At 38.5% G+C, this 57,671-nt stretch carries 54 protein-coding genes, 4 tRNA genes and 1 other RNA gene (2 of these 59 cut by a window edge); 30 read left to right on the top strand and 29 right to left on the bottom strand.

Going from position 1 to position 57,671, the window contains the following annotated elements; all coding sequences use genetic code 11:
• Positions 1-57, bottom strand: the beginning of a protein-coding gene (locus AC1M86_RS06710; RefSeq protein WP_035268492.1) for a hypothetical protein. 459 nt of this gene lie to the left of the window's left edge; 57 of the gene's 516 nt are visible here — the first part of the coding sequence; it begins with the start codon at positions 55-57; its stop codon lies beyond the left edge, outside the window.
• A 236-nt stretch (positions 58-293) separates the two neighbouring features.
• Here AC1M86_RS06710 and mrdA point away from each other — a divergent pair, with 236 nt between their 5' ends.
• Positions 294-2,366: a penicillin-binding protein 2 gene (gene mrdA / locus AC1M86_RS06705; protein WP_481607586.1), complete on the top strand. Its 2,073-nt coding sequence runs from the start codon at positions 294-296 to the stop codon at positions 2,364-2,366.
• The gene (gene rsmD, locus AC1M86_RS06700; RefSeq protein ID WP_035268497.1) at positions 2,367-2,918 is read left to right on the top strand and encodes a 16S rRNA (guanine(966)-N(2))-methyltransferase RsmD; all 552 of its coding nucleotides are present in this window, start codon (positions 2,367-2,369) and stop codon (positions 2,916-2,918) included. It abuts the gene before it with no gap.
• A gap of 4 nt (positions 2,919-2,922) precedes the next feature.
• Here the strand turns inward: rsmD and AC1M86_RS06695 are convergent, their stop codons facing one another.
• From AC1M86_RS06695 to sdhC, 10 genes are all read right to left on the bottom strand, one after another.
• On the bottom strand, positions 2,923-3,402 hold the full coding sequence (locus AC1M86_RS06695) for a hypothetical protein (protein ID WP_481607585.1): 480 nt from the start codon (positions 3,400-3,402) through the stop codon (positions 2,923-2,925).
• A gap of 77 nt (positions 3,403-3,479) precedes the next feature.
• The gene (sucD, locus tag AC1M86_RS06690) at positions 3,480-4,370 is read right to left on the bottom strand and encodes a succinate--CoA ligase subunit alpha (RefSeq protein ID WP_035268498.1); all 891 of its coding nucleotides are present in this window, start codon (positions 4,368-4,370) and stop codon (positions 3,480-3,482) included.
• A gap of 12 nt (positions 4,371-4,382) precedes the next feature.
• On the bottom strand, positions 4,383-5,549 hold the full coding sequence (gene sucC / locus AC1M86_RS06685) for an ADP-forming succinate--CoA ligase subunit beta (RefSeq protein WP_481593074.1): 1,167 nt from the start codon (positions 5,547-5,549) through the stop codon (positions 4,383-4,385).
• A gap of 167 nt (positions 5,550-5,716) precedes the next feature.
• Complete coding sequence (lpdA, locus tag AC1M86_RS06680) at positions 5,717-7,150, bottom strand: dihydrolipoyl dehydrogenase (RefSeq protein WP_035268502.1); 1,434 nt, start codon at positions 7,148-7,150, stop codon at positions 5,717-5,719.
• Positions 7,151-7,210: 60 nt separating this feature from the next.
• Positions 7,211-8,431 carry a 2-oxoglutarate dehydrogenase complex dihydrolipoyllysine-residue succinyltransferase gene (odhB, locus tag AC1M86_RS06675; protein ID WP_035268505.1) on the bottom strand — a complete coding sequence of 407 codons (1,221 nt, stop codon included), beginning with the start codon at positions 8,429-8,431 and terminating at the stop codon, positions 7,211-7,213.
• Positions 8,432-8,448: 17 nt separating this feature from the next.
• Positions 8,449-11,271, bottom strand: coding sequence for a 2-oxoglutarate dehydrogenase E1 component (locus AC1M86_RS06670; protein WP_481591793.1), 2,823 nt, complete (start codon positions 11,269-11,271; stop codon positions 8,449-8,451).
• A gap of 739 nt (positions 11,272-12,010) precedes the next feature.
• The gene (locus AC1M86_RS06665; protein ID WP_035268507.1) at positions 12,011-12,721 is read right to left on the bottom strand and encodes a succinate dehydrogenase iron-sulfur subunit; all 711 of its coding nucleotides are present in this window, start codon (positions 12,719-12,721) and stop codon (positions 12,011-12,013) included.
• 14 nt (positions 12,722-12,735) lie between these two features.
• Positions 12,736-14,634 carry a succinate dehydrogenase flavoprotein subunit gene (sdhA, locus tag AC1M86_RS06660; RefSeq protein ID WP_035268510.1) on the bottom strand — a complete coding sequence of 633 codons (1,899 nt, stop codon included), beginning with the start codon at positions 14,632-14,634 and terminating at the stop codon, positions 12,736-12,738.
• Positions 14,635-14,646: 12 nt separating this feature from the next.
• Positions 14,647-15,012 (bottom strand): succinate dehydrogenase, hydrophobic membrane anchor protein, encoded by a 366-nt coding sequence (sdhD, locus tag AC1M86_RS06655; RefSeq protein ID WP_035268511.1) that lies wholly within the window; start codon positions 15,010-15,012, stop codon positions 14,647-14,649.
• Positions 15,012-15,410, bottom strand: a complete 399-nt coding sequence (sdhC, locus tag AC1M86_RS06650) for a succinate dehydrogenase, cytochrome b556 subunit (RefSeq protein WP_179997761.1) — start codon at positions 15,408-15,410, stop codon at positions 15,012-15,014. The genes sdhD and sdhC overlap by 1 nt, the downstream gene beginning before the upstream one ends.
• Positions 15,411-16,451: 1,041 nt before the next feature.
• Here sdhC and gltA point away from each other — a divergent pair.
• Entirely contained in the window at positions 16,452-17,726 is a 1,275-nt protein-coding gene (gene gltA, locus AC1M86_RS06645; protein ID WP_035269948.1) for a citrate synthase, read from the top strand.
• Positions 17,727-17,883: 157 nt separating this feature from the next.
• Here gltA and AC1M86_RS06640 read toward each other — a convergent pair whose 3' ends face one another.
• From AC1M86_RS06640 to AC1M86_RS06630, 3 genes are read right to left on the bottom strand one after another with little or no spacing between them, the layout of a single operon-like run.
• Positions 17,884-19,461: a flavin-containing monooxygenase gene (locus AC1M86_RS06640; protein WP_481607584.1), complete on the bottom strand. Its 1,578-nt coding sequence runs from the start codon at positions 19,459-19,461 to the stop codon at positions 17,884-17,886.
• A 15-nt stretch (positions 19,462-19,476) separates the two neighbouring features.
• Positions 19,477-20,322: an SDR family NAD(P)-dependent oxidoreductase gene (locus AC1M86_RS06635; RefSeq protein WP_481607583.1), complete on the bottom strand. Its 846-nt coding sequence runs from the start codon at positions 20,320-20,322 to the stop codon at positions 19,477-19,479.
• Between the two features lie 15 nt (positions 20,323-20,337).
• Complete coding sequence (locus AC1M86_RS06630; RefSeq protein WP_481607582.1) at positions 20,338-21,291, bottom strand: metal-dependent hydrolase; 954 nt, start codon at positions 21,289-21,291, stop codon at positions 20,338-20,340.
• A 282-nt stretch (positions 21,292-21,573) separates the two neighbouring features.
• On the opposite strand from AC1M86_RS06630, the gene AC1M86_RS06625 reads away from it, so the two are divergent.
• From AC1M86_RS06625 to AC1M86_RS06615, 3 genes are all read left to right on the top strand, one after another.
• Positions 21,574-22,062 carry a hypothetical protein gene (locus AC1M86_RS06625; protein ID WP_092766833.1) on the top strand — a complete coding sequence of 163 codons (489 nt, stop codon included), beginning with the start codon at positions 21,574-21,576 and terminating at the stop codon, positions 22,060-22,062.
• 341 nt (positions 22,063-22,403) lie between these two features.
• Positions 22,404-24,029, top strand: a complete 1,626-nt coding sequence (locus tag AC1M86_RS06620; RefSeq protein WP_481586478.1) for an NAD+ synthase — start codon at positions 22,404-22,406, stop codon at positions 24,027-24,029.
• On the top strand, positions 24,022-25,041 hold the full coding sequence (locus AC1M86_RS06615) for a hypothetical protein (RefSeq protein WP_481607581.1): 1,020 nt from the start codon (positions 24,022-24,024) through the stop codon (positions 25,039-25,041). The genes AC1M86_RS06620 and AC1M86_RS06615 overlap by 8 nt, the downstream gene beginning before the upstream one ends.
• A gap of 35 nt (positions 25,042-25,076) precedes the next feature.
• On the opposite strand, the gene AC1M86_RS06610 is transcribed toward AC1M86_RS06615, so the two are convergent.
• A tRNA-Met gene (locus tag AC1M86_RS06610) sits at positions 25,077-25,153 on the bottom strand.
• 256 nt (positions 25,154-25,409) lie between these two features.
• Here AC1M86_RS06610 and AC1M86_RS06605 point away from each other — a divergent pair.
• The gene (locus AC1M86_RS06605; RefSeq protein WP_228133291.1) at positions 25,410-25,718 is read left to right on the top strand and encodes a hypothetical protein; all 309 of its coding nucleotides are present in this window, start codon (positions 25,410-25,412) and stop codon (positions 25,716-25,718) included.
• 57 nt (positions 25,719-25,775) lie between these two features.
• Here the strand turns inward: AC1M86_RS06605 and AC1M86_RS06600 are convergent.
• The 4 genes from AC1M86_RS06600 to coaD form a co-directional block, all read right to left on the bottom strand.
• Positions 25,776-25,852 (bottom strand) — tRNA-Met (locus AC1M86_RS06600).
• A 72-nt stretch (positions 25,853-25,924) separates the two neighbouring features.
• An RNA gene (gene rnpB, locus AC1M86_RS06595) (RNase P RNA component class A) lies at positions 25,925-26,306 on the bottom strand.
• Positions 26,307-26,334: 28 nt separating this feature from the next.
• Positions 26,335-26,598 carry a YfhL family 4Fe-4S dicluster ferredoxin gene (locus tag AC1M86_RS06590; protein WP_180027945.1) on the bottom strand — a complete coding sequence of 88 codons (264 nt, stop codon included), beginning with the start codon at positions 26,596-26,598 and terminating at the stop codon, positions 26,335-26,337.
• 1 nt (position 26,599) lies between these two features.
• Positions 26,600-27,091, bottom strand: coding sequence for a pantetheine-phosphate adenylyltransferase (gene coaD, locus AC1M86_RS06585; RefSeq protein WP_035269911.1), 492 nt, complete (start codon positions 27,089-27,091; stop codon positions 26,600-26,602).
• A 139-nt stretch (positions 27,092-27,230) separates the two neighbouring features.
• On the opposite strand from coaD, the gene smpB reads away from it, so the two are divergent.
• Positions 27,231-27,707, top strand: coding sequence for an SsrA-binding protein SmpB (smpB, locus tag AC1M86_RS06580; RefSeq protein WP_035269908.1), 477 nt, complete (start codon positions 27,231-27,233; stop codon positions 27,705-27,707).
• Positions 27,708-27,736: 29 nt separating this feature from the next.
• Here smpB and AC1M86_RS06575 read toward each other — a convergent pair whose 3' ends face one another.
• From AC1M86_RS06575 to rluD, 4 genes are all read right to left on the bottom strand, one after another.
• A complete protein-coding gene (locus tag AC1M86_RS06575) occupies positions 27,737-29,056 on the bottom strand; it encodes a hypothetical protein (RefSeq protein ID WP_481586481.1) in 1,320 nt (439 codons plus the stop codon).
• 237 nt (positions 29,057-29,293) lie between these two features.
• Positions 29,294-30,589 carry a hypothetical protein gene (locus AC1M86_RS06570; protein ID WP_481607580.1) on the bottom strand — a complete coding sequence of 432 codons (1,296 nt, stop codon included), beginning with the start codon at positions 30,587-30,589 and terminating at the stop codon, positions 29,294-29,296.
• Positions 30,590-30,921: 332 nt separating this feature from the next.
• On the bottom strand, positions 30,922-31,662 hold the full coding sequence (gene pgeF, locus AC1M86_RS06565) for a peptidoglycan editing factor PgeF (protein WP_481607579.1): 741 nt from the start codon (positions 31,660-31,662) through the stop codon (positions 30,922-30,924).
• A 17-nt stretch (positions 31,663-31,679) separates the two neighbouring features.
• Positions 31,680-32,732, bottom strand: coding sequence for a 23S rRNA pseudouridine(1911/1915/1917) synthase RluD (rluD, locus tag AC1M86_RS06560; RefSeq protein ID WP_180027949.1), 1,053 nt, complete (start codon positions 32,730-32,732; stop codon positions 31,680-31,682).
• Positions 32,733-32,803: 71 nt separating this feature from the next.
• On the opposite strand from rluD, the gene AC1M86_RS06555 reads away from it, so the two are divergent.
• Together AC1M86_RS06555 and AC1M86_RS06550 are read left to right on the top strand one after the other, a co-directional pair.
• Positions 32,804-33,820, top strand: a complete 1,017-nt coding sequence (locus tag AC1M86_RS06555) for an outer membrane protein assembly factor BamD (RefSeq protein WP_481607578.1) — start codon at positions 32,804-32,806, stop codon at positions 33,818-33,820.
• A gap of 129 nt (positions 33,821-33,949) precedes the next feature.
• Positions 33,950-35,845: a DNA primase gene (locus AC1M86_RS06550; RefSeq protein ID WP_481607577.1), complete on the top strand. Its 1,896-nt coding sequence runs from the start codon at positions 33,950-33,952 to the stop codon at positions 35,843-35,845.
• Positions 35,846-35,864: 19 nt separating this feature from the next.
• On the opposite strand, the gene hemA is transcribed toward AC1M86_RS06550, so the two are convergent.
• The gene (gene hemA / locus AC1M86_RS06545; RefSeq protein WP_481607576.1) at positions 35,865-37,148 is read right to left on the bottom strand and encodes a glutamyl-tRNA reductase; all 1,284 of its coding nucleotides are present in this window, start codon (positions 37,146-37,148) and stop codon (positions 35,865-35,867) included.
• Between the two features lie 76 nt (positions 37,149-37,224).
• Here hemA and AC1M86_RS06540 point away from each other — a divergent pair, with 76 nt between their 5' ends.
• From AC1M86_RS06540 to panD, 9 genes are all read left to right on the top strand, one after another.
• On the top strand, positions 37,225-38,937 hold the full coding sequence (locus tag AC1M86_RS06540) for a tetratricopeptide repeat protein (RefSeq protein ID WP_481607575.1): 1,713 nt from the start codon (positions 37,225-37,227) through the stop codon (positions 38,935-38,937).
• Between the two features lie 6 nt (positions 38,938-38,943).
• A complete protein-coding gene (gene lolB, locus AC1M86_RS06535; protein WP_481607574.1) occupies positions 38,944-39,528 on the top strand; it encodes a lipoprotein insertase outer membrane protein LolB in 585 nt (194 codons plus the stop codon).
• Between the two features lie 12 nt (positions 39,529-39,540).
• Complete coding sequence (gene ispE, locus AC1M86_RS06530; RefSeq protein ID WP_481591781.1) at positions 39,541-40,371, top strand: 4-(cytidine 5'-diphospho)-2-C-methyl-D-erythritol kinase; 831 nt, start codon at positions 39,541-39,543, stop codon at positions 40,369-40,371.
• Between the two features lie 5 nt (positions 40,372-40,376).
• Positions 40,377-40,451, top strand: a tRNA-Gln gene (locus AC1M86_RS06525).
• Between the two features lie 91 nt (positions 40,452-40,542).
• Positions 40,543-40,617 (top strand) — tRNA-Gln (locus AC1M86_RS06520).
• A 36-nt stretch (positions 40,618-40,653) separates the two neighbouring features.
• Positions 40,654-41,607, top strand: coding sequence for a ribose-phosphate pyrophosphokinase (locus AC1M86_RS06515; RefSeq protein ID WP_035269283.1), 954 nt, complete (start codon positions 40,654-40,656; stop codon positions 41,605-41,607).
• 98 nt (positions 41,608-41,705) lie between these two features.
• On the top strand, positions 41,706-42,002 hold the full coding sequence (gene rplY / locus AC1M86_RS06510) for a 50S ribosomal protein L25 (RefSeq protein WP_035269282.1): 297 nt from the start codon (positions 41,706-41,708) through the stop codon (positions 42,000-42,002).
• Positions 42,003-42,021: 19 nt separating this feature from the next.
• Positions 42,022-42,600 carry an aminoacyl-tRNA hydrolase gene (gene pth, locus AC1M86_RS06505; protein WP_481607573.1) on the top strand — a complete coding sequence of 193 codons (579 nt, stop codon included), beginning with the start codon at positions 42,022-42,024 and terminating at the stop codon, positions 42,598-42,600.
• 147 nt (positions 42,601-42,747) lie between these two features.
• On the top strand, positions 42,748-43,128 hold the full coding sequence (panD, locus tag AC1M86_RS06500; protein WP_035269276.1) for an aspartate 1-decarboxylase: 381 nt from the start codon (positions 42,748-42,750) through the stop codon (positions 43,126-43,128).
• 58 nt (positions 43,129-43,186) lie between these two features.
• On the opposite strand, the gene AC1M86_RS06495 is transcribed toward panD, so the two are convergent.
• Positions 43,187-43,693 (bottom strand): DUF1289 domain-containing protein, encoded by a 507-nt coding sequence (locus AC1M86_RS06495; RefSeq protein WP_180027954.1) that lies wholly within the window; start codon positions 43,691-43,693, stop codon positions 43,187-43,189.
• A gap of 91 nt (positions 43,694-43,784) precedes the next feature.
• On the opposite strand from AC1M86_RS06495, the gene trhO reads away from it, so the two are divergent.
• From trhO to AC1M86_RS06480, 3 genes are all read left to right on the top strand, one after another.
• Positions 43,785-44,717, top strand: coding sequence for an oxygen-dependent tRNA uridine(34) hydroxylase TrhO (trhO, locus tag AC1M86_RS06490; protein ID WP_035270894.1), 933 nt, complete (start codon positions 43,785-43,787; stop codon positions 44,715-44,717).
• A 195-nt stretch (positions 44,718-44,912) separates the two neighbouring features.
• Positions 44,913-45,254, top strand: coding sequence for a hypothetical protein (locus tag AC1M86_RS06485; protein ID WP_481607572.1), 342 nt, complete (start codon positions 44,913-44,915; stop codon positions 45,252-45,254).
• A 67-nt stretch (positions 45,255-45,321) separates the two neighbouring features.
• A complete protein-coding gene (locus AC1M86_RS06480) occupies positions 45,322-45,930 on the top strand; it encodes a DedA family protein (RefSeq protein WP_481607571.1) in 609 nt (202 codons plus the stop codon).
• Between the two features lie 25 nt (positions 45,931-45,955).
• Here AC1M86_RS06480 and AC1M86_RS06475 read toward each other — a convergent pair whose 3' ends face one another.
• Together AC1M86_RS06475 and AC1M86_RS06470 are read right to left on the bottom strand one after the other, a co-directional pair.
• Positions 45,956-46,480: a YecA/YgfB family protein gene (locus tag AC1M86_RS06475; protein WP_179997742.1), complete on the bottom strand. Its 525-nt coding sequence runs from the start codon at positions 46,478-46,480 to the stop codon at positions 45,956-45,958.
• A 66-nt stretch (positions 46,481-46,546) separates the two neighbouring features.
• The gene (locus tag AC1M86_RS06470; RefSeq protein ID WP_092766845.1) at positions 46,547-46,753 is read right to left on the bottom strand and encodes a PA3496 family putative envelope integrity protein; all 207 of its coding nucleotides are present in this window, start codon (positions 46,751-46,753) and stop codon (positions 46,547-46,549) included.
• Between the two features lie 297 nt (positions 46,754-47,050).
• Between AC1M86_RS06470 and rpoD the strand changes: the two genes are divergently transcribed.
• The 7 genes from rpoD (at position 47,051) to AC1M86_RS06435 (ending at position 55,474) form a co-directional block, all read left to right on the top strand.
• On the top strand, positions 47,051-48,988 hold the full coding sequence (rpoD, locus tag AC1M86_RS06465) for an RNA polymerase sigma factor RpoD (protein ID WP_481607570.1): 1,938 nt from the start codon (positions 47,051-47,053) through the stop codon (positions 48,986-48,988).
• 127 nt (positions 48,989-49,115) lie between these two features.
• Positions 49,116-49,403: a YbeD family protein gene (locus AC1M86_RS06460; protein ID WP_481607614.1), complete on the top strand. Its 288-nt coding sequence runs from the start codon at positions 49,116-49,118 to the stop codon at positions 49,401-49,403.
• A gap of 129 nt (positions 49,404-49,532) precedes the next feature.
• Positions 49,533-50,189: a lipoyl(octanoyl) transferase LipB gene (gene lipB / locus AC1M86_RS06455; RefSeq protein ID WP_035267889.1), complete on the top strand. Its 657-nt coding sequence runs from the start codon at positions 49,533-49,535 to the stop codon at positions 50,187-50,189.
• Positions 50,190-50,266: 77 nt separating this feature from the next.
• Positions 50,267-50,800 (top strand): hypothetical protein, encoded by a 534-nt coding sequence (locus tag AC1M86_RS06450; RefSeq protein ID WP_035267888.1) that lies wholly within the window; start codon positions 50,267-50,269, stop codon positions 50,798-50,800.
• Between the two features lie 2 nt (positions 50,801-50,802).
• On the top strand, positions 50,803-51,987 hold the full coding sequence (locus AC1M86_RS06445) for an iron-containing alcohol dehydrogenase (RefSeq protein ID WP_481607569.1): 1,185 nt from the start codon (positions 50,803-50,805) through the stop codon (positions 51,985-51,987).
• Positions 51,988-52,254: 267 nt separating this feature from the next.
• Entirely contained in the window at positions 52,255-53,649 is a 1,395-nt protein-coding gene (locus AC1M86_RS06440) for an APC family permease (RefSeq protein WP_035267885.1), read from the top strand.
• A gap of 307 nt (positions 53,650-53,956) precedes the next feature.
• Entirely contained in the window at positions 53,957-55,474 is a 1,518-nt protein-coding gene (locus tag AC1M86_RS06435) for an outer membrane protein transport protein (protein WP_481607568.1), read from the top strand.
• A 36-nt stretch (positions 55,475-55,510) separates the two neighbouring features.
• Here the strand turns inward: AC1M86_RS06435 and AC1M86_RS06430 are convergent, their stop codons facing one another.
• On the bottom strand, positions 55,511-55,963 hold the full coding sequence (locus AC1M86_RS06430; protein WP_481591775.1) for a hypothetical protein: 453 nt from the start codon (positions 55,961-55,963) through the stop codon (positions 55,511-55,513).
• Positions 55,964-56,130: 167 nt separating this feature from the next.
• Here AC1M86_RS06430 and AC1M86_RS06425 point away from each other — a divergent pair, with 167 nt between their 5' ends.
• Positions 56,131-57,210, top strand: a complete 1,080-nt coding sequence (locus AC1M86_RS06425) for a hypothetical protein (RefSeq protein ID WP_481607567.1) — start codon at positions 56,131-56,133, stop codon at positions 57,208-57,210.
• A 61-nt stretch (positions 57,211-57,271) separates the two neighbouring features.
• Here the strand turns inward: AC1M86_RS06425 and AC1M86_RS06420 are convergent, their stop codons facing one another.
• On the bottom strand, positions 57,272-57,671 hold the end of the coding sequence (locus AC1M86_RS06420) for an isopenicillin N synthase family dioxygenase (RefSeq protein ID WP_481607566.1). The gene runs 575 nt beyond the window's last position; the window shows 400 of its 975 coding nt (coding positions 576-975); its start codon lies off the right edge, out of view — the gene reads right to left on this strand; its stop codon occupies positions 57,272-57,274.

Below are 57,671 nucleotides of genomic sequence, written 5' to 3'. Positions count from 1 at the left end.
TGCGTATGCTAAATTCCCTACCCACATCATGACAGCAAAGGAAACGATTTTTCTCATTATTTTCTCCATTTTCTCAAACTGAGAACAATATTATTATTCATCCATAGTGATTCGACTTTAACAGAATAATTTTCGTTCTTATATACAACAAGCTTTAAAATTAGTGTCTATTTGGTCAAATTTTAATTTTTATAACATACGAACTATTTATTAATTTTACAAATTTTATAGTCAATCTGAGTTAAAATACTTTGATATAAAGTCAGCTTTTACCCGCAAAAAAGTAAAGATCTATGAAGCAGCAGTTCCCACTGAAGAATGTACAACAAGAAAAGCGAATTTTTCGTAGTCGAGTGGTGTTTGCTATTTGCGTGGTAATATTTTTTTTACTTGTTCTATTGTCTCGATATGCTTATTTGCAAATTGTGCATTACGACCAGTTTAAAGATGCATCGGACAAAAACCGAATTCGTTTACAACCGATTTCCCCTGCCCGCGGTTATATTTTTGATCGTAACGGCATTCTACTGGCTGACAATTATCCAGTTTTTACGGCTACATTAAGTAAAGCGGATGTGCCTGATATTGAAGACACGGTAGAACGCCTTAGAAAGATTATTGACTTGAGCGAAGAAGACATTGAACGCTTCATGAGTCGTGTAAAAACCGCAAAAAAGACTGAACGTGTAACGCTTAAACTAAACTTAACTGAAACAGATATCGCTAAATTTAGCGAAGTAAAGTTTAAATTTCCTGGTGTTTCCATTGAAACCCAAATGACGCGTTATTACCCACATGGTGAATTATTTGCCCATGTTATTGGGTATGTCGGTCGTATTAATGATAAAGAACTTAAAAGCATTGATAAAGATGCTTACGCAGGCACAAACCTGATCGGTAAAATTGGCGTAGAAAAATTTTACGAAGACCTGTTGCATGGTTCACCTGGCTTTGAATCTATTGAGACAGATGCATTTGGTAATGTCTTACGGAAGTTAGGGCGTAAAGATTCTGTACGCGGTAATGACCTCTATTTATCACTTGATTATGGTCTCCAAACAGTAGCTGCTGAGCAACTTGCGGGGCGTCGTGGTGCAATTGTTGCAATGGATCCACGTACAGGTGAAATTTTGGCACTAGTTTCGAGTCCGAGTTTCAACCCCAATTTATTCGTGACTGGTATCAGTCATACAGACTATAGTGCACTGCGTGACAATTTAGATCAGCCGTTGTATAACCGCGCAGTTCAAGGGACCTATCCACCAGGTTCTACCATTAAGCCTATGGCTGCATTAGGGGGTATTCACTACGGTATTGTCGATTGGTCAACTGCTATTTCAGATCCAGGTTATTTCCACTTACCAGGAGACTCTCACAAATTCCGCGACTGGAAAAAAACGGGGCATGGTGTAGTCAATATGCATAAATCCATTGTTGTCTCTTGTGATACTTACTATTACGTTCTTTCTTACCAGATGGGGATTGATCGTATGAACACATGGATGCGTCAGTTTGGATTTGGTGAGAAAACGGGTGTAGACCTTCCTAGCGAAAGCACAGGCTTGTATCCTTCGCCAGAATGGAAAATGCGTACTCGCAATTCTAAATGGCTCAAAGGTGAAACAATCTCAGTCAGTATTGGGCAAGGTGCATTCACTTCTACCCCTTTACAACTCGCGATGGCAACTGCAATTACCGCAAATCATGGCGCCCATGTTACACCGCATGTATTGCGTGAAACCAAAGGAACAAAGCAATTCAAAGTCCACAATGCACCAGATTATAAAATTGCCTTCAATGGTACTGATGAAGATTGGATTAAGATGCGTGATGCCATGGTGGATGTGATCCAATCTGGAACAGGTAAAGGGATTCGTGGTGGACTGCAATATCAAATTGCGGGTAAAACAGGTACCGCTCAGGTCAAGAGTATTGCGCAAGGTAAAAAGTATAACGAAGCTTTATTAACTGAACGTCAACTCGATCACGGCTTATTTGTAGGCTTCGCCCCTGCCGACAACCCAGAAATAGCGATTGCAGTGATATGGGAAAATGGTCGTGGAGGTTCAGGAGCAACCGCGCTCGCACGTCCTGTATTAGATTATTGGTTACTCCATCGTGATCGTAAGCCAATAAAGCCGATGAATCATATTGTCAGCGGCGGCTTAATGACAGCAGGCATTAAGCCTGGTGAATTACCTAGCGGATCTACTAATTTGTCAGCCGATCCAAATGCACTTCCTCGTGAACTCCAAACATCACGTAACAGCAACAGTGCAACGAATGCAACGAATGCAACGAATGCAACGAATGCAACGAATGCAACGAATGCAAACACTGACACTCAACGTAACACGAGTCAATAAATGAAAAATCAACTCCGCATCATTGGTGGTGAATGGAAACGCCGTGTATTACCTTTTGCCACTATTGAGGGTTTAAGACCAACACCAGATCGTGTACGCGAAACTTTATTTAATTGGTTAATGTGGGATATTCAACAAGCGCAGGTGCTAGATGTTTGCGCTGGATCTGGTGCATTAGGTTTTGAAGCGCTATCTCGAGGGGCAGCTCATGTCACGATGATCGAACCTAATTTAGAGCAAAATAAATTTTTAAAATCAAACTTAGCGCTTTTAAATGTGAATAATGCAAAACTGATTCAAAGCACTGCCCAAATCGCGCTAAAACAACTCTCAAACAATCAATTCGATGTAGTTTTTTTAGATCCTCCCTATAGTTTAAATCTTTGGGAGGAGTTGGCTTCATTGATTGACCCAAAACTCAAAGCAGATGCATTTATTTATGTCGAAGCCGATCAACCATTGTCATCACTTAATCTACCTTCTTCATGGCACCTCATAAAAGAAACCAAAGCTGGAACAGTTAAATCAGGCCTTTATCGAAAAATAGATTAGACATTTAAAATGTCTGATTCCAAAAAATCCGAATCAATCTGCCTCGATCGTAGGGAAACGAGGATAAAAACTCGTACCCTATCGTTTGATTCTGTTTCAGCAAATACTCAACACCATATCCAAACGTAATGCTTAATTGTTCCAGATTTGATAAGTCAAAATGACCTGTATCAAGTTTATTCTTCAATTCATTCCGATCAAAAGCCGTGAAATTAAAAAATTGAATACGTTCGGATTGAAAAATTGAATGCGTCAATACATCAAATCTCGAATATTCTTTCTCATTTAATTCTGCAATCTTGGTCTGTTCACTATTTAAATCTTCTATGGCAGGCTCATAGTGAAGTTCTTGCTGAGCTTCAAAAAAATTAAAAATGAGATTTTGATCATTCGTATTTTCATCATGATCCAAGGAATTCGCGTGAACGGCAGAAATAGAAAAAATCATCAAAGCTTGTAAATAAAGTTTTAAATTTTGAATCATATTAATTTTACGTTTCTATATCTTATTATTATTTATGAAAAAAAGCCTCCACTCAGGAGGCTTTTTTACTTAAAGCATTAAGCTAGGCCTTTTTCTTTAAGTACTTCTAGCATCGTTGAACCAAGTTCAGCTGGGCTACGTGTATATGCCATTCCAGCACGTTCAAACGCAGCGAATTTTTCTTCTGCCGTTCCTTTACCACCTGAAATAATAGCACCAGCATGACCCATTCGCTTACCTTTCGGTGCAGTCACACCAGCAATATAACCAACAACAGGTTTGGTCACATTTGATTGGATATATTCTGCTGCTTCTTCTTCAGCTGTACCACCAATCTCGCCAATCATAATAATTGCATCTGTGTCTGGATCATCTTGGAACAGTTTCAAAGCATCAATCTGATTCATACCAGGGATTGGATCTCCACCAATACCGATACACGTTGATTGACCTAATCCTAACTTCGTAGTTTGTGCAACAGCTTCATAGGTCAACGTACCAGAACGCGAAATAATACCGATTCGTCCTGGCTGATGAATATGTCCTGGCATAATACCAATCTTACATTCACCCGGCGTGATAACACCTGGACAGTTTGGACCCACTAAGCGAGTGCCATTTCCATTGGTTTCTAGATAGCGTTTCGCTTTCAGCATATCAATGGTTGGTACACCTTCAGTGATAACAACAATCAGTCCAACGCCAGAGTCAACTGCTTCAACGATAGAATCCAATACAAATGGTGCTGGAACGTAAATGACCGATGCATCAGCACCAGTCTCTTTCACTGCATCTTTCATTGTATTGAATACAGGTAGATTTAAATGAGTTTGACCGCCTTTACCTGGAGTCACACCGCCCACAACCTTAGTACCATAAGCCAAAGCTTGTTCTGAGTGGAATGTACCATTTTTACCCGTAAAACCTTGTACCAATACTTTAGTGTCTTTATTAATTAATACGCTCATGATTGATACTCCTTATGCTTTTACTGCAGCAACAATTTTTTCTGCGGCATCAGATAAGCCGTTTGCAGAAATTAGTTTAAGACCAGATTCATCAAGTAATTTTGCACCTAGTTCTGCATTATTCCCTTCTAAGCGAACAACAACAGGCACTGTTACATTTACTTCTTGAACCGCTGCAATAATTGCTTCAGCAATCATGTCACAACGCACAATACCACCGAAGATATTGATCAGCACACCTTGTACTGACTGATCCGCTAAAATGATCTTGAATGCTTCAATTACACGCTCTTTGGTTGCGCCACCACCTACATCCAAGAAGTTTGCTGGTTGACCACCATAGAGTTTAATGATGTCCATGGTTGCCATTGCAAGACCTGCTCCATTCACCATACAACCAATATTACCTTCTAAAGCAACATAGTTAAGGTCAAACTCAGATGCCTTGAGCTCACGCTCATTTTCTTGCGATTTATCTCTTAAAACTGAAACTTCTGGCAAACGATATAAAGCATTCGAATCAATACCGACCTTGGCATCAACACACAAAATTTCACCATTTTCACGGACTGACAATGGATTAATTTCAAACAATGCGAAATCATTTTCTACGAACGCTTGATAAGCTGCAGACATAATTTTAACAAATTGATTAATCTGTTTATCTTTCAGCTCTAAAGCAAAAGCGACTTCACGAGCTTGGAAAGGAAGTAAGCCAACCAATGGATCTACTTCAACTTTAATAATTTTTTCTGGAGTTTCTTCAGCGACTTTTTCAATTTCGACACCACCTTCAGTAGAAGCCATGAAAGTAATACGACGTGATGAACGATCAACAACTGCGCCTAAATACAATTCACGCTCAACTGGATAGACATCTTCTGCAACGAGTACACTGTTAACTGGTTGCCCATTTGCATCCGTTTGATATGTAACTAAACGAGTACCAATAATTTGCGAAGCATATTCTTTTGCTTCATCAGCTGACTTAACGACTTTAACGCCGCCAGCTTTTCCACGCCCACCGGCATGTACTTGTGCTTTCATAACAGCGAATTTGCCGCCTAGCTGTTCAAATGCTTTTACTGCTTCCTCTGCATTTGTAGCGATGATGCCTTCCTGAACTGGCATACCATATTTTTTTAACAGCGATTTCGCCTGATACTCGTGTAAATTCATTGTTTTACCTTTTACTACTTTTCACTTTTTATGACACACCAATATTTAAACTTCCTTCGCAATAAATATTGGCATTTATTAAATTTAGTATTCTAGTTTTAGATGATTATTCAAACAAAAACAACCACCAAATGCAAAAAGAGCGGCCTCAGCCGCTCTTTTTTGTGTTATTTACGTTTACGCTGAATCGCGTGAATTGCTCGCCCATCTACTGCTAGCGCAGCTTCATGAACTACTTCAGAGAATGTTGGGTGACCAAATGTCATTAATTGAAGATCTTCAACGCTTGATACAAATTCAAGTGCGATCATACCTTGGTGAACGATATCAGACGCAGCAGGTCCAATCACGTGCATACCAAGCAAACGATCCGTTTTAGCGTCAGCAACAAATTTCACGAAACCAGCGTTTTCTCCTGCTGCCATCGCACGACCATTCGCTGCGAAACCAAATTGACCTGTTTTAACTTCGTGACCTTTTTCTTTCGCTTGTTCTTCTGTTAAACCAACCCACGCCGCTTCAGGGTGTGTATAGATCACAGAAATAATCGTGTCATAGTTCACTTGAGCTGCGTGACCATGAATACGTTCAACAGCCATTACGCCTTCTTCCATTGCTTTATGTGCAAGCATTGGACCACGTACTAAGTCACCAATTGCATATACACCTTCAACAGAAGTTGCACACCAATCATTTACTTCAACCAAACCACGTTCAGTAAGTTTAATGCCAGAATCTTCTGCTAATAAACCTTCTGCATACGCTTTACGACCCACGCAAACGATCAATTTGTCGAAAGTCTGAGTTTTGTCTTCGCCACCTTGAGTGTACTTAACTGTCACTTCACGACCATTGATTTCTGTACCAGCTACTTTTGCGCCAACACGAATATCAAGACCTTGCTTCGTTAATACTTTTTGGTAATCTTTAGCCAAAGCTTTATCAGCCATTGGTAAAAATGCATCCATTGCTTCAAAAACAACAACCTCTGCACCCAAACGACGCCATACTGATCCTAGTTCAAGACCAATGACACCTGCACCAATTACACCTAAACGTTTAGGTACTTCTTGGAATTCAAGCGCACCGGTAGAATCAACGATAAGATCTTGATCTACAGGAGCAACAGGAATATTTACAGGAACAGAACCAGAGGCAAGAATGACATATTTAGGTTCTAAAATTTGAGTTTCACCTTCATGTGGAACAAACTCAACTTTTTTACCAGCTAATAATTTACCTGTACCCTGCAACCATTCAATACCGTTACCTTTCAATAGGCCATCGATACCCATTGTAAGTTGGTTGACGATTTTATCTTTACGAGCAAGTAACTTTTGAAGATCGAATTTCACTTCGCCCGTTGTAATACCATGATCATCTAAATGATGAACAGTATCTTCATAACGATGTGAAGAGTCTAAAAGTGCTTTAGATGGGATACAACCCACGTTCAAGCAAGTACCACCTAAAGATGGTTTTCCTTTATGAATACGCTTTTCAATACATGCAACTTTGAAACCCAGTTGTGCTGCACGAATAGCAGCTTCATAACCACCTGGACCACCGCCGATTACTACTAAATCAAATTGTTGAGACATTCTTCTCTCCAAAAATGGGCCTAGAGGATCGCTCTAAGCCCATGGATTTATTTTTTAGAATTAAAGATCAAGGATAAGTTTAGCTGGTTCTTCTAACAATTCTTTGATTGTTACAAGGAAACCTACTGCTTCTTTACCATCAATTAAACGGTGGTCATAAGAAAGCGCTAAATACATCATTGGTAAGATTTCAACTTGACCATTTACCGCCATTGGACGCTCTTGGATTTTATGCATACCCAAAATTGCAGTTTGTGGCGTATTTAAAATTGGTGTTGAAAGCAATGAACCGAAAGTACCACCATTAGTGATCGTGAATGTACCACCTGTCATATCTTCAATGCCGAGCTTACCATCACGTGCTTTGAATGCGTAATCACGAATACCATTTTCTACTTCAGCATAGTTCATGCGATCAGTATCACGTAATACTGGAACTACTAAACCACGGTCAGAAGATACCGCTACACCGATGTCATAGTAACCGTGATAAACGATATCATCACCATCAATTGAAGCATTTACAGCTGGGTAGCGTTTAAGTGCTTCAGTTGCAGCTTTAACAAAGAATGACATAAAGCCTAAACGAGCACCATGACGCTTTTCAAAAGCATCTTTGTACTGAGCGCGCATGTCCATGATTGGCTTCATGTTGACTTCGTTGAACGTCGTTAACATTGCTGTTTCTTGCGTTGCAGCAAGTAAACGCTCAGCCACACGCTTACGAAGACGTGTCATAGGAACACGTTTTTCAATACGCTCACCTACAGCTACGCTTAATGGTGCAGCAGCAGGAGCAGCAGGTTTAGATTGGTGATTCGCCACATCTTCTTTAGTGATACGGCCACCACGACCTGTACCTGAAACTTCTGATGCATTGATACCAGTTTCAGTTAATGCCTTACGAACAGCTGGAGCTTGGTCTTGAACAGGAGCTTGAGCACGTTCAACAACCGGAGCAGCACCCGCTTCTGTAGCAGCCGCAGCTTGTTCAACTTTCTCTTCAGATTGAACAGCTTGAGTTTGAGAAGCACCAGAAACAGCACCTGCTTCAAATGTAGCAATTACTTCATCAGAAAGAACTGTGTCGCCTTCGCCTTTGATGATATTTGCAATCGTACCATCTGCAGGAGCAACAACTTCAAGTACAACTTTATCCGTTTCGATATCACAGATCACTTCATCACGTGATACCGCTTCACCTGGTTGTTTGTGCCAAGTTGCAATTGTTCCGTCTGCAACTGACTCTGGGAATACCGGTGCTTTAATTTCGGTTGCCATTCTTAAGATTCTCCTGATTATTCTGCTACGATCGCAAGCGCTTCGTTAACGAGTTGTGCTTGTTGTTTTGCATGTAAATATGGTGAGCCACAAGCCGGTGCAGCAGATGCTTCACGTCCTGCATAGCTGATTTGAATTTTTTGACCTGACTTCATAACACCTTCGTATAAACGTGGTGCGATGAATAACCATGCGCCTTGGTTCTTCGGTTCTTCTTGCGCCCAAACAAGCTCTTTCATATTTGGATATTGTGCAAGTACTTCCGCTAAACGTGCTTCTGGATATGGGTACAATTGTTCAACACGAACAATAGCAGTGTTGTTCAATTCATTTTCACGACGTTTTTCAAGTAAATCGTAATAAACCTTACCACCGCAAAGCACTACACGAGTCACATCCAACTTATTAATGTTATCAACTTCATCAATCACAGTTTGGAAAGTTCCGTTCGCCAATTCATCAAGATTAGATACCGCTAATTTGTGACGTAATAATGACTTTGGAGACATGATAATCATTGGTTTACGAATTGGGCGAATCGCCTGACGACGTAAAGCATGGAAAATCTGTGCAGGAGTTGTAGGCGTCATCACTTGCATGTTTTCTTCAGCACATAGCTGTAAGAAACGCTCTAAACGTGCAGATGAGTGTTCTGGGCCTTGACCTTCAAAACCATGTGGAAGAAGCATCGTTAAACCACAAACGCGCTCCCACTTTGTCTCACCAGAAGCAATGAATTGGTCAATAACAACTTGAGCACAGTTCGCGAAGTCACCAAATTGTGCTTCCCAAATAATTAAGCTCTTAGGTAGAGTTGTTGCATAACCATATTCGAATGCCAATACTGCCATTTCAGACAATAATGAGTCATAAATCGCTGTACGCGGTTGATTTTCTTTAATATGGCAAAGTGGAATATACGTCGAACCGTCTACTTGGTTATGAAGCTTCGCATGACGATGCGAGAATGTACCACGACCAACATCTTCACCAGTTAAACGAACAAGATAACCCTCGTCCAATAACGAAGCATAAGCTAGAGTCTCAGCTGCACCCCAGTTCAATGGCATTTCACCAGTTTGCATTTTAAGACGATCATCGATCACCTTAGAAACTTGACGCTGCATCACGAAGCCTTCAGGAAGCTCACGCATTTTGCGACCAAGTTCTTTTAAACGCTCTTCAGGGAAAGTAGTATCCCAAACGTCAGTGTATTCGTGACCTAAGTATGGCGTCCAGTCAACGAACATTTTTTTATTCGGTTCAAGTACAAGTGCATTAGCAACATGTTTACCTGCTTCTAAATCAGCACGGTAATCTTCGATCATCTGATCTGCAGTCGCACGATCAATTACACCTTCTTGTACTAATTTGTCAGCATATAATGCACGAGTCGTCGTTTTCTTATTAATGACTTGATACATCATTGGCTGAGTTGCTGCTGGCTCATCTGCTTCATTGTGACCGCGACGACGGTAACAGAACATATCGATAACAACGTCTTTACGGAAAGTATGACGGAAATCATGTGCAAGTTGAGCAACAAACAATACAGCTTCAGGATCATCACCATTCACATGGAAGATTGGTGCCTGAATCATTTTCGCGATATCAGTACAGTATTCAGTAGAACGTGCATCACGTGGATCTGATGTTGTAAAACCAACTTGGTTATTGACAACAATATGAACTGTACCACCTACCGTATAACCACGTGTTTGTGACATTTGGAAGGTTTCTTGGTTCACACCTTGACCAGCAAATGCAGCATCACCATGTACGATTACTGGTAATACATCATCACCACCAATGTCTTTACGACGAACTTGACGAGCACGTACTGAACCTTCAACTACAGGCCCTACGATTTCTAAGTGTGATGGGTTAAATGCCAATGCCAAATGAACTTCGCCACCTGGAGTCATTACGTTTGACGAGAAACCTTGGTGATACTTAACGTCACCAGAACCTTTCTTGTGAAGTGATTTACCTTCAAATTCACCGAAAAGATCTGCTGGGTTTTTACCCATGATATTGACAAGCAAGTTGAGACGACCACGGTGTGGCATACCGATCACAACTTCTTTACATCCCACAGAACCTGCGCGTTGAATAACAGCATCAACCATCGGAATGAAAGATTCACCGCCTTCCACACCAAAGCGCTTAGCACCAACATACTTATTGCCTAAGTATTTCTCTAAGCCTTCAGCTGCAGTTAAACGTTCAAGAACATGTTTCTTTTGTTCTGCTGAAAAACCAAATTGACCTTTCACACCTTCAAGACGTTGTTGAATCCAACGTTTCTCTTTAGTGTCAACAATGTGCATATATTCAACACCAATAGAAGCGCAATACGTCGCCTCCATCGCATTGACCATTTCACCTAAAGTTGCTTCAGTTTTGCCAATTGCAAGATTACCTGTATTGAATACAGTATCTAAGTCAGATTTGGTTAAACCATGAGCCGCTAGATCAAGATCAGGCACTTCTTCTCGTTTTGCCAAACCTAATGGATCTAATTTTGCTTTTTGATGACCGCGGTTACGGTATGCAGCGATTAATTGTAATACGCCAATCTGACGACGCTCGTGCTCAGAACTAACTGAACTTTGAACGACAGGCTGAATACGGTTTGAGTTACGACCCAATAAAAGGAATTGCTCACGTACATTGCTGTGTGGTTGATCCCCTTTTGGGAACTTACCAAAGTATTCTTGCCAATCAGCACCGACTGATTCTGGAGCAACTAAATACTGCTCATAAAGTTCTTCAATATACGCTGCACTGTCAGCGGAAAGTTCAGTGTCAAGACGCAATGCGTCAGCAACTTCTTGCATTTGTGGACCCATTTCCTATTGCAAAACATTACAGGGAGCTTTCTAAGCTCGCCCATGATTGATAATGCCAAATCGGTAAATTGACATTCACCCATCTGGTACAAAAGACCATGGGGCGTATAGCATTAGAGAGTTTCTAATACCAATGACGAATCATAACGCCCTCATTGGCATCATCACTCATCTTTATACTCGATAAAATTACCGAGCAATTTTTGCAAATTGACTTAGAAAAAAATAAAAATATTAGTCTTTTCTAAAGCAACTTTTCAATTTCATTATCCCTGCTTTCAGCTTAACACCAAACCACCAAAATGTTGATTTAATGTACAGATTGAATAATATTCATGCTAAAAATTTTGTTCAAATCCTACCATGAACTTCACTTCAAACTGATTTTATTGACACATACCATTCATAAATTAGCTAAATACAACTATAAACCATTGAGATAATATAAGGTGCATTTAGATAAATTCTATTAAAATTCATAATTATTAGACTAAAGCCTAAAATTATAGATTTAAATACATGCAACTTGGATCATAAAACCGATATCTTAACATTTTAAAAAGATATTTGCAGATGCAAAACGTTTTCATTTATCCCTAAAGTGCATATTTTTTTATGATTGGGGCAAATCTAACCACTTCAACCAAAATATCTCGAAAACTAAATTTAACATCAAGTTTTGATTAAAAAAAAAGCACACCTAAGTGTGCTTTTTTTTGGAACAGCATTATCCAGCTTGATCTAACAACATGCTACGAATGTGACCAATCGCTTTTGTTGGATTTAGACCTTTAGGGCATACTGATACACAGTTCATGATACCTTTACAACGGAATAAACTGAAAGGATCGTCTAAACGAGCCAAACGGTCTTGAGTAGCAGTATCACGCGAATCAATAATGAAACGATATGCATTCAACAATGCTGAAGGACCCAAGAATTTATCAGGGTTCCACCAGAATGATGGGCAAGACGTTGAACAACATGCACAAAGAATACATTCATACAAACCATCAAGATGCTCACGCTCTTCTGGAGATTGTAAACGCTCTTTAGGTGGTGCAGGTTGATTATTAATCAAGAACGGTTGAATTTTGTCATACTGATCATAGAACTGATTCATGTCTACAACCAAGTCTTTGATTACTGGAAGACCTGGTAATGGACGAATAGTAATTACTTCTGGCAAATCGTTTAGGTTCCAAAGACACGCTAAACCATTTTTACCATTGATGTTTACACCATCTGAACCACAAATACCTTCACGGCATGAACGACGGAACGTTAAAGTTTCGTCTTGAACTTTCAATGCAAGTAGCGCATCAAGCAACATACGGTGCTTATCAGTCAACTCAAGCTTGAATGTTTGCATGTACGGTGCTTTATCCTTATCAGGATCGTAGCGGTAGATATTAAATGTACGAGTACCTCTACTCATCTTACTTCTCCCAATTAGAATGTACGTGGTTTAGGTGGAATAGCATCAACTGATAAAGGCTTGTAACGTACTGGCTTGTACTCAAGACGGTTATCAGCAGAGAACCATAAAGTATGCTTCATCCACTCATCATCACGACGGCCGTAAGGATATGCTGGATGATCTGGAGATTCTTCAAAATCTACAACAGTATGCGCACCACGACATTCTTTACGTGCAGCAGCAGAGATTAAGGTTGCTTTTGCAACTTCGTATAAGTTTTCCACTTCAAGTGCTTCAATACGCGCAGTATTAAATACTTTTGATTTGTCTTTTAAGTGGATATTACGGATACGAGGCTCAAGTGCCAGAATCTCTTTCACACCTTTTTCAAGAAGTTCAGTTGTACGGAATACACCTGCATGATCTTGAACGATATCGCGAATTGCATCAGCAACTTCTTGCGCATTCTCACCAGAAGTTGACTCATCTAAGCGACGGATACGCTCGACAGTTTGCTGAAGCACAGTTGTTGGAAGCGGCGCATATTCATCACCGTGATGCTTAGTCACATAGTCAATGATATGTTCGCCAGCAGCTTTACCAAATACAACTAAGTCAAGCAATGAGTTTGTACCTAAACGGTTAGCACCATGTACAGACACACATGAACATTCGCCAATCGCATAGAAACCTTTCACTGGTTTAGTGAAATTGCGATCCGCAGCATTGGTAGAATAAGTATCGCTGTCTTTGTCGTAATGTGCTTCTAGCGGAGTAGTTTCACGCGATTCAGGAACAACAACTTGACCATGAATGTTAGTTGGAATACCACCCATTTGGTAATGGATTGTTGGTACAACAGGAATTGGCTCTTTTGTGATGTCAACGTTCGCGAACTTCTTACCAATCTCAAATACAGATGGAAGACGTTTCATGATCGTATCAGCACCCAAGTGCGTCATATCAAGAAGGATATAATCACCTTTAGGACCACAACCACGGCCTTCTTTGATCTCTTGGTCCATAGAACGTGATACGAAGTCACGTGGTGCCAAGTCTTTCAAAGTTGGAGCATAACGCTCCATAAACGGTTCGCCGTCTTTGTTACGAAGGATTGCACCTTCACCACGACAACCTTCAGTTAACAATACGCCTGCGCCTGCAACACCCGTTGGGTGGAATTGCCAGAATTCCATATCTTGTAATGGAATACCTGCACGAGCAGCCATACCAAGACCATCACCAGTGTTGATATATGCGTTTGTAGATGCGCGGTAAACACGACCAGCACCACCCGTTGCGAACAATGTTGCTTTCGCTTGGAATACTGCAATTTTACCTGTTTCTTGGTCAATTGCTGTAACACCAAGTACATCACCTGCTTCATTACGGATCAAATCAAGCGCGATCCATTCTACGAAGAATTGTGTACCCATTTTCACGTTGCTTTGATAAAGCGTGTGAAGAAGTGCGTGACCTGTACGGTCGGCAGCAGCACAAGCACGAGGAACTGCTTTTTCACCATAGTTCGCAGAGTGACCACCGAATGGACGTTGGTAAATTGTGCCGTCAGCGTTACGATCAAATGGCATACCTAGATGTTCAAGTTCATATACAACTTGTGGCGCTTCACGAGTCATAAACTCAATTGCGTCTTGGTCACCTAACCAGTCAGAACCTTTTACTGTGTCATAGAAATGGTAGTGCCAGTTATCTTCTTGCATGTTACCAAGAGAAGCACCAATACCACCCTGTGCAGCTACAGTGTGAGAACGCGTTGGGAATACTTTAGTCAATACCGCAACTTTCAAACCAGCTTGAGCAAGTTGGTAAGAAGCACGCATACCAGAACCACCACCACCAACGATGACAGCATCGAAAGTTTCGTGTGGAATATTTGTATAATCTTCTTTAGGGTTTATAGCGCCCATGATTGTTTCCTATCAATTCGCCCAAAAAATCTGGATTGCCCAGATCGCATATGCAAATACAGCAATAATAACTGCTGAAGTCAGTACAAGGCGTAAACCTGATGCTGATGGACCCATTTGACGAGTCGTCACATAGTCAGTGAATACTTGCCACATACCAATCCATGCGTGTGCAACAAGAGATAAGACTGCCAATAAAGATAAAATCTTCATCGGTAATGTCATCATAAAGCCGTACCACTGTTCGAAGTTGAAACCACCATTACAAAGGATCCAACCAAACACCACAACAGTATAAACAGCTAAAACTACAGCACTTACACGCTGGATAAACCAATCGCGAGAACCTGAACCCGTTAAACCAGTAGCACTTTTCATTAGAGTACGATCCATACAAATGATGCAACGATACCAATTGCAGATAAAATTAATGCGATTGTTGCTGCTACACGACCACTTTGTAACTCTTCAGCGATACCCATATCAGCAAGCAAATGCTTGATACCTGCGATGAAGTGGTAGATTAAGCCAGCGACAAATACCCATACGATAAAGCGCACGATAAAGCTATCAAAAATAGCTTGAACTTGTGCAAAGCCCTCAGGAGAAGACAATGATTTGTCTAAGATCCATAAAAGAACTGGTACGAGTAAAAATACGATGACACCTGAAAGACGGTGTAAAATAGATGCAATAGCCACAGGGGATTTTAAGTTTACGTCTAAAACTTGACCCATGGACAAATTGACAGGTCTGTTGCTTTTCACAGCGGGCATCCTGTAGTTAAAAACTCCATCCGGAGTTTGTTGGAATTAATTCGAAGGAAAGCTGGCATTTGTTAGACAAATAAATTGTCTAAACCTTTATACGACACGGAATTATAAAACGTGCAATTTCAAATTACAAACCTACGAAGCAGGCGTCAACCATAAAATATTTTTAAATAAGAATCATTTACATCTACTTTCTTACAGTTAAGTCATCTCTCTATTTAAATACAAACACTAAGCCATTAATATTTATATCAATTTATTTTAATTTAGTGTTACTGAACTCAAATGTTCGATTTGTCTTAATTAGACTAAAGCACAACTCACTACAAAAATATATTTTTTTAAGAAATATAATATTTATTTTATTTTTCAAAAACTTAAAGAAAATTAAATCTCAAATAATTTGTACTTTTAAAACTAATTAGAAAAATGAATATTGCTCACATGGTCATTGTTTTTTTATCTAATTGAATTGAGTAATTTCAAATGTAAAAAAGGATAAAAATCATATGCACTTATAAATTAATTACAAAATAAACTTCATTTTCTAATGTTGAGCTCACCACTTAAAATCTAATGAAACATTATAAATTAGACACTTTTTAATCAATTAGTAAATAAAGTGAAAAAAAATATTTCATTGTCATTTTTGGTGTATTTATTCAGTCTATCATCTTAAAAAAACTGACAAATTCTATAAACAATCGCTTTTCACAACCTTTAACATATTGATAAAAGGTATTAATAATCAAGCATTACTTGGTTTAAATCATCAAAATATGCACGTTTTTGTCTTTTTTTTTATGCCACTACCGTTGAAATTGTCTTATTATACGGCGGCGCTAGTGAAAAGCAGATAAATTCCTACTGATTAACTGAGTTTAGAACCAGTCACTTTAGGTCGTCATTTTTATCCATAAGTATAATTGACAATTTTTGACTACTCACTAAGCTTAGAGCAAATTTTGAAACCGTCTAACTCACGGATTACAACAGATTATTTCGGGTTAGATAAAACATTCACCAGGACAGGAGATCTATTGAATGTCTGAAGCAACTGGCAAAAAAGCCGTATTACAGCTTGATGGCAAAGAAATTGAATTACCAATTTACAGCGGCACATTGGGCCCAGATGTAATCGACGTTAAAGATGTATTGGCCGCAGGTCACTTCACTTTTGATCCTGGTTTTATGGCTACAGCGTCTTGCGAGTCTAAAATCACATTTATCGATGGTAATAAAGGTGTTCTATTACACCGTGGTTATCCAATCGACCAACTGGCTACTAAAGCTGATTATTTAGAAACTTGCTACTTATTATTAAATGGTGAGCTTCCTACAGCTGAGCAAAAAGAAGAGTTTGACGCTAAAGTTCGTAACCACACTATGGTTCACGATCAAGTTAGCCGCTTCTATAACGGTTTCCGCCGTGATGCACACCCTATGGCTATTATGGTTGGTGTTGTTGGTGCGTTATCAGCGTTCTATCACAACAACCTTGATATCGAAAATGTTGATCACCGTGAAATTACTGCGATCCGTTTGATTGCTAAAATTCCTACCCTTGCTGCGTGGAGCTACAAGTATACTGTTGGTCAACCATTCGTTTACCCACGTAATGACTTAAGCTATGCAGAAAACTTCTTGTACATGATGTTTGCTACTCCAGCAGATCGTGATTACAAAGTTAACCCTATTCTTGCAAAAGCAATGGATCGTATCTTCACGCTTCATGCTGACCATGAACAAAATGCTTCTACGTCTACAGTACGTTTAGCTGGTTCTACTGGTGCTAATCCGTATGCATGTATCGCTGCTGGTATCTCTGCACTTTGGGGCCCTGCTCACGGTGGTGCAAACGAAGCTGTTCTTAAGATGCTTGATGAAATCGGCTCTGTAGAAAACGTTGCTGGCTTCATGGAAAAAGTGAAGACTAAAGAAGTTAAACTTATGGGCTTCGGTCACCGTGTTTATAAAAACTTCGATCCACGTGCTAAAGTAATGAAAGAAACTTGTGATGAAGTTCTTGGTGCTTTAGGTATCAATGATCCACAGTTAGCTTTAGCAATGGAATTGGAGCGTATCGCACTTTCTGATGAATACTTCATCAAGCGTAACCTTTATCCAAACGTTGACTTCTATTCAGGTATCATCCTTAAAGCGATTGGTATCCCAACAGAAATGTTCACTGTAATCTTCGCACTTGCACGTACTGTTGGTTGGATCAGCCACTGGTTAGAAATGCACAGCGGCCCATACAAGATTGGACGTCCTCGTCAACTTTACACTGGCGAAGTTCAACGCGATATCGTTCGTTAATTCGAACTGCGTCGACAGTCAAAAAACCACCCTTTGGGTGGTTTTTTATTATCTGATTAACAACAAAATATTGTTTTCAGCCCTAATGAAATAGAAACCTCGTATATCTAGAATATCTACAAACAAAAAAAAGCCTGATTAAATCAGGCTTTTTTGATCAGTGTTGTGAATAATGATCCAAATTTAATGAGCTTAACTGCTGTTTTAATTTTGCAAGAGACCATGGCCATGCTGCAAAGTTACGACCATTTTCATCCAAATAGTAACTCTTACAGCCCCCTGCATTAAATACAGTAGTTTTAAGATGCTTTTGAACCAATTGATTATGTCGCTTAACAACGTCGTCTTTAATCACAAGCTTGTTAATGTTTTGCTTTTTGATCTTTAGTAGACCATCAAGAATATAATCCAATTGAGCTTCAGCAATACCAATAAATGAGTCATAAACCAGAATATTTGGTCCTAACACCAAAAATGCATTTGGTACATTGGTAATACTTGCACCTAAATAAGCTTCTGGTGAACTATTTTTCCAACGATCCGCTAAGAGCTTCCCATCCATATCATAAATGCGCTTACCAATTGGCGGATGCGATACCTCAAAACCTGTACCCCAAATGATGACATCCACTTCATGACGCTCACCATTGGCCGCAACAACCGTATTCCCATCAATCTCAACCAATCCCTCATTGATTAGTTTCACATTATCATGTTGCAATGCTGGATAGTAATTGTTGGCAAATAAAAGACGTTTACAGCCAATATCAAAATTTGGTGTGACTTTTTTTCTTAATTCATCATCTTGAATTTGCAACTTCAATAATTGTTTGCTTAAGAAATTCACAGGCTTCAGCACTTTCGGATTACGCAAACCAAAGTTAATGCCATTTAAAATTTGGGCAATACTGCTCCGCCAAGTGGATTGAATCACGGGAAATTTCTGGATCAGTGATTTCGCTTGATCATTCAAATTCATATCAGCTTTTGGCAACACCCAAGGTGCTGTACGCTGAAACACAAAGAGTTCTTTCGCTAATGGCTGAACCTGAGGAATAAATTGAATCGCTGAAGCACCTGTACCAATAACAGCAATACGTTTACCTTTCAGATCGTACTCATGATTCCATCTTGCAGAGTGAAACATTACCCCCTTGAAACTTTCTATGCCCTTAATTTTTGGAAATGATGGCTCAGTAATCGGTCCCGTTGTAAAGATTACCGTTTTTGCTAGATACTTTCCTTGAGAAGTTTCTAACGACCACTGCGCCTTCTCGTTATCCCAACGTGCTGTTTTTAATTCATGATTAAATTGGATTTTTTCAGTCAGTTGATGCTTCTCAACCACTTCCTCAAGATAACTTAAGATTTCTGGCTGCTTGGCAAACAAATGACTCCATTTGTGACTTGGCGAAAAGGAAAAAGAATATAAGGCTGAAGGAACATCACATCCACATCCTGGATAATTATTATCGCGCCATGTACCACCAACTCGGTTCGCTTTTTCCAGCACAATGTAGTCGCGATATCCTGCCTGATTCATTTTATATGCCGCAGCGATACCGGAAATACCTGCACCAACAACAACCGTGTCATACACCTTTTGTGATTGTTCGACTTTAAGTTCTTTATCTGCGTTATTTTTTTTCTTTACTTTTACTTCTGCTTTTTCAGATTGATCAGCAGTTTGAATTTTTAAATCTGCATTGCTCTCTAATTCGTTATCGAGTGTCATTCTTTTATCTCTCTATTATTTTACAAAACGCTTAAACCATGGATAACCTACACCTAACATTTTGGTATATAAGGTCGGTGAAGCACGCTTCATCAACCAAAATAATTTCGCGTCTGGTTGTGGAATCGTATAAAGAATGCCTTTATCTAAATTGTTTAAGGTTTTTTGTGCAACTTGATCGCTTGTGACAAATGCATGATTCTGCAATAAATCATCCGCTAAACCCGAGTAATTGGAAGGTAATCGCCCATTCTTCATAATATTAGTAGGTACTAAAGTTGGGCAAAGCACATTCACACGGATATTATCTTGATGTAGTTCTGCAGATAACGTTTCAGATAATGCAAGTACACTAGATTTCGTCACGTTATAAGCTGTCATTTCAGGTGCAGCTGTAAATCCTGCTGCTGAAGCAACATTAATAATTGCCCCATAACCTTGTTGTTTAAACTTCGGTACAAAAAAGTGGCAACCATGAATCACGCCCCATAAGTTGACATGCATACACCATTGCCAATCTTCTAGTGTCATTTCATCAAACTTACCACCTAACCCCACGCCAGCATTATTAATAACAAGTGTCACAGGATGATTAAAAAGGTTTTCTGCTTGATTCGCCAGTCGCTCAACATCTTCCTTTTTTCCCACATCGCAGGATTCAGCAAATGCTTTTTGCCCTGTGGTTTGAGAAATCAGCTGAACAGTTTCTTCAGCTGCAGCTAAATTAATATCAGCACACACCACTTGACCACCACGTTTTGCAATTTCCAATGCAAAACTGCGTCCAATACCACTTCCCGCACCCGTTACCACAGCATAAGCCTGATGGCTCGGTTTAATTTTCTTCTTAAAAAAAAGCATGAACTATCCTTATTCTTATACCTTTAAAGCTGGCATGAATTCCTTCGTAAAGTATGGTGTCAAAATACCATCCACTGGATTTAATAAACGTTCTTTGTAGTACTCTAAAAATGCTGATGTATCATGATCATTCGGATGGAAGTCTGGTTTGAGATATTCGAAAATATGTTTGAGCGAACTGCCATAAACACCATCTTTTAGACCAAAAATCAAACCTACACTTCGGTACATATCTTTGTAGTAACTTAAACTGATTAGATTTGATGGCTTACGATAAAATGGCACAATTAAGGATGCAGCAGAAATCAGCACTAAAATCGTAATAAGCGCTGGGAAAAAGCCTGCTATTCTTAAAGCATAGTTACTCGAAAGAAGTTGGAACACATCATATGCAATATCTTTATGCTCTGATTCCTCAAGCATATGCCACATCCAAATTGCGCGTTGTTTCTCATCTTGAGATTCGAAGAAAATATGCTCATGATTCATCATGTATTCAGCAAGCACTGCGGTAAAATGCTCAATCCCAGCCATAAGCGATAATTTCATTGGCTGAGGCAACCGATTAAAACCATATTCAAAAACGTGATGCGCCAGAAATCTAAACAATTTGACAGGCAAATCTGCCTTTAAAAAAGCGTCATTTAATTCTTCATGAAGTTTAGAATGTAAAGCTTCTTGCCCAATCAGTGCTGTCACTCTTTGCTTAAGTAATGGATCTTGAATAAAGTCACGATGATAACGTGCTGTATCAATAACGAGATCCTCACCATAGGTTAAAAAAATTGAAAGTGACGCAAAGTAAGCACTTGCTAATTCCGCATTCAAATAAAATTTTGGATCAATCTTTTGATGATCAAAATCAAATTTCATATGACGAATTGGAATAGCTTTTGATTGATTCTCAGGATCAAATTTAGAACCGTTTAGAAATTTAGAAATTTTTTTTAGTGGCTGAGTTAATAACATGGCGAACCTTCTCTTTTATCTCAGTGAATAAATTCAAATAATGTGAATTCTTCGACGTTTCTAAAAAATTAAGATAAAAAGACGAAATAGCCATTTGCATAATAAATCTTTAGAGATGGCATAATTGCTCATTCATCAAGATTGTCTAACAAAATTATTAAGTTTTAATCAGTAAATACCATTTCATTATCATTAAAGGTCAACACCATTTTTAACAAGTAATGATTCCAAATAGTGATATTTTGAATGTCACATAAACTTTAAGTAGATTAAGAAATAAGTATGATGTTGTGGATGCCACTTATTTTAAAATGGATAAAATTTGACGCTTTTAGATGTAGATCACTCACCCAAGGTGAAATCACGTTGAGCCAAAGTGTCTTTGGTGATCTTATAGATTATGACAGGGTGAAAATCATGAATCATCCGTTTCTACCGTGGCAACCCTCAGCGGTATTTATGGCACCAAAGGGCTATTTGCATATTCGTAACAAACATTTCAAAACTGACTATTCGAAAGAAAATAAAATCTATCAAGGAATTTTCATTCACGAGATGACTCATATTTTACAACACCAACAAGGACAAAATGTTTTGCTCAAAGGCGCTTTTCTGCAAAGTGCGTATTTTATTTCCTTCAAAAAGTATAATCCTTATGCCTATAAATTTGACCCAAAAAAAAATTTCAATGACTACAACATTGAACAACAAGGCGATATAGCTAGAGATATATTTTTGAAAAAGATTCCGAATATTATTTTGAATCAATAAAAATTGTAAAATTAAAAGAATATTTTTTATTCAAGCTATTGATTTGTGAATCAGAAACACCATATCAGCTTTGACATCTGATTTACTGTGTCGCAAATCCATTACGATTTAATTTTTTATGTACAAACAATGGCAAAAGCTAGTATCTACTTTTATTTTAGATAGAATACATATGAATCGTAGTTTTTGCTGTGCAAAAAATAAGATCTTTTATCATGTTTGAATGATGTAAATTTGAGCCATTTGGCAGTTATGTAATATCACATACACACAGCTGAATAATTACTCCAATAAAATCAGCACGTGCTGTATATAAACCTATAGGATAGGACTTGGTTTAAATGAATAGTTTTAAAGTTTCTCTTGCTCAATTCTCTCCATTTGTCGGCAATTTAGAAGCCAATGTTCAACGAATGATTGAACTCGCTAACGAAGCCAAACAGCAAAATGCCAATATCATTGTGTTTCCTGAACTTTCGACCATTGGTTATCCTGCAGAGGATCTTCTACTTCGTCCAAGCCTAAGCAAACGTACAGCATCAGCTTTCGAAAAACTGGCTGAAGTGAAAGACATTGTGATGGTATTTGGTTTTGTTAATCAAGCTGATTCGGGTGCACGCTATAACTCTGCAGCCGTTATGAAAGATGGGCAAGTATTAGGTATTTATAACAAGCAAAATTTACCAAATTATAGTGTTTTTGATGAAAAGAGATATTTCGCTGAGGGTCATCAACACCTTGTATTTGAGTATTTAGGACATAAATTCGGTGTATTAATTTGCGAAGATGTCTGGACACTTGAGAGTGTTCAACAACTTGCTAAACTGAATGTTAAAACTGTTCTTGTGTTAAATGCCTCACCATACGAAGTTGGAAAGCCTCAACACCGTGTTGTTACGCTTAAAGAGTTAGCTAAACAATTGAATCTCAATCTTGTTTATGTCAACCAAGTAGGCGGGCAAGATGATCTCATTTTCGACGGAACAAGTTTCGTTGTGAATGCAAATGGTGAAGTTGTACTTGAAGCACCAAGCTTTAAAGAAGACCTTTTTCATGTTGAATATGAAGCAGAGCTTAAATCTTTTAAAGCCGCTACCAAAGCACCTGCATTAGATACGATTGCAGAAATTTACCAAGCTTTGGTTTTGGCAACACGAGATTATGTACAACGCTCAGGTTTCCCTGGTGTCATTCTTGGTCTCTCTGGTGGTATCGACTCAGCACTCACCCTTGCAATCGCTGTCGATGCTATTGGAGCAGATAAAGTTCAAGCTGTTATGATGCCTTACACATATACCTCTCAAATTAGTGTTGAAGACGCGACTGAGCAGGCAAAACGTATGGGAGTCACTTTTGGTATTGCGGAAATTCACCCAATCGTCAACAGCTTTATGCAGACATTACACCCATTCTTCGGCAATTCTCCTGCTGATGCAACTGAGGAAAATTTACAAGCTCGCGCACGCGGCACCTTATTAATGGGTCTGTCGAATAAATTTGGTAATCTTGTTTTATCTACAGGTAACAAATCTGAATTATCTGTTGGTTACTGCACACTGTACGGTGATATGGTCGGTGGTTTTGCTGTACTTAAAGATGTTTATAAAACGATTGTATTTGAGTTAGCAAAATACCGTAATAGTTTGGAAGATACGCCTGTAATCCCTGAACGTGTTATTACTCGCCCACCTTCTGCTGAATTGCGCCCTGATCAAAAAGATCAAGACTCTTTACCACCTTACGATGTTCTTGATGCAATTTTATATGCATATATTGAAGAAGATCAGAGTCTTGAAGATATTATTTCTAAAGGTTTTGATCGAGATATCGTGACTAAGGTCATTGGATTGGTTGATCGCAACGAATATAAGCGCCGTCAGGGTGCAATTGGTCCACGTATATCCTCTCGTGCGTTTAGCCGCGAACGCCGCTATCCAATCGTAAATGGATGGAAAGCAGGTGTCTAACTCGACACAACTCAATCAATTTGCTCAAGCACTTATGCTTGAGCAAATTCGGTTTACGCAACAGTATTTATTAAATGCTGAATCTAATGCTGTACTAGACACGTTTGTTTCACAGGCTTATGCTCAGTTCTATCGAATCAAACTAAAAGACATTGTAAATCTTGAACAACTTCATGCTGTTGTTTCAAAATATGCTTTTGAATTAAATCTTGGACCTGATTTACTAGAGTTTATTGGCGCAGTTGCACAACGTATTTACCTTCATTTAAAGGATTCAAATGCTTTAATCGGAGATTTAATTTCTGACCATGATTTTGGGCTATGGCTAAATAAAATTCTTGAATTAGATCAAGTACGTTATGGTTTAAAACAACAAATTTTAAGTAATGAGAAGGCACATGCAGTAAGTCTTCAATTAGCAAATCAAATTTTAGAAAAATATACACCTTGGCTGGATAGGCTTCGAAAAAATAAAGTTCAAAATCATACGGTCAAATCAAAGATTTTTAATTTTCTCCAAGATCAGCAACAAACATTAGAGTTAAAACTAGAATCCCAACTTGCAAATGCAATATTGGTTCAATTAGGCGAAATTATCACACTGCCTCAAAATGAACTTTATGAAATCATTCAACATATTTGGTCAGATCTCCAATTTCAAAAAATTTCAGCTCAGCTTGAGCAGATTGAAGCCATTGATGTCGAAGATTTTTTTATTCTGGTCTATGAAACCTGGAGAAATTTACGCCAATCCGCTGAGATTCAGTCCATCATTTTAGAAGTGGTTGATGAGTTCTATGAATATTTTGGTGATTACAGTTTACAAGCTTTACTTACGGCTGTTGGACTAACTCAAGAAGATTTAGTGATCGAAGCCCATCGTTTTGCACCTCAACTTATCACCATGTTAAATGATTTTGGCATTCTAGAACAATTAATTCAAAGTTTGATTCAGCCTTTTTATCAAGCACAATCTACACTTGACCTTATCTCAGGACATTTTGAGAAATAAAAAAAAGACCATGCGGTGAGCATGGTCTATAAAAATGGTGGCTATGACGGGACTTGAACCTGTGACCCCCGCATTATGAGTGCGGTGCTCTAACCAACTGAGCTACATAGCCGTAAACTGTGTGCGCATTATCTTAAGTTATCGTTGTATCGTCAAGCATACGAAAGCACTAATGATCACCCTTTATACAAATAAACCTTATTTGAACAAAATTAATCCATAATTATATGATTTTATTGTAATAGTAAGGTTTCAATAACATCAAAATCATGCTCAATCCTCAATATTTTATTCTCATATGCTGTTTAATCCTTGTGAGCGGATGCCAAACGATTCATCCCATATTTGTGAATTATCACGGTGTACGCATGGATGTAGCTCAATGGATCAATGCTCAAAATTTTATAACCATGCAACAAAAACGAACTCTAGTTCAATTAAGCCGTGCTCAACAAAAGCTCGTGCATATTGATGTCATTCCTGAAGATCATAAACTTGCCGTGAGTAAAGAGAATGCGGTTGCTCTTCATTGTGCACAGCTTTATTTGTCTGAGCAAAAAATTGAAAGCTTGCAAAATATTGTGTTTTCAAATGTAAATCAGACAGCCGTTTTAGCACAATTTGAACAAGAGTTTCCAAAAATTAAGCTAGATTCTCAGCTTATTCAGTGCCAATGAGAACTCAAGATTTCACACATAAAAAAAGACCACACTAGTGAGTGTGGTCTATAAAAATGGTGGCTATGACGGGACTTGAACCTGTGACCCCCGCATTATGAGTGCGGTGCTCTAACCAACTGAGCTACATAGCCGTAAACTGTGGGCGCATTATCTACTTGATTGATGTATCCGTCAAGTAATATCGGCACTGTTTGATCAAAATTTGTTGAAGTGAGCCGATAAGCCGGGTTCTGTCTAGAACGATCATTCCTCTAGGCATACAATCACTCATATGCTCAAGCGACCTACCCGAATCCAGTATGGGCCATACCTTAAGGATTCCTATTTGGTCTTGCTTCAGGTGGGGTTTACCATGCCATGAACTGTTACCAGTCATGCGGTGCGCTCTTACCGCACCCTTTCACCCTTACCATATTCTAGGCTAAACCGAAGTTCAGTTGCAAAATGGCGGTCTACTCTCTGCTGCACTTTCCGTAGGCTTACGCCTCCCAGGCGTTACCTGGCACCTTGCCCGATGAAGCCCGGACTTTCCTCCCCTGCTTTAGTCACGAAGACCTTCACAGCAGCGATCGTCTGGCTCACTTCAAGTGGCGCATCTTAACAAACTTTGAGATCAATTGCTCGTGCTTTTTTGAGCAATTAGTTTTTTATACTTTTCCAGCAATTCATCCTCAGATTCCACATGATTAGGATCTTTAGGAATACAGTCTACCGGGCAGAATAATGAACACTGGGGTTGGTCATAATGACCAATACATTCAGTACATAGATTCGGATCAATTTCATAGATCAGTTCACCCATATAAATCGCTTCATTTGGGCATACAGGCTCACAAACGTCACAATTGATGCACTCATCCGTAATAATTAAAGACACTCTACCAACCTTGCTGATGCTTACGTTCAAATGCCTCAACAACTGCTTTTGGCACAAATTTCGTCACATCACCTTTCAAACGTGCAATTTCACGAACTAATGTGGATGAAATAAACGAGTATTGCTCTGACGGCGTTAAAAATACAGCTTCAAAATTTGAATCTAATTGACGATTCATATTTGCAAGTTGAAACTCATATTCAAAGTCAGACACTGCTCTTAAACCTCTGAGTACAGCTGTTGCCTTTTGCTCTTGAAAAAAATTCACCAATAAACCATCAAAACCAACAAACTCTACATTGTCTAAATGGCTTAACGATGATTTTGCAAGCGCAACTCGCTCATCTAAACTAAACACTGGATTTTTGTGATGACCAATTGCAATCGCAACTACAACTTCATCAAACATTTTTGCAGCACGAGATACAAGATCAATATGACCATTGGTAATAGGATCGAATGTTCCCGGATAGATGACACGAGTTTTAGACATCCATTTATACTCTAAGATTATTATGTAGGCGCATAGTTTAACAAAAACTCAATTCACACGCACACTTGTTGACAGTGAAATGACTTCACCTCAAGCCAAGTTTGAGGCAAAATAGGTCTAATCTTGGAATATTTGTATTATGTCGAAATCGATTGTAGTAAAAAAAAATAATAGTGGCACTATTGCGCTTAACAAACGTGCACGTCACGATTATTTTATTGAGGAAAAATTTGAAGCTGGTTTAGCGTTACAAGGTTGGGAAGTAAAATCTCTTCGTGCTGGACGCATGAGTATCACGGAAAGCTATATTATTTTCAAAAATAATGAAGCTTATTTATTTGGTGCTCAAATTCAACCTCTTCTTTCTGCTTCAACTCATATCGTTCCCGAAGCAACACGTACTCGTAAGCTACTTCTTTCACGTCGCGAACTCGAGAAACTCCAAGGAGCGATCAATCAAAAAGGTTACACATGTGTACCTTTGGCGTGCTATTGGAAAGGTCGTTTAGTCAAACTCGAAATTGCACTTGTTAAAGGTAAACAATTACACGATAAACGTGCCACTGAAAAAGACCGCGATTGGCAGCGTGATAAAGCAAGAATTTTTCATAAATAAAAAAACCGCTCATTTGAGCGGTTTTTTTATTAACAAAACCTTAAATTTCCATAACAGTTTGGAGCAAAGGTCTGATTTTTAAGTTGTAAATCTTTTAATGGAAAATTTACATTGGTATTCGGCAAATGAACATTCCCAACACCAAGTTTGTCACCAAACAGACAATCAAGTGCATTACAAGATGGAGGATTTCGACTGATATAATCACTGATTGGTCCAACCACTTGTTTTAACACATCATTCGTAATATCGATACGCTTCTCAGGTGTTACATCCCCAATATTGATCGAATCATTAAATGCCATCCACCAACCCTGCTGTGCAGCAACGTCAGCATTTGGCCACCAGATTTCACTGTTTTGAACAGAGAGTGAGAATGGATTGTTTACAGGGATTTTATGAATTAAACCTAAGTTTTGATCTACCGTAATGTTGGCTTTTAAACCTGTAATGTTACCACTGACCTCTTTTTGCAAATTCAGTAATCCCACCCCTAGCACTTGGATATTAGCCGTGAGATTACCACCAAAATTCAATTGATTGATATTGGCAACACCTGTCAATTGTGCAGAACTCATTCGAGTACCAGAGACCGTAGTTCCATTAATTTGAATTGGTGCAGTCGTTTCTTGTAATGCTAAATTGTAATTATTCGATTTAAAATCGAGTGTCAAAGTAGGTGCAATAATACAAATCAAACAAATTCTTGCATTCACTTTTCCATCGATAGTTTGACCAGTATCGGCATAGGTCATACTTCGAGCATTAGTATAGCCCATACCCTGAGTGGGATTAATTTTTAAATAACCACTGAGTGAGTTAATACCATTCGGTTTATCAGAGTTTTCATCACCAAGCGTCAGTAAACCTAATACTTTTTCAGCACTGAGACGCAAACCTACAACTTCTCGAGTTGATGCAGATGTTGGATTTTTTACCGCAAACTCTAAAAATGGATTGGTTAGCTTGGCTGAAGAACCCGCACGACCCTCTCTAGTGTCTGACATACCACTCAAACTCAGATTTTCGATATCAATATCACATCCACCTGCTCCATTAATACCACCACAGCCAAGTTGTAAATGCTTAATATTTGCATTGAGTTCTATATCTGCTTCCATTCCAAGCTTATAAAAGCCAACGCCTTTACCTCGCATATTGTTTGCCCCGTCATTGGGATCAATATAACTCATACTTAATAAAGCTTGACCGTTTGTCGCAGATAACTCTTCATCAGTCATCATTTTTAAATCATTCTGAATGTTATTAGCAGTTGCAGACAAAGGAATCAACACTAAGCAAGATGTTGATAAAATCAATTTGATAGAAACAAGTAAACTCTTCAACATTAGAGTCTCCGTATTATTTTTATTCAGGCTTAATCCATAAGCAACAGCATTACTATCTATAAATTACTGAAAAAAATAAAGAGGTACAAAAACTTGCTAAATGGGTTGAAATATAGAAATTATAACAAAATTGAATATTTTTTAGAGACTTACATCACATTACACAACATTAAAGCGTGATGTAAATAATCATTTATCCGATAAAATGCAAACTAAAAATTCACGCACATCACTTATTTAACAGAATTTTAAACTTCCATAACAGTTTGGGGCAAAGGATTGATTTTTTAACTGTAAGTTTACCAAATCCATATTCACTCTTGAATTTGTTAATGGAACTTCACCTAATCTAAAATTACCTGCTAAACAACTTGTTGCTAAAAAACCACATTCGATTGGATTAGCCTGTAAATAATTACTAATTAGCGGTACAACTTGTTTAATCACTGCATCTGTCACAACCACTTTTTGACTCGGAGTAACATTACCTATATCAATTGGGTCCTCGATTGAAAGCCACCAACCTGTCTGAGCAGCAACACTCGCTCCAGTCCAATGTATATCTTGTTTTTGCATCGATAGAGAAAATGGATTGCTCAAAGGTAAGCGGTGAATATATCCAAGGTTCTCTGAAACTTTAACATCTACATTTAGGTTTGAAACATTACCCGTAATGTCACCAGATAGTGGTATAGGCACAAGCCCCCAGAGTTTAGCACTTGCAGAAATTTTCCCTGACAATGCAATGTTATCTATTCGAGCAACACCTGTTAAATAAACATTTGACATTCTGTTACCACTAATAGTTTGGCCATTAATTTTTAAAGAGCCGCTTCCCTCAGCTAAATTTAAAGCATAATCATTAGACGTAAAGTCTGCACTTACGAAACCTGTTGTACTCTTTGCTTTTCCGTAAACTAATTCCCCAAGATTGTTAAAATTTACACCAGAACGAGCTGCTGTTGTCGCAGTTCCAACAGCGTCCTTAATCTTCAGATAGCCACTTAAACTATTGATACCATTTGGTTTTTCAGAGTTTTCACTACCAAGCGTTAATAATCCTAGTACTTTTTCTGCACTTAAACGAACACCAACCATTTCACGTGTGGAAGCTGAATCTGGATTTTTTATAGCAAACTCTAAAAATGGATTGGTTAGTTGGGCACTTGATTGGACTCGTCCTTCACGAGTTTCTGCAACCCCTGACAAACTTAAGTTATCGATATCAATATCACAACCGTTTGCACCATTTACTCCACCGCATCCAAGTTGCAATCTTTTGATGTTAGCATTTAAATCTAATTGGGCTTCCATTCCCATTTTATAAAATCCAATATTTTGACCAGAATTCTTATTGACGGAATCTGCAGGTGAAATATAGCTTAAGCTCATGAGTGCTTTACCTTCAACATGTGAAAGTTCAGCGTCAGTCAGTTCTTGCATTGGAGCAGCATACGCTAATGTTATTGAAGTCAATCCATAGATGACAGGAATACAAAAATTTCTTGATTTCGCGAATCCTATTAAGATCATCATTGTCTCCACAATTTTTTATTTTTATGTCTTGTCTAACAAAAAGACAATGTAATATTCACTATTATATAAATTTTTACTATCAAATTGTGATTGATCTAACATTTTTGTATTTAAATAATTCATATTTCAAAAAAAATGGTCTAGTAATGAATCACTTATATCAACTTAGCAACTTGTAAATTAATGTATTTTTATTTAAATCTTTCATTTAAATAAACAACAGATCGAAGTGATTAAATAAAATCTCAAACATAAGTAAAGATGATGAGCTTTAAGAAAGTCATCATTTAAATACCCAGACGATCTGATTGAAACTAAATAAGTTCTTTTCACTCCATGAAGACAAATGTCGCCATGCGGCCGGTTTTTGAATTACGGCGATGAGAATAATATGTTTGAGCCTCCGTGTAGCTACATCGCTCACCTCCAAGAACCTGTTCCACCCCTAAACTTTTCAATATATGGCGAGCAATCGCATAGAGATCTCCGTAATACTTACCCTCTAGATCTCCCTTTTGAAATGCTGAACTTAATTCTGGAATCCTATCGCAGAATGTGTGCATTACTTCTTCACCCACTTCAAAGCATGGCTGACTAATTGCCGCACCTAACCACGCCCAAGAGGGTTGAGTGCTCATGGCATTGACTGTATTTTCAATAATGCCATTTGCCAATCCTCGCCAACCTGCATGCAAATTAGCGACTTCAGTACCATCTTTGTTACCGAGAACCACCGGTAAACAATCTGCCGTCATCATCATTAATGCATGTTGTTTTTGCTGTGTCACTAAACCATCGCCATTTAGGGCGTGTAAGCTCATGTCATCATTTACAACGTGACAGATTGTACTGTGCGTTTGGTTCATCCAAGTTAATCGATTCACCCCATAGACTGAAAAGTCATTTAACAAGCTCATTCTATGCCGATGAACACGTTCTGGTTGATCATTTACATGCAACGCCAAGTTAAAACCTTCTAAATCAGTCTGTGGTGTTTTCAGTGCGTGAGGGTGACTCAATTCTGTTTGTCCTACCACGACACCTTTGGGCAAACCTTGCACAATTTGCATGTAAACTTTCCTTTAATTTAGTAAGCCTTATTTTCCGTACGAAGAGTCTCAAGTAATGCTGTGAAATCTTCAGGCCATGGTGCTTCAAACATCATTTCTTCACCTGTCCGTGGATGTATTAACCCCAATTTTGATGCATGAAGCGCTTGACGTCTAAACTCTCGTAAATGAGTAGCAAGTTTTTCCGAAGCACCCGCAGGTACTTTGACACGACTGACATAAACTGGATCACCGACCAAAGGGAAACCAATATAAGTGAAATGCACACGAATCTGATGAGTACGTCCAGTTTCTAATTGTGCTTGAACACGTGTGAAATTTTGGAATCTTTCTTTCACATTATAGTGAGTCACGGCATCACGACCACCTGGTAAGATCGCCATTTTTACACGATCTACGGGATGACGTTTAATCGGCTCATCAATTTTACCGCCTGCAATAATATTGCCATAACAAATTAAATCATAAATTCGATAAACTGATTTTTTCGCTAACTGTTTACTTAAGGAAAATTGAGCTTCTAAATTTTTAGCTACAACCAAGAGACCACTAGTATCTTTATCGATACGGTGTACTAGACCAGCTCGAGATAATTCTGCTGATTTAGGAAAATGATATAAAAGTGCATTAACCAAAGTACCATTCGGGTTTCCTGCGCCAGGATGTACAACCATCCCCACTGGCTTGTTAATGACTAAGATGTCATCATCTTCATAAATAATATCTAAAGGGATATTTTCAGGTTGACTGGTGACTTGGGCTTCAAGCTCTACATCAAGCGTGAGTAGCTCATTCCCTTCACTTTTATATTTTGGTTTCACAACTTGACCATTTACCAACAAATGACCATCCTTCAACCATTGTTTCAATTTTTCACGCGAAAATTCGTTCCAAGCGAGCGCAGCAACTTGGTCTATTCGCTGACCAAGAGAACTCTCATCCACTTGAAATTGCAACGATAAACGTGTTGCAGTTGGGGCTGAAGTATGGTTATCTGCATCCTCAGAATCTTCAAGTAAATTGATGTCGATTTCTGGGAAATTAGAATTAGAAGTTTGTGCTGAAGTCATTTGCTCATTCGGACAAAAGTGGTTTAATAGTGCAATTGTAGCCTATTGCCCGTATAAACAGAGGAATTTTTATGTCGCTACCACGTTATAAAGTTACAATGCTTGCTTTATCGCTAGGCTTAGCAGCAACATTTGTGGGCTGTAGCAGTAATCCCAAGAAGGATGTTGTGGATACTGGACCTAAATCAACCGAACAATCTTATTTCGATAAAGCACAAAAAGCATTAGATCGTGGTCAATATAGCGATGCAGCACAATCATTAGAAGCAATTGAAACTTATTACCCTACAGGTCAATATACTCAACAAGCTCAACTCGATCTTTTATATGCTCGTTTTCAACAAAAAGACTATGAAGCTGTTATTGCGCTAGCAGACCGTTTTATTCGTTTAAATCCTCAACATCCTAATGTTGATTATGCTTACTATGTTCGTGGTGTGGCGAATATGGAGCAAAACTATGATGGTCTCATCCGCTATACATCACTCCAACAGGCTCATCGTGATGTCAGCTATTTAAAAGTTGCATATCAAAATTTTGTTGATTTCATTCGTCGTTTCCCAAGTAGTCAGTATGCTGTAGATGCTGCTCAGCGCATGAAATTTATTGGTCAAGAACTTGCTGAAAGTGAAATGAATGCGGCTCGCTTTAACTTAAAGCGTAAAGCTTGGCTTGCAGCAGTTGAGCGTGGACAATGGGTTATGGAACATTTCCCTCAAACACCTCAAGTACCAGAAGCGCTTGCAACGATTGCTTACGGATACGATAAACTCGGTGACAAGGCAACATCTCAACAATACGTTGAAGTGCTAAAGCTAAACTACCCTCATCTTGTGAAGTCTAATGGTGAGGTCGATTTACGCGCAGCACGTAAAGATGGAAGTTGGTTAAATCGTGCAACCTTGGGTATTTTAGGTCGTGAAGCAAGCAGCCAAACAACGGCAGAAGTATCAGCAGAGCAATCTGACAACACCAATACACAACCCGGTTTATTGAATCGCTTAAGCTTTGGCTTGCTTGGTAATAAAGATCACAATGTGGAAAGTGCGCCAGCAAATGAAAGTATGTACGACCCACAGCGTCAATAATCCATTCTTACGAATCAAAAAAGGTGGGATTACCCACCTTTTTTATTGCATGGCTTTATTTATCGTCTTAAGTGTTTAGGATAGACTTAATTCAATCACTTTATTCCTCATTCTTTTGGCTTTTTAATTATGGCAATTCCACAACATACGATTGATCAAATTTTAGATCGAACTGACATCGTCGATCTTATTGGCCAACGTGTGAAATTAAAAAAGTCAGGTCGTACCTATTCAGGCTGTTGTCCTTTTCATCAAGAGAAAACACCTTCTTTTCACGTCTACCGTGATAAGCAATATTTCCACTGTTTCGGTTGCCAAGCCAATGGAAATGCAATTCGCTTTATGATGGATATTGATAATCGCAATTTCATCGAGGTGATTAAAGACCTGGCAAGCCAAACCGGTATCGAATTACCTAAAGACAATCAAGACAATAAAAAACTCTCATACAAGAGAGAACCTATTAAACCTAACCAAGAAAAGCAACCGCAGGCACCCATTGAAGCAGATGCAGCAGAAATCATTTCTCCGCCTACTTCAGCTTTTGATGTAGATCCTTTTGAAGCATTTCAAAACTATGAATTCGATGAGTATCAATTTAATACAGATGACTTGAATTCAGTTGAGGTCGCACCTGAAGGTAATTTATACGATCTTCTTGAAAATGTTGCTTTATTTTATGAAAAACAACTTCCAAATAGCCAAATTGCGCAACAGTATTTTCAGCGACGCGGACTAAGTGATACCACGATTAAGTATTGGCGATTAGGTTATGCCCCAGAAGATTGGCAACATCTTGAAAAAGCATTTCCACAAGATATTGAAGGATTAAAACTACTCGGTTTGATCAGAACCAGTGATTCTGGTCGTGATTTTGATCTACTACGAGAACGTGTCATTTTTCCTATACGTGATGCAAAAGGTCGCGTTGTCGGTTTTGGTGGACGAGCATTGAATGACGAGATCAAACCCAAATATATCAACTCGCCAGACTCTGAAGTTTTCCATAAAAACCAACTACTCTATGGCTTATATGAAGGTCGTAAGCTCAAAGCCAATCATTGGTTAATGGTTGAAGGTTACATGGATGTCATCGCATTACAGCAAGCTGGCATTCCTGGCGCAGTTGCTACCTTGGGGACGGCGAGCAATGCTGATCACTTGAATCTATTATTTAAACAAAATAATCAGTTAACTATTGCTTTTGATGGTGATTCGGCTGGTCAAAAAGCTGCTCGACGCACTTTAGAAATTGCACTTCCCCTCTTAAATGATGGTCGTGAACTGAAATTTTTTATTCTACCTGCGGAGCATGATCCTGACTCATTAGTTCGTAAGGACGGTGTTGAAACTTTCAATCGACTTTGGCAACAATCACCACTCTTATCAGAGTTTGCTTTTTCACTTCTCAGTCAACAATATCAAATCAATACACCTGAAGGTAAAAGTCAGGTCATGGCTGAGCTAAATCAACTCACCAATCTGATGCCTAAGCAAGGTTCGTATCGCTATTTGATTCGTCAATATTTCAAAGAGAAATTAGGATTCAATAAAAAGTGGCAGCCTCAAGTGAGTCTTGACGCTTCATTATCATTTAATATTCGCACACGAGATGAAGATTTCGCAGTGGCAATGTTAATGTACCATCCTTTTCTTTATATTCATTTTGAAGTATTACGCGCAGTGATTCCTGAAGATGAATTGCTTGCAAAAGTATTAAAAATCTTTAATGTCATTTTTGATGATCTGCCAGATGACCAAGAGTTGGCGAGTTATTATATTTTGGGTGCATGTAGCCCATTTCATCATGAACTCTCTGAGATTTTAAAACGTACCAATATTCAAACACTCACTGAAGCCCCTGAAATGGCTGATAAACTTGCCTCAGAATACTCGCTTTCACTTCAAGAAAAATATCTGAGAATCAAATTTAAAGCAGCAAAATCATTAAACGAGTCTAAAAACTTAAGACAACAACTGAATGAGCTAACCAAAAAAATTGGACTACGCTTACTACATGAATAAATAAAAGCGGTCAGTGCTTTTATTTTTTTAGTTTTCGCTGAGCACTAAAAATATCTTCTAAATGTTCTTTAATCGTTTCATAGACATCAGGATTTTCATCTTTAGCGACTTCTCTGAGTAAGATGGAAGTAGGATGTAATAGCTTTTGCGTCAAACGATGAGCCATTTCCTGCATGACAATGGCTGCATCATCGCCAGAGGCTAAACGATCTAATGCATGGTTTAATTCAAATGCTTTAACTTTATCTCCATGAGCACGATACTCACTAATTGTCGCTCCAGCTTGTGAAACTTTCTGCTGAGTCACCAATTGTGTTGCTAGTTGATTGACCATCACTTCAGCTTCAACAGCGGCTTGGCGTCGCTGCGCTAAGTTTTCATCAATAACACCTTGAAGATCGTCCACCCCATAAAGGTAAACCCCATCCAAACTTTCAACCTTAGATTCAATATCGCGAGGAACAGCCAAATCCACCATCAACATTTGACGGTAACGACGTTTTTTGAGTGCTGACTTAACATCTTGATAGGAAATGACCTGATGTAAACTTCCTGTACAACTTGAAATCACATCAGCGCGATGTAAATTTTGAGCTAAATCAACAAAAGGAATAATTTCTACCGCAACGCGATGTGATATTTCTTGCGCTAAAATTTCCGCCCGTTCCTGACCACGGTTACAAATTAAAATTTTAGCAACGCCCATTTCGGCTAAATGCTTTGCAACCAAGCTATTCATTTCACCTGCTGCAACCACCATAACGCTTAATTGTTCAGGCTTACTAAAAACTTGTAGTGCTAACTGTGCTACCGCATAACCCATGGATACAGCATGACTACCGACCGCTGTTTCTGAACGCACTTTCTTAGCAGCATAAAATGCATATTCGAAAATACGATTTAAATTTTGTGAAACAACTTCAGACTCTTTTGCTAAATTAAGTGCAGACTTAACTTGCCCCATAATCTGAGGCTCTCCAAGCATGAGTGAATCTAATCCTGATGCAACACGCATCAAATGTGTCACAGCATCTGTATTTTCATAACGGTAAATATGATTTTGTAATTGTTTTACATCAATGCCATTTTTTTGAGCGAGCCAATCTAATACCATCTCCGCATTATCAGCGATGGCGTAGACTTCAGTACGATTACAGGTTGACACCACAACCATATCGTTCAGCTGGTCATGGTGACTTTGTTCAGCCAACAATAGTTTTAACTTTTCAGGGTTAAAAGCAACTTGCTCTCGTAATTCAACTGAGGCTGTTTGATGGTTGACACCCAATGCAAAGAAAGACATATCAGATCATCAATTGGCTAAATTTATGCTATTGTGCAATAACGGTGTCATAAAAAGCAGTACTTGGATAAAAAAATTGCGTCAAACAATGAGCCGCACAACCGGCATGACAATTCGACAGTATTCTACCACACTCTTGTTAGTGAGTAGCATGACTTACAGTGCTCATATTAGAGCATCTGGAGAATTTTACCATGCCAATTTAAATCATAAAGTTTTACAACAGGCTATGGTTGCAGAATTTGCTTTAGCTGCACATGACACACCGACTGCTTTACACAACTATACCGTACTTGCAATCCAAACCAGTTCAACAGCTTTAAAACAACGTGCACTTAACGTCGCACTCGAACAAAACGACTTACAAGCCGCTTTAGATATTGCAACCCATTGGGTCGTGCAAGAACCCAAAGATGTACCTGCAAAATTCTATCTTGCGCATATCGCATTAAAGTCACACGAATATGAACTTGCTGCTGATGTGCTCGATGATATTTTAAATTTAGATCCTGAATCAGATTTAGAACAAATTCTTGAAGGAATTTCTCCGGAATCCCCTGAGGATCGAGCATATTTATTAAACACTTTGCGTAATAGTAAAACGCGTAACAATCCTTCAATTCTCGTTTTGATTGCGAGTTTACAAGCACAAAATAATGAAATCGAAAATGCCTTAATTACTTTAAATAAAGCATTAAAAAAACGCCCCAAATCAACAGGGTTTATCTTACTGAAAGCCAACTTACTCATGGCTTTAGGCAACGAAGAAGAGACGCTAAAATGGTTTGAAAAAAGTGCTCGTAAAAATCGTAATAATTTAGAGCTAAGTCTGGCTGAAATCCGCTACTTAATTAAACTGAATAAAAATGAACAGGCGTTAAGCAAATTAAAACGCATCATAAAAAAATGGCCTGATTCGGAAGAAGCTCTTTTTATCGCTGGTCTAACCTCAATTGATCTCAAAGAATATGAGCTTGCTGAACAGTATTTAGTCGAACTACGTGCATCTGGACAGTATCAAAATGATGCTTATTTTTATTTGGCATTAAATGCTGAACGAAAACAACATTTTGAAACAGCTAAAGCTTATTATCGACTTGTAGATGGTAATTTATATATGGTTTCTAGACGAAATCTAATTTCAATCTATGACAAACAAAATCGCTTAAGTGATGCGCTGCGCTTTCTGACTCAGGAACGGGTGAATTACCCCCAATATGCGAGTTTCTTATATCAAGCACAAGCTGAAATACTCAAAAAAATGGGCAATAACAAAGCTGCCTTGGGCTTACTCAAAGAAGCGGCTAAAAACTTAACTGATGACCCTGAAATTTTATATTCTCAAGTCTTATTACTTGATCCATTTACGGATCGCGATCAATTAGATGAATTGCTTAAAAAATTACTCACGATCGAACCCAATAGTCCAACATATCTGAATGCGTATGCATATACTCTGGCGTTGCAAAATCGTCGTTTAGATGAGGCGAGACAATATGCCGAACAAGCTTTAGACAATGCCCCAGAACAAGCATCTATCTTAGATACCTTAGGCTATATCTGCTTTCTTCAAAACGATTTTGACACTTCCACCCGTGTACTTGCGAAAGCATATCAACTCAGCCAAAGTCCAAATATCGGCATTCGATATGCTAAATCGCTTTATATGCTGGGTTCACTGGAAGAATTTAGCCAAGTGTTACATCAACTCCATAAAAATCATCCAAATCATCCTCAATTGGATCAACTCGATAGTTTATTGTTGCCACAAAATATCAAAAAGAGTTAATACTGTATGATCTTAAATTTAAAATCATTATTCCTGATTGCCACAAGTAGTGCGCTTCTTGGGTTAACTGGCTGTCAAGCAATTCAAACTCAACCATCACCGCCAACAACGCAAAACCTTGAACAATCAAATCAATTTAATCTTCAGGGTAAAATTGGCGTTAAGACCCCCAAGCAATCAGGCAGTGCTTTTTTTACTTGGCAACAGCAAGATGAACAGTTTGATATCGAGTTAAGCGGAATTCTTGGAGTCGGTAAAACTCAAATCTCAGGTCAACCTGGTCAAGTGACACTGAACAGTGCCAAAACTGGTGAAATTACAGCCAACTCACCTGAAGAGTTATTGTTTCGTGCAACAGGTTGGGAAGCACCAATTACTTATTTAGTCGATTGGGTACAAGCTAAGCAAGCGACTGAAGAAGCTGAAATTCAAAAAGACGAATCGATGCGAATCAGTGAAATTAAAGAACAAGGTTGGCATATTCAATTATCTTACAACGGTCAATCTACACAACCAAACCGTTTGATTTTAAAGCAACAACTTGAAGATGGAACTGAAAATCGTATTACAATGGTAATTCAAAATCGTTAAGTTTGATTATTTATGATTCGTGTACCCTCCCCTGCAAAACTGAATTTGTTTTTACACATTACGGGGCGCCGTGAAAATGGTTACCATGAGTTGCAAACTATTTTTCAGTTGATAGATCTTTGTGATTGGATGGAATTTACTCCAATCTCTAACCAATCTATCTCCATTTCAGGCCTATCAGAAGTAAGTCTTGAACAAAATTTGATTTATCGTGCAATGATGATGCTGAAACCCTATGCCAAAAGTGAAAAATTAGGCATTCATGTCAACATCGAAAAAAATATACCGATGGGTGCAGGACTCGGTGGTGGCTCTTCAAATGCGGCTACCGCGTTATTAATCATGAATCAACTTTGGCAATGTGGCTTAAATCGTAATCAATTAGCAGAAATTGGTGTACAACTGGGTGCTGATGTTCCCATCTTCATCCATGGTCGTAATGCATGGGCAGAAGGTATTGGTGAACACTTAACATTCATAGACTTAGATCAAAAACAATACATTGTGTTAAAACCTGACTGTTTTATCAGCACTCAACTGCTTTTTTCACAAAAATCGTTGACAAGAGACACGAAGACCTCTAAATTTTGCGCCTATCAGATAAAGCCATCTGATTTCAGAAATAACTTTGAACCTCTGGCAAGAAGTCTATATGCTGAAGTCGATGAAGCAATGCAATATTTAGATCAGTTCGGTGTTGCAAAACTTACAGGTACAGGTGCTTGTGTTTTTACTGAAGTAACGACTGAAATGAACATTGATGACATTCTTGCTCATTCACCTTGTAAAGCTTACTTAGTGAATAGTTTAGAACAATCACCATTGAATCAAATCATCGTTTAAATGATAGGGGCGTCGCCAAGTGGTAAGGCAGCGGGTTTTGATCTCGCCATCCGTTGGTTCGAATCCAGCCGCCCCTGCCAATTTAGTTCAAAAAGACAGAACATTGGTATCATGAGTTGAGTCAAACAATCTTGACAAACCCATACAAAACCATTAAAGTTCTGCCGCATTAGGGGCGTCGCCAAGTGGTAAGGCAGCGGGTTTTGATCTCGCCATCCGTTGGTTCGAATCCAGCCGCCCCTGCCATCTCATTCTATACATTTCAACCGCCAAGGGTGCTTCATGCCCAATCTTGTCGTTTTTAGTGGAACTGCGCATCCACAATTCGCCCAAAAAGTCGTTAGCCACTTGCATATCCCTCTAGGTGCTGCATCTGTAGGTCAATTCTCTGATGGTGAAATCGCTGTCGAAATCACTGAGAATGTCCGTGGTAAAGACGTATTCATCGTTCAGCCTACTTGTGCTCCAACTAATGATAACCTTATGGAAATCTTAGTAATGGCAGATGCATTGCGTCGTGCAAGTGCTGGTCGTATCACTGCTGTGATTCCTTATTTCGGTTATGCTCGCCAAGACCGTCGTCCTCGTTCTTCACGTGTTCCAATTACTGCAAAAGTAGTAGCAGATATGCTAACAACTGTAGGTATTGACCGTGTTGTGATGATCGATCTTCATGCTGACCAAATTCAAGGTTTCTTCGACATCCCTGTAGACAACATTTACGGTACGCCAGCGCTTTTAGCTGACTTACGTCAACAGTCTCATGACAACCTTATGGTTGTTTCGCCAGACGTTGGTGGTGTTGTTCGTGCTCGTGCTGTTGCGAAACAAATGGGCGATATCGATTTAGCTATCATCGACAAACGTCGTCAAAAAGCAAATGAATCACAAGTGATGCATTTGATTGGTGATGTTAAAGATCGCGACTGTGTGATCGTTGATGACATGGTTGATACAGCTGGTACTTTATGTAAAGCCGCTGATGCATTGAAGACTTTTGGTGCGCGTCGTGTCGTAGCATATGCTACTCACCCTGTTTTATCTGGTAAAGCGATCGAGAATTTGAAAAACTCTGTTATCGACGAACTTGTTGTGACAGATACAATTCCGCTTTCAGAAGAAGCTTTAGCTCTTGGTAAGATTCGCCAAGTTTCAGTTGCGAGTATGGTTGCTGAAACAATTCGTCGTATTAACAACGAAGAATCTATTAGCGCAATGTTTGATTCTTATCTATAATAGAGCGCTAAAATTTTAAAGCCCTGCCTTTTGGTAGGGCTTTCTATCACTAGATCGGTCGCAGATCTAGTTCACTTAACTTAAATAGGATGTCTCTCATGGCAAACTTCGTATTAAATGCAGTAGCACGTGAAGAAGCAGTACAAGGGAAAGGTGCGAGCCGCCGCCTTCGTCTTCAATCTAAAGTTCCTGCTATCATCTATGGTGGTGATGCTGCACCTGTAGCAATTACACTTGAGCTTCGTCAGCTTGTTAAATACTTAGAAGACAACGCTTTCTTTGAAGAAGTAATTGAAATTGATGTTGATGGTAAAGTTGAAAGCGTTAAAATCCAAGCTTTACAACGTCACCCAGCTAAAAACACTCCAATGCACGCTGACTTCAAACGCGCATAAGTGTTGATGGTGTAAATTAGTGTCTCATATTTCACTGATTGTTGGTTTGGGCAACCCTGGTAAAGAGTATGCTCAAACCCGCCATAATGCAGGCTTCTGGTATGTAGAACGTCTTGCAGAACAATATGGCATAACACTTAAAAATGACCCTAAGTTTAATGGATTAAGTGGTCGCGGTAATGTAGAAGGACAAGATGTTCGACTTTTATTACCTTCAACCTTTATGAACCGTTCTGGTCAAAGTGTTGTACCCTTCGCAAAATTCTACCAAATCTCTCCAGAAGCAATGCTTATTGCTCACGATGAACTTGATATGGATCCAGGTATCATTCGCCTCAAAACGGGTGGTGGTCATGGTGGTCATAACGGTTTACGTGACGTTGTTCCTCATACTGGCCCTAACTTCCATCGTTTACGTATTGGAATTGGACACCCTGGATCAAAAGACCGTGTATCAGGTCATGTTCTAGGTAAAGCACCCTCAAGTGAACAAACGCTCATTGACGATGCAATTCATCACGCACTAAGTCGTACAAAATTATTAGTGAATGGTGAAATTCAGCAGGCAATGAATCAAATAAATGCCTACAAGCCGTAGTTGATAAATTTAATTTTTGTTCAACAATTTTTCTTGCCACGATGAAAATTTGAGGGCAAAATGCGCTTTCAAATGCTTCACCCAAATTAAAAAACTGTTGTTTCTAGATAATAAAACAATCTTAGAACAACTCAGGAGACGCTTCCCATGCTATCTCGTTTATTAAAAGCTAAAATCCACCGTGCAGTTGTAACACAAGCTGAACTTCATTATGAAGGTTCATGTGCAATTGATGGTGTATTACTAGATTTAGCTGGTATTCGTGAATATGAAGAAATTCATATTTGGAATGTAACTAATGGCAAGCGTTTTACAACTTACGCAATCCGTGGTGAAGAAAACTCAGGCATTATTTCTGTAAATGGTGGTGCTGCTCACCAAGCAGATTTAGGTGACATTATTATTATCGCGACTTTCGGTGATTTTACTGTTGCAGAAGCTGATGCACATAAACCACGTTTGGTTTATGCAAATCCAGATAACACTGTGAATCACACAGCAAATTGTATTCCTGTCCAAGTTGCTTAATGATTGACTAAAAACTCGCTTACTTGAGCGAGTTTTTTTATAACAAATTATCATAGAATTACTCTTCATCCACCAACTGCAAGCTCTGGCTAATCCCATCTGCTCTTAACCAAGCTAATTCATAACTGGCATTCGCCAAAGCTAGAACCCGACGTTCAAACTCAGTCCAGATCGGTTTAACATGTGGAGCTGAAATACCTAAACCACTCTGCTCTGCTAAATGCTTGTTTTTTTCACAAATTTTAAGCGCATGATATAATTTTCGGCCTTTTGAAGCATTCTCCAATACTCGGATTCTTTTTGATTCAATGAATTTTTCCACCTCAGAAAGTTGAGCATGAGGAAGCATTGGAACCAAAATTTGATCCAGTTGTTGATCTAAACGTTTCCAAATACTCAGTCGTTGTTCCTCATTATAAGTATTCCACTGAATTACTTCGTGATTAAAACGTCGACAACCACGACATACCGCATCACCAAACACTGTTGAACAACGTCCCGCACATGGTGTTAATGAAGGGATTCGACGCGCTGTATTCAAAACATTTTCCTCATATAAAACCATAAATTTTCTATGGCTTTCTCGCATATTTTCAAAAATCGCGTTAGAATACGCGCCTGATTTTATCCCTATATTAATACATTTGGAGTACTCCATGAACGCTACTGTAGAACAGCTTGCACCTGTAGAACAGCAAGCGACCACTGGTTGGGTTGTTGCGGCACTTTATCAATTTAAAGAAGTTGAAGATTCTCTAGCACTTCAACAAAAATTACTTGAGTTGGTAAAAACCATCAACCTATGCGGTACTCTTATTGTTGCCCATGAAGGGATTAACGGAACAGTTGCAGGTGACCGCCATGCAATTGATGTCATTCATCAATTCCTTTTAAATGAAGGATTTAATGACATGGAATATAAAGAGTCACACAGTGACGAAAAACCATTCCGTAAAATGAAAATCAAACATAAAAAAGAAATCGTGACTTTAGGTGTTCCAGTGAAACCACGCGACTTGGTTGGTCACTATCTAGACCCTAAAGAATGGAACGAACTCATTGCACGTGATGACGTGATCTTAGTCGATACAAGAAATGATTACGAGTACAAAGCAGGCACATTCAAAGGGGCAATTGATCCAAAAACTGAAACGTTCCGCGAATTCCCTGAATATGTAAAAAACAATCTTGAACAGCATAAAGATAAAAAGATTGCCATGTTTTGTACAGGCGGGATTCGTTGTGAAAAATCAACTTCACTACTTCTTCAAGAAGGCTTTAAAGAGGTATATCACCTCAAAGGTGGTATTCTTAAATATTTAGAAGAAACCCCTCCTGAAGAAAGTTTATGGGAAGGTGAATGCTTTGTTTTTGATGGTCGTACTGCGGTTACACACGGAGTGGAAGAAGGTCAAAATGTGAAGTGCCATGCTTGTGGTTGGCCATTAACCCCCGAAGAAGTAGCATTACCAAGTTACGAACATGGCGTATCATGTGTTTATTGTATCGATAAAACAACAGAAAAGCAGAAAGAAGGTTTCCGTATGCGCCAGTCTCAGATTATTGCTGCAAAACGTAAACGCCTCTAAATAAAAAATATTTTATTTAACTTACAAAAGCGTTGTCTACATTACAGTGTAGATGACGCTTTTTACATTGAACAAACAAAATTTCAATTCTGATATATCACCATTACAAAGTTATTTTATAACAACACAAAACACATGAAGTCATTCAGATAAATTTAATACGAAGGAAATAAATTTAGCTCAAGGATGAAAATCATGAATCGATTGCCATTCAAATATCTTCCTATTCAACGGAATTTTGCTCACCATAATCATTTAGATCGTGTATCAGCTGTACCGACACATTTAAAATTTATATATATCGATTCACATAATTCTGATGTTAGATTGCATATACGTAACCAATCCCATTATTTTATCGTAACGTTAGGTGCTTGTATCGGCGCAATTATTGCTTTAGCAATCGGTTTTCAGATGAGAGATTCAATGACTCTTGTCTTCATCATCAGCGTAACGCCCCTTCTCGTCAGCTATATCCTACGAGAAGTCTATGTTCATACACTTATACAAATTCAACACCCTGAATTAATGCATTAACTTAATTTCACTGTATTTTTTCTTAAAAACCTCTAGCATAGGTTTAACTTTAAAATACAAATCACTTATGAAAGATTGGATCATTTCAGTGATGGAGCAATTGGGCTATTTCGGCATTGCTCTATTGATGTTTCTCGATAATGTTTTTCCACCTATACCCTCAGAGATTATTATGCCTTCAGCTGGCTATACCGCTTCTCAGGGTCAATTACTTTTGATCGGTGTCATTATTTCAGGAAGTATAGGTTCACTCTCAGCTGCCGCTACGCTGTATTGGTTAGGACGTAAGATCTCTGATCAAAAGCTCTATGCGTTCGTTGAGAAATATGGCAAGTATTTATTTATTAAAGTAGCTGATGTTGATAAATCATTAGAATGGTTTGAAAGATATGGACATCGAATCGTTTTTTTTGGACGTATGGTTCCAGCAGTACGATCTCTTATTAGCATACCTGCAGGCATGAGCAAAATGCCTTTTGCAAAGTTTATGTTTTATAGTGGTTTAGGCACGGTTATATGGACCACCTTTTTAGCATATGTGGGTTATTATTTTGGAAATAATTCTGAAATGATGCACAAAATATTTAGCCAAGTAAGCTATCTCATTCTCGCTATTGTGATCAGCATAATCATTTGGATTGTGTACCGCAGACAAAAAAGAAAGAACTCAAAATAAAAAAGCACCTTACGGTGCTTTTTAATTAGTTCGGCGTATGATACATCAAATACAATTCATTCAAGTTATCTGGAATTTCTTCTGCAAGCTCATCCATCAATTGACCGTTACGGCGGAAAGATTCCATTTGAGGATCTTCTTCGTCAACACCACTAAACACCATAATTGGCAGAGTAAGATCAACCAATTGCTCTTCAAACTCAGGTGTGAACCATGCATCTTCATTCAAGAACATTGCATCGACAAAGCCTACACTCCAATCCCCAAGGCTTGACTCTACATCTGCTTCTTCAATTTCAAAAGGAAATTCAATACCTTCTTCATTGGCAAGTTTTTGACGTAAATCTTCTAACCAAAGTTTAATTTGAGCTACGATCTCTGCAGGCACTTTCTTTTGATTATTGTCAAATAATTCATCCAACCAACGATCAAATTGAGGACCTACAGCTGTCGCACACAAAAAACCATGAGTTGCAGCAAAATCTAGACCATGCTCATTTTGGTCGCCATCTAAGTAGTCACTTAACAAGTCTAAATCTAATGCACTCATTGTATTTCCAAAGGTTGTATCTTAATTCCGTAGAATAACATTTTAGATCAGGATACCCAATCTAATTTAGTCTTCATCATCGTCGAAATCATCATCGTCAAAATCATATTCAAGATCTTTCAATTCACGATCTAAACGACGCTGTGCAAGTAAGTCATCAATCAAGCGACGCTTTTCTAATGATTCTTTGGCGCTAATTTTGCTCGTAGTTTCATCAAAACTAACATCATCATCACCGTAGTTATCATCTAGTTCAAAATCTGTAGAAGACACTAAAACTACCTCATGTGTGAAAAAATGAATGGGGCTAGGCGCTATTTATCTTTGTTCAGAATACTTGTCAAGTTTTATTTTATTTTTCGCTGATATTTATACAAATTTTAGTTTTTTTTGGACAAAAAAATATGTCATTATTTAATCAAGGATCAGAGCCTTATTGCTGGTTTAAAATAAAAAGCATGATGTGCTTGAAATCAACAATTTTGACCCAATATTGACTTAAACAACTTAATTCATTGGTTTTCAAAACCAATTATACTGAGTTAATACGATACTAAAGATAAGTTAATTGTGCTAGAATGCACGGTTTTTCCCCGCCACAGATTCAACGAGAAGAGAGCAAAGATGAGCGATATGCATTCCCCTACTTCACAAGTAGCGGCTCTGATTAGCCGAGGCAAAGAACAAGGTTACTTAACCTACGCTGAGGTTAACGATCATCTCCCAGACTCGATCACTGAAAGCGAACAGATTGAAGATATCATTCAGATGCTTCAAGACGTTGGTATTCCTGTACACGAACGTGCGCCAGAATCTGACGATGCAATGTTTGATGGTAGTAGCGCAGAAACGACTGACGAAGTTGCTGAAGAAGAAGCAGCTGCAGTTTTAGCATCTGTAGAAAATGAGCCTGGTCGTACAACTGACCCTGTTCGTATGTATATGCGAGAAATGGGAACAGTTGAACTGTTGACTCGTGAAGGCGAAATTCAGATTGCAAAACGTATCGAAGAAGGTATTCGTGACGTTTTAAACTCAATTGCTTATTGGCCAAATGCGGTTGAAGTTGTATTACAAGAATATAAAGATTACGAAACTGGCGAGCGTCGTTTAGCCGATATCCTTTCAGGCTATTTAGATCCAGAGTCTGATGAAGAAATTCCAGAAGTTTTAGAAGAAGTTGATGCTGATCTTGAAGAAGAAACAGAGACTAAACCAACTAAAGATGTAAAACTTGATGACGATGATGATGAAGAGTCTGAAAGTGATGATGATTCTGAGGGTGATTCAGGTCCAGACCCTGAAATCGCAAAAGTGCGTTTTGCAGAGTTAGAAGCTGCGTGGAATGCGACTAAAGATGCGATCGCAAAACATGGTCGTAACAGTAAAGAAGGTAAAGCAGCTCTTGAGTCGCTCGCAACCGTCTTTATGATGTTTAAGTTCACACCACGTTTGTTTGACATCATTTCTGAAATGATTCGTGGCACGCATGAACAAATTCGTACAGCAGAACGTGAAGTAATGCGCTACGCAGTTCGTCGTGGTCGTATGGATCGTACTCAATTCCGTACAACGTTCCCTGGTCAAGAATCAAACCCATCTTGGTTAGATGAGCAAATTGCTAAAGCCACTGCTGACCAAAAACCATACTTAGAGAAAGTACGCCCTGACGTTCTTGCTTTCCAACAAAAAATCGCTGATATCGAAAAAGATCTAGACCTTACTGTACTTGAAATTAAAGATATTTCTAAACGTATGGCGATTGGTGAAGCAAAAGCACGTCGTGCTAAAAAAGAAATGGTTGAGGCGAACTTACGTTTGGTCATCTCCATTGCGAAAAAATATACCAACCGTGGTTTACAGTTCCTCGATCTGATTCAGGAAGGTAACATCGGCTTGATGAAAGCCGTAGATAAGTTTGAATACCGTCGTGGTTATAAGTTCTCGACTTATGCAACTTGGTGGATTCGTCAGGCGATTACACGTTCAATTGCTGACCAAGCACGTACGATTCGTATCCCTGTACATATGATTGAAACCATTAACAAGATCAACCGCGTATCTCGTCAATTGCTTCAAGAAATGGGACGTGAACCTACGCCTGAAGAGTTAGGTGAACGCCTTGAAATGGATGAAGTCAAAGTTCGTAAAGTGCTTAAGATCGCTAAAGAACCAATTTCGATGGAGACACCGATCGGTGATGATGAAGACTCACATCTTGGTGACTTCATTGAAGATGGTAACATCACTTCACCAGTTGATGCTGCAACTTCAGAAGGCTTGAAAGAAGCAACACGTGAGGTACTTGAAAACCTCACTGAACGTGAAGCTAAAGTCTTGAAGATGCGTTTTGGTATTGATATGCCGACGGACCACACGTTGGAAGAAGTTGGTAAACAGTTTGATGTAACACGCGAACGTATTCGTCAGATTGAAGCAAAAGCGTTACGTAAATTACGTCATCCATCGCGTTCTGAACATTTACGCTCGTTCCTTGAGAATGACTAATCTACCCATAGGATAATACAGGCTTGAATATGGGGGACACTCCCCCATAATATAAAGCATGTAGCAAATAATTCTAAATACCTGCGCCTAGCAGGTATTTTTACTAATGAGGTGTCCTATGACTGACATGATCGATCGCACTCCATCACGCGAACTACAAGAACATCTTTGGGTGTTTCCGATGGATTATCCAATTAAATTGATTGGTCTTGCAGGTGAGGATTTACGCAAAGCCGTGAATGACATTTTTGTTAAACATTTCCCTGATTTTGATGGGAATGCAATGACAGTGACACCATCGCGTACAGGCAAGTATCATTCAATTACTGCGCAACTTCGTTTTGAAGAGCTTGAGCAAGTACATCAAGTATATGCAGACTTGGCTGCTTGCCCTTTAATTAGAACTGCACTTTGATAAAAAAACACGCTTCATGCGTGTTTTTTTATGTTTGTTAATTATTCATCAAGTATGTGCCTAGGTCACACTTAATTCAACAATATTGTCTATAATAAAACTCATTTTTGAATGTGAGCCTTAACCTCCGTGGATGTCAAAACCAAACCTCAATTGATTATTCGTCACTATACCCAAACCACTTCTTATGAAGATCGCTTCCAAGAAATGAAGCTGATGACAGAACAGCGTGACGAACAAACAGCAGATGAATTTTGGATTTTGCAGCACAATTCTGTGCTTACCCAAGGACAAGCTGGCAAACCAGAACATATATTAGTGCCTAGCCATATCCCAGTTGTTCAAACTGATCGTGGTGGACAAGTCACTTGGCATGGTCCAGGACAATTAGTTGCATATTTTATGTTTGATTTAAATCGATTAGGCTGGAATGTCCGTACTTTAGTCAGCTATGCAGAAAATGTCATGATCGATTTATTAAAAAAATACGGTATCGAAGCTTATGCTAAACCAGATGCACCTGGTGTTTATGTTGATGGTAGAAAAATTGGATCTCTGGGCTTTAAAATCCGAAAAGGTCGCAGTTATCATGGACTCTCACTTAATATAGATTGTGACCTGGAAGGCTTCCAAACTATTAATCCATGTGGTTATGCAGGTCTTGAAATGGTCAGAATCTCTGATTTGATAAATCCCTACCCAAGTTTTGATATGTTAGTTCAAGACCTCATTGCCTATCTAAAAAAAAGTGACCTGTTCAGTCAAATTATCGTGAATGATCATTAAAACTCCTTTACTTTGTCATTAGATAATTTTAGAGTATTTACTCTAAATTATAAAACTATGTGATAAGGGACAAGTGAGTGATTTCTATTAATTCTGTAAAGCCCGCGCTAGAACAAGCTTATGTCAAACTCATGCTTGACGTGATTGGCAGAGGCTTAGCGATGGCAAGTCAAGTCGATGAAGAAATAAAACAGGAAATTGCTAAATTTCCTGTCGGCTTCACGATTTCAATGGACGTTTTCAACAGTGATGCAGCATTTATTGCACAAGTGAATCCACAACATCAACTTGTCTTAATCGACCATGCATCAAAAAAACCAGATTTAACGATTACCTTTAAACATATGCATCATGCTTTTTTGGTATTTTCTTTCCAAGAAAGTACTGCACAAGCATTTGCAAATGACCGTATGATTGCTGATGGCGATTTAGGTCATGCAATACGTTTAGTGCGTTGTCTGAATAAAATGGAAGCCCTTATTCTTCCAAAATTAGTCGCTGAACTTGCAGTCAAAGAATATCCGGTCAATCTGTCATTAAAAGAAAAATTGACAGGTGCAGCAAATATTTATCTCAAAGTTGCTCAGTCATATATTAAAGGGAGTGCTTAAGCATGGCTAAACCATATTATGAATTTTTCTGTCCAGTTAAAGTGATTGCTGGTAATGCTGCGCTTGAACACATTCCATTTGAGCTAGATTCAATGGGTTCAAAAAAACCACTCATCATCACAGACAAAGGCGTACGTGCCAATGGTCTACTTGAACCAGTGGAAGCTGCTTTTGCAGCGACAGAAGTAAAAATTGGCTCAATTTTTGATGAAGTTCCACCGGACTCAAGTTTAGAAACAGTAAAAGCCGTGACTGAGATGTATCGTAACAATCAATGCGATGCCATCATTGCAATTGGTGGTGGTTCAGTCATCGACACAGCAAAAGCTGCCAATATTCTCGTCTCGGAAGGAGGCGATGATCTGCTGAAATATTCAGGAGCTCACAACCTACCTCGCCCATTAAAGCCTTTTTTTGTTATCCCAACAACATCAGGTACAGGCTCTGAAGTCACGATGGTTGCTGTGGTTTCAGATACAGCGAATAATCAAAAAATGGCATTTGCTTCAAAATATTTAATGCCTAGTGCTGCAATTTTAGATCCACGTATGACTTTAACATTACCTCCACACCTGACAGCAATGACAGGAATGGATGCAATGACACATGCAGTTGAGGCCTATACGTGTTTGGCAGCGAATCCTATCAGTGATGCTTACGCTACTGCTGCAATTAAAAAAATTAGTGAAAACTTGTTTAAAGTTTTGGAAAATCCAAAAGATGCTGATGCCCGTTTAGAACTTGCTCAAGCATCAACCATGGCTGGAATTGCATTCTCAAATGCAATGGTCGGTATTGTTCACTCCCTTGGACACGCTCTAGGTGCAGTTGCTCACTTACCACATGGTTTGTGCATGAACTTATTCCTCCCTTATGTGCTCGATTACAACAAGGATGTTAATGGCGATAAGATTGCTGATCTGTTACTACCGCTTGCAGGTACTGATATCTATGCACAGATACCAGCAAATCAACGTGCAGATAAAGCTATTGCGATTATCAACACAATGCGTGATCGCATTTATGATTTAACTAAACTGCCACGTACATTACGTGAGACAGGCAAAGTTACCCAATCTCAATTAGATGAAGTTGCCGAAAAAGCGTTAAATGACGGATCTATCATTTTCAACCCTAAAGAAGCGACATTAAAAGATTTGAAATCTATCTTAGAAAAAGCTTGGTAAATTTCTCAAAATAAGTAAAGATACGCTTAAAACTAGCCTGATGTTTTTTTAGACATCAGGCTTTTCATTTGTTAGTTGTTTTAACTCATGAGTTCAATACCTTTGGCATAAATCCTGCTAAAAAAACTCGCACAAACTACTGACAAACTGCATCAATTTGGTTTAGATTGGCGCACTTTTTAAAAAACATTAGGGGGGATCGTTCGTCTCAAACGATCCTTAATTGATTTGACTGATCCTTGATCAACGATTAAGAGGATAAAGCCGTTGACTAATATAACTGGGACTCAATCGGCAGCTAAACTGCAAAAAACGCTAGGACTCTGGCACATCATTATTATCGGTTTAGCTTATATTCAGCCAATGACGTTGTTTGATACTTTCGGTTTGGTATCAGAAGAAAGTAATTTCCACGTTCCTACATCATATATTTTTGCACTTGTTGCAATCCTACTGACTTCATTGAGTTATGGTCATATGATCCGTAGATATCCATCTTCAGGTTCAGCGTATACCTATGCTCAAAAATCTATCCACCCTAACGTTGGTTTTATGGTTGGCTGGTCATCATGGTTAGATTACCTGCTCTCACCCATGGTCAACATCATCCTTGCGGTGATTTATCTTGAGGCTTTATTCCCTGATGTCAATCATTGGGTCTGGGTCATTGTGTTAACAGCATTTATGACAGGTATTAACCTTCGTGGTGCGCGATTTGTTGCAAATTTCAACAGCTTAATTGTATTCGTACAATTAATTGTGATCGCTGTATTTACATGGATGGTCTATACCAAACTCCAAATGGGATATAACGCGGATGGTCCAATCTCTGCTGAACAACGCTACCAACTTTGGAGTTTAGAACCATTTTGGAATGAGTTAACTTCAGTGGGTGCCTTGATCACAGGTGCGACATTACTCTGCTTCTCATTCACAGGATTTGACTCACTCAGTTCTCTCGCTGAAGAAACTAAAGATACTGAGAAAACGCTACCAAAAGCGATTTTCTTAACTGCTTTAATTGCAGGGATTATCTTTATCGTCAGCACTTACTTCATGCAGATCTATTTCCCTAATAATCCGGGATCATACTTCCAGAATATTGCAGAAACTCAACCTGAAATTTTGTTGTTGGTTGGTGGATCTTTGTTCCAGTCTTATGTGCTTGCATTTGCCATCATTACTGTTATGGCATCAGGTATTTCTGCACATGCAGGTGTATCACGCCTTATGTATGTTATGGGACGCGATGGTGTCATCAATAAGAAAATTTTTGGTCACATCAGCCCTAAAAACTTCACTCCATCATATAACATCATGATTGTAGGTGCAGTCGCATTAACCGCTGGTTTTATGGATTTAGACTTTGTCATTTCATTAATTAGCTTCGGTGCGTTAACAGCATTTAGCTTTGTGAACTTATCTGTTATCTCACGCTATGCGTTACGCGATGGTCGTACTAAAACAGCGAAAGAAATTATTAATTTCGTTATCGTACCATTACTCGGCTTTATTGCAGTATTTGCATTGTGGTTAGAGGTCGATCAAGCATCGCTTAAATATGGTTTGATTTGGGCGATTGGTGGTATTTTGTATTTAGGTTATAAAACCAAAGGCTTTAAATACCCTGCTCCACAACATGATGAGTTTAATGATCGTTAAAAATTGATTTTTTAGAAAAGGCGCTTAGGCGCCTTTTTTTATCATGGAAATTGACCAAAATGATCAAACATCAATCAAAATCTCTTATTTAAAAAATAAACTCTACATCATAATATGCAGCTTTATTTCAAAATAATGAGACAAATAACACATTTAAACGCAAATACATGAAATTAAATAAAAAATGATTGGCAAAAAATTACATATTTGTCAGGATACTCATTGACCAAAAATTACACGATGTGTATAAAGAGCAAAATATTTGAGTAAAAGCTCTAATAATATTCATTACACAGGGAATGTAATAATGCGTTTGAATACACTTACTGGGGCGATTTTGGTCGCAATGTTTCCAACCGCGGGCGCTTATGCTGCAGCTATGGATCGTTCAGGCCAATCGATGAATGGCTTTTTACAGTCAGGAAACTATGTAGATTTTAGTTATTCAATTTTGGATGCTGATCTTTCAGGAACAATGAGAACTGAACCTTCGGGCCCTGCTTCTGCAGGATTAAGAGACCCGAATGGTTGGAATATGCCTACAGCAGATGATATTAATGCAGGTGGGGAAATTGCGGGCTCAAATTTAAGTGATATTGCTGACACGTTCGGATTTGCAAATATTAATTTAAAATTTCAAGTAACTGACAATATTTCATTAGGTTTAATTTATGACCAACCTTTCGGAGCAAAAGCCTCTTATTCAAATTCTGATAAAAAACATTCCAGAGTCAACAGCTCAGGACGATTGCCATTAGGTGACCTTGAATCTGCGACAAAATATGGTGCATTTCACAGTGAGTATGGCAGTACAGAGGCTGAAGTTTCGACAAATAGTTTATCTCTAGTCGTAGGCTTCCAACCTAATGAACACCTTAATTTTTATGCAGGCCCAGTTTATCAAACAGTAAAAGGTGATCTTAGTTTACAAGGAACTGCTTACAGTCTGTTAGGTGGTTATTTATGTAATTCACAGACTAGTGGTGTAGCACTGTGTAGTACTTTTAAGGAAAAAGGTACAGGTTCAAGAGATCTTCTTGGTCGTGATACAAGAAAAGATTATCAAGGCTATAAAGCAAGTATGCCTGAAGAAGGTGCTTTTGGTTGGCTAGCGGGTGCTGCATTTCAAATTCCTGAAATTGCATTAAGAGCTTCATTAACCTACAGGTCAAAAATTTCTTATTCAGTTCAAGCTGAAGAAAGTATGCCTGAAGTGATTACAGATACATTACCTATTGTACATCCTGGGTGGCATATTGTAGATAAAATTGGGGCACTTGGTACCGACTACCAATATACAGAAGGTAAAACCTCAGCATCAACTCCACAATCAGTTAACCTTGATTTCCAATCAGGTATCATGGCTGATACATTAGCTTATATCAATTTACGTTGGGTAGATTGGTCTGAGTTCAAAATCCGTCCATACAAATTTGGAGTTTTAACTTCTTCTATTACGGAGGGACAAGGTAAAGGACCTCGTGGTTTCGACTTAATCGCTTATGAAAAAGATCAAATATCTGCAACATTCGGTATCGCAAGAAAATTAAATGAAAAACTCGCATTGACCATTATCGGAGGATGGGACTCTGGTGCAGGTGAATATGTTTCTACCTTAGGTCCATCTGAAGGTTTTTGGAGTGCAGGATTAGGTGGTCAGTACAGCTTTAATAAAAATACATTCATTCAAGCGGGTGCACGATATTTTTGGTTAGGTGATGCAAAAGCTCAATCTGCTAGTTGGTTCGGAACCGATCGCTATGATGCAGATTTTAAAGACAATACAGCTATTGGATATAGCTTTAAAATTGGTTACCGTTTCTAGAGTTTAAAAAGCACGGATTTTTCATCCGTGCTTTTTTTAAATTAATCGACAACTAAAACCTAATTTAGTATCAATTTGATTATCTTTGAATCCTAAATACTCAATAAACCTATTTCGATCATCCACAATTTTCTGTTCATCTATAGACATACGATGGCGATTTTTTTGCGCTAAAGAATATGTTTCATCTACAGAAGCTTGATATATATGACATAATTCAAGCTGTTTCTTACTTTTTAACACCAAATTTTTTCCTGTCCGCTCGAAATCATTTCGTTTTAACGCCGCACTCCAATTTTCCAAATTTTTGAACATTTTTGCTTTCATCTGAGCTAATGCTTGATCGATTTCCTGTTGAGTCAATGGATTAATATTATTTAAATCCGCTTGTTCTTTATTTTCATTTTGTGCCATCACTTTAGAGGTCGTCATTCCTGCACAGATGATTACTATAATTCCATAGCTGTATTTTTTAATGTTTTTAATCATACATCCCCGTATCTAATTTATTTCGATAAATTTATGTTCGTATTAGACAACTGATATTTTAAAAAAGCCATTTTAATAATGTAATAGATTGAAATATTAAGGGATTAAGGCATTTTTTTTGCATTATCAATTCACTGATTTAATTATATATTTTTGGTATTGAATTTATGAAAAAAATGTTTCCATTAGGCTGTGCTGGACTAGGCATACAAGCCTCATCATTTGAACATCCAGTATCTCTTGAAGAACCATCAATAATGGAAAAATTCGATCTACTTGCAGAATCGAGCGTGTGGGATTTTATCGATCACATTCCGACTCATCGTGAAATGATTGATGATTACATTAAAGGGAGTCAAAAATACAATATTCCAGTTTATTCAGGTTACGGATGCTATATTTGGGGAGAACATGAAAAAATATTCAAAGAAAATATCGAGCTTACATGTGCCGTAGGCGCCAAATACCACAACATTATGCTTGCAGCAAAAGACAGTAAATTCAACTATCTTAATGATCAACAAGTTGCTGATGCCTATTTATATTTTTATGAGTATGCTCAAAGTAAGGGTATAACCATTACCTTTGAAAATCACGTAGATAATTGGTCTGAAGATTATCGCCGGGTAGAGAAAGTTGCAGCTTTAGTCAATCATCAAGGTATTCCATTTAAATTGGCGATGGACTATAGCCACTGTATTTTCAAAATCGAAAATCCAATCGAATCTTATATCTCTTTTCAACATGACCAAGAAGCGATTAGAAAGCTTGATCCTTTCAACTGCGATAGTTTTGCAGATGATTGGTTAAATCAAAATTTGGTACATTGGGGGCAAATACGTCCTGCGGTTCCAAACGGGCCATTAAATACATGGTCCCAAGAATACAGCCCATGGGAAGGTCACGGTCTTAATCGCCCTGGAAGAGGCATTCAATACCCATTTAGGCAGCCACCAAAAAATGCGTGTCCCCATGATGAATGGCATGCATATAAATTAAGCTGCACCCAAGAGGTCATTCGCAAGATGATTGACCATTATTTGGATCATGAGGATACAAATATTGAAATCATGACCGTGGATAATATTAATTTATGGTCCTATGGTTTGGGTTGGAAATATAATATGTTTGCAGATAGCTGCGACATAGCGCGCTATATTAGACAAATATATGCGGAAAGAGCATCAATTCATTATGCTAAAAAAGGGCTAAGTTCTGAGGACTTTATCAATCAATATCGCTCATAAATCATTAGAATAATTAAAAAAAAAGCATTATATAGATAATGCTTTTTTTGTATCGCGAGATTTAAGCTACTGCATTCTCTTCCGCTTTTTTATATGAACGATTATACATTTCTTCTAAATGCTCCCCTACTGTACATGGTGCATATAAAGGTAATTCACCTTCTTTCAATGTTCCTGGAACTGGCTCAATCACAGCGTGATAGTCTGGTTCATAAAAAAATGGAATTGAGTAACGATAAGCACCATTTGAAAAACTATTTTTTACTCGATGTGGATTGGAGTGATATAGACCATTGGTCCATTTTGGAATCATATCACCTAGATTAACTACAAATGTTCCTTCAATTGGTGGTGCTGCAACCCACTCTCCGTCAGGCATGCACACTTCTAATCCGCCTATTTGATCTTGTGCCAAAATGGTGACTGACCCCCAATCTGTATGCGCGCCAACGCCATATGTT

It is taken from the genome of Acinetobacter sp. ANC_7654, from assembly GCF_056779855.1.
Note: the sequence above shows the minus strand (reverse complement) of the source record. Positions and strands in the feature narration are given on the sequence as shown.

Bases quoted from the DNA above. Each gene is read 5' to 3' on its own strand.
- AC1M86_RS06445 (WP_481607569.1), top strand. From the start codon at position 50,803: ATGGCTAAACCATATTATGAATTTTTCTGTCCAGTTAAAGTGATTGCT.
- rluD (WP_180027949.1), bottom strand. From the start codon at position 32,732: ATGACTTCAGCACAAACTTCTAATTCTAATTTCCCAGAAATCGACATC.
- coaD (WP_035269911.1), bottom strand. From the start codon at position 27,091: ATGTCTAAAACTCGTGTCATCTATCCGGGAACATTCGATCCTATTACC.
- AC1M86_RS06515 (WP_035269283.1), top strand. From the start codon at position 40,654: ATGCCCAATCTTGTCGTTTTTAGTGGAACTGCGCATCCACAATTCGCC.
- rplY (WP_035269282.1), top strand. From the start codon at position 41,706: ATGGCAAACTTCGTATTAAATGCAGTAGCACGTGAAGAAGCAGTACAA.
- AC1M86_RS06460 (WP_481607614.1), top strand. From the start codon at position 49,116: ATGATCGATCGCACTCCATCACGCGAACTACAAGAACATCTTTGGGTG.
- odhB (WP_035268505.1), bottom strand. From the start codon at position 8,431: ATGGCAACCGAAATTAAAGCACCGGTATTCCCAGAGTCAGTTGCAGAC.
- AC1M86_RS06670 (WP_481591793.1), bottom strand. From the start codon at position 11,271: ATGCAAGAAGTTGCTGACGCATTGCGTCTTGACACTGAACTTTCCGCT.
- AC1M86_RS06640 (WP_481607584.1), bottom strand. From the start codon at position 19,461: ATGACACTCGATAACGAATTAGAGAGCAATGCAGATTTAAAAATTCAA.
- AC1M86_RS06485 (WP_481607572.1), top strand. From the start codon at position 44,913: ATGAATCGATTGCCATTCAAATATCTTCCTATTCAACGGAATTTTGCT.
- gltA (WP_035269948.1), top strand. From the start codon at position 16,452: ATGTCTGAAGCAACTGGCAAAAAAGCCGTATTACAGCTTGATGGCAAA.
- AC1M86_RS06630 (WP_481607582.1), bottom strand. From the start codon at position 21,291: ATGTTATTAACTCAGCCACTAAAAAAAATTTCTAAATTTCTAAACGGT.
- lolB (WP_481607574.1), top strand. From the start codon at position 38,944: ATGATCTTAAATTTAAAATCATTATTCCTGATTGCCACAAGTAGTGCG.
- AC1M86_RS06570 (WP_481607580.1), bottom strand. From the start codon at position 30,589: ATGATCTTAATAGGATTCGCGAAATCAAGAAATTTTTGTATTCCTGTC.
- panD (WP_035269276.1), top strand. From the start codon at position 42,748: ATGCTATCTCGTTTATTAAAAGCTAAAATCCACCGTGCAGTTGTAACA.
- sucC (WP_481593074.1), bottom strand. From the start codon at position 5,549: ATGAATTTACACGAGTATCAGGCGAAATCGCTGTTAAAAAAATATGGT.
- ispE (WP_481591781.1), top strand. From the start codon at position 39,541: ATGATTCGTGTACCCTCCCCTGCAAAACTGAATTTGTTTTTACACATT.
- AC1M86_RS06435 (WP_481607568.1), top strand. From the start codon at position 53,957: ATGCGTTTGAATACACTTACTGGGGCGATTTTGGTCGCAATGTTTCCA.
- AC1M86_RS06665 (WP_035268507.1), bottom strand. From the start codon at position 12,721: ATGAGTAGAGGTACTCGTACATTTAATATCTACCGCTACGATCCTGAT.
- AC1M86_RS06495 (WP_180027954.1), bottom strand. From the start codon at position 43,693: ATGGTTTTATATGAGGAAAATGTTTTGAATACAGCGCGTCGAATCCCT.
- hemA (WP_481607576.1), bottom strand. From the start codon at position 37,148: ATGTCTTTCTTTGCATTGGGTGTCAACCATCAAACAGCCTCAGTTGAA.
- sucD (WP_035268498.1), bottom strand. From the start codon at position 4,370: ATGAGCGTATTAATTAATAAAGACACTAAAGTATTGGTACAAGGTTTT.
- AC1M86_RS06425 (WP_481607567.1), top strand. From the start codon at position 56,131: ATGAAAAAAATGTTTCCATTAGGCTGTGCTGGACTAGGCATACAAGCC.
- lpdA (WP_035268502.1), bottom strand. From the start codon at position 7,150: ATGTCTCAACAATTTGATTTAGTAGTAATCGGCGGTGGTCCAGGTGGT.
- sdhC (WP_179997761.1), bottom strand. From the start codon at position 15,410: ATGCCCGCTGTGAAAAGCAACAGACCTGTCAATTTGTCCATGGGTCAA.
- AC1M86_RS06695 (WP_481607585.1), bottom strand. From the start codon at position 3,402: ATGATTCAAAATTTAAAACTTTATTTACAAGCTTTGATGATTTTTTCT.
- pgeF (WP_481607579.1), bottom strand. From the start codon at position 31,662: ATGCAAATTGTGCAAGGTTTGCCCAAAGGTGTCGTGGTAGGACAAACA.
- AC1M86_RS06555 (WP_481607578.1), top strand. From the start codon at position 32,804: ATGTCGCTACCACGTTATAAAGTTACAATGCTTGCTTTATCGCTAGGC.
- AC1M86_RS06550 (WP_481607577.1), top strand. From the start codon at position 33,950: ATGGCAATTCCACAACATACGATTGATCAAATTTTAGATCGAACTGAC.
- trhO (WP_035270894.1), top strand. From the start codon at position 43,785: ATGAACGCTACTGTAGAACAGCTTGCACCTGTAGAACAGCAAGCGACC.
- sdhA (WP_035268510.1), bottom strand. From the start codon at position 14,634: ATGGGCGCTATAAACCCTAAAGAAGATTATACAAATATTCCACACGAA.
- AC1M86_RS06575 (WP_481586481.1), bottom strand. From the start codon at position 29,056: ATGTTGAAGAGTTTACTTGTTTCTATCAAATTGATTTTATCAACATCT.
- AC1M86_RS06620 (WP_481586478.1), top strand. From the start codon at position 22,404: ATGAATAGTTTTAAAGTTTCTCTTGCTCAATTCTCTCCATTTGTCGGC.
- AC1M86_RS06625 (WP_092766833.1), top strand. From the start codon at position 21,574: ATGATGTTGTGGATGCCACTTATTTTAAAATGGATAAAATTTGACGCT.
- smpB (WP_035269908.1), top strand. From the start codon at position 27,231: ATGTCGAAATCGATTGTAGTAAAAAAAAATAATAGTGGCACTATTGCG.
- AC1M86_RS06430 (WP_481591775.1), bottom strand. From the start codon at position 55,963: ATGATTAAAAACATTAAAAAATACAGCTATGGAATTATAGTAATCATC.
- rsmD (WP_035268497.1), top strand. From the start codon at position 2,367: ATGAAAAATCAACTCCGCATCATTGGTGGTGAATGGAAACGCCGTGTA.
- mrdA (WP_481607586.1), top strand. From the start codon at position 294: ATGAAGCAGCAGTTCCCACTGAAGAATGTACAACAAGAAAAGCGAATT.
- AC1M86_RS06480 (WP_481607571.1), top strand. From the start codon at position 45,322: ATGAAAGATTGGATCATTTCAGTGATGGAGCAATTGGGCTATTTCGGC.
- sdhD (WP_035268511.1), bottom strand. From the start codon at position 15,012: ATGAAAAGTGCTACTGGTTTAACGGGTTCAGGTTCTCGCGATTGGTTT.
- AC1M86_RS06475 (WP_179997742.1), bottom strand. From the start codon at position 46,480: ATGAGTGCATTAGATTTAGACTTGTTAAGTGACTACTTAGATGGCGAC.
- AC1M86_RS06605 (WP_228133291.1), top strand. From the start codon at position 25,410: ATGGATGTAGCTCAATGGATCAATGCTCAAAATTTTATAACCATGCAA.
- AC1M86_RS06635 (WP_481607583.1), bottom strand. From the start codon at position 20,322: ATGCTTTTTTTTAAGAAGAAAATTAAACCGAGCCATCAGGCTTATGCT.